The organism is Cupriavidus basilensis (genome assembly GCF_008801925.2).
Classification (GTDB): Bacteria; Pseudomonadota; Gammaproteobacteria; order Burkholderiales; family Burkholderiaceae; genus Cupriavidus; species Cupriavidus basilensis.
In genome coordinates this window covers 57672-115342 of record NZ_CP062803.1, presented here as the reverse complement: position 1 = coordinate 115342, position 57671 = coordinate 57672, and the positions used below count along the sequence as shown (strand labels likewise).

Annotated in this window: 42 protein-coding genes and 1 riboswitch (2 of these 43 cut by a window edge); of the genes, 11 read left to right on the top strand and 31 right to left on the bottom strand. The window is 64.7% G+C overall.

All coding sequences use genetic code 11. The features are described from left to right. The 19 genes from F7R26_RS00415 to F7R26_RS00325 all read right to left on the bottom strand — a co-directional run. Positions 1-816, bottom strand: partial view of an ADP-ribosylglycohydrolase family protein gene (locus F7R26_RS00415; protein WP_206702500.1) — the 5' portion only. 309 nt of this gene lie to the left of the window's left edge; the window shows 816 of its 1125 coding nt (coding positions 1-816); it begins with the start codon at positions 814-816; its stop codon lies beyond the left edge, outside the window. A gap of 28 nt (positions 817-844) precedes the next feature. Next, positions 845-950: riboswitch (SAM-I-IV-variant riboswitch) on the bottom strand. A 155-nt stretch (positions 951-1105) separates the two neighbouring features. Then, positions 1106-1690, bottom strand: coding sequence for a helix-turn-helix domain-containing protein (locus F7R26_RS00410; RefSeq protein ID WP_150985461.1), 585 nt, complete (start codon positions 1688-1690; stop codon positions 1106-1108). Between the two features lie 96 nt (positions 1691-1786). Continuing rightward, positions 1787-3079 carry a M20 family metallo-hydrolase gene (locus tag F7R26_RS00405; protein WP_150985401.1) on the bottom strand — a complete coding sequence of 431 codons (1293 nt, stop codon included), beginning with the start codon at positions 3077-3079 and terminating at the stop codon, positions 1787-1789. Between the two features lie 40 nt (positions 3080-3119). Further along, positions 3120-4409: an amidase gene (locus F7R26_RS00400; protein ID WP_150985400.1), complete on the bottom strand. Its 1290-nt coding sequence runs from the start codon at positions 4407-4409 to the stop codon at positions 3120-3122. Positions 4410-4421: 12 nt separating this feature from the next. Continuing rightward, entirely contained in the window at positions 4422-5147 is a 726-nt protein-coding gene (locus F7R26_RS00395) for an ABC transporter ATP-binding protein (protein ID WP_150985399.1), read from the bottom strand. Beyond that, complete coding sequence (locus tag F7R26_RS00390) at positions 5144-5929, bottom strand: ABC transporter ATP-binding protein (RefSeq protein WP_150985398.1); 786 nt, start codon at positions 5927-5929, stop codon at positions 5144-5146. The genes F7R26_RS00395 and F7R26_RS00390 overlap by 4 nt, the downstream gene beginning before the upstream one ends. Then, positions 5926-7056, bottom strand: coding sequence for a branched-chain amino acid ABC transporter permease (locus F7R26_RS00385; protein ID WP_150985460.1), 1131 nt, complete (start codon positions 7054-7056; stop codon positions 5926-5928). Before F7R26_RS00385 ends, F7R26_RS00390 begins: the two co-directional genes overlap by 4 nt. 67 nt (positions 7057-7123) lie before the next feature. Then, a complete protein-coding gene (locus F7R26_RS00380; RefSeq protein ID WP_150985397.1) occupies positions 7124-8053 on the bottom strand; it encodes a branched-chain amino acid ABC transporter permease in 930 nt (309 codons plus the stop codon). A 125-nt stretch (positions 8054-8178) separates the two neighbouring features. Continuing rightward, positions 8179-9354, bottom strand: a complete 1176-nt coding sequence (locus tag F7R26_RS00375) for a branched-chain amino acid ABC transporter substrate-binding protein (RefSeq protein ID WP_150985396.1) — start codon at positions 9352-9354, stop codon at positions 8179-8181. A gap of 385 nt (positions 9355-9739) precedes the next feature. After that, positions 9740-10585 carry a hypothetical protein gene (locus F7R26_RS00370; protein ID WP_170301834.1) on the bottom strand — a complete coding sequence of 282 codons (846 nt, stop codon included), beginning with the start codon at positions 10583-10585 and terminating at the stop codon, positions 9740-9742. A gap of 185 nt (positions 10586-10770) precedes the next feature. Then, on the bottom strand, positions 10771-11061 hold the full coding sequence (locus F7R26_RS00365) for a barstar family protein (protein ID WP_150985393.1): 291 nt from the start codon (positions 11059-11061) through the stop codon (positions 10771-10773). Between the two features lie 122 nt (positions 11062-11183). Further along, complete coding sequence (locus F7R26_RS00360) at positions 11184-11633, bottom strand: hypothetical protein (RefSeq protein WP_150985392.1); 450 nt, start codon at positions 11631-11633, stop codon at positions 11184-11186. Positions 11634-11785: 152 nt separating this feature from the next. Further along, a complete protein-coding gene (locus F7R26_RS00355; protein ID WP_170301827.1) occupies positions 11786-12325 on the bottom strand; it encodes a hypothetical protein in 540 nt (179 codons plus the stop codon). Then, positions 12326-12778, bottom strand: coding sequence for a hypothetical protein (locus F7R26_RS00350; RefSeq protein ID WP_170301826.1), 453 nt, complete (start codon positions 12776-12778; stop codon positions 12326-12328). An 82-nt stretch (positions 12779-12860) separates the two neighbouring features. Continuing rightward, positions 12861-13496 (bottom strand): hypothetical protein, encoded by a 636-nt coding sequence (locus tag F7R26_RS00345; protein WP_150985390.1) that lies wholly within the window; start codon positions 13494-13496, stop codon positions 12861-12863. 3 nt (positions 13497-13499) lie between these two features. Continuing rightward, positions 13500-21047, bottom strand: a complete 7548-nt coding sequence (locus F7R26_RS00340; protein ID WP_150985389.1) for a two-partner secretion domain-containing protein — start codon at positions 21045-21047, stop codon at positions 13500-13502. A gap of 78 nt (positions 21048-21125) precedes the next feature. Beyond that, positions 21126-21932 carry a peptidylprolyl isomerase gene (locus F7R26_RS00335; RefSeq protein WP_150985388.1) on the bottom strand — a complete coding sequence of 269 codons (807 nt, stop codon included), beginning with the start codon at positions 21930-21932 and terminating at the stop codon, positions 21126-21128. Between the two features lie 143 nt (positions 21933-22075). After that, positions 22076-23845, bottom strand: a complete 1770-nt coding sequence (locus tag F7R26_RS00330) for a ShlB/FhaC/HecB family hemolysin secretion/activation protein (protein ID WP_416351293.1) — start codon at positions 23843-23845, stop codon at positions 22076-22078. After that, positions 23842-26370, bottom strand: a complete 2529-nt coding sequence (locus tag F7R26_RS00325) for a filamentous hemagglutinin N-terminal domain-containing protein (protein WP_241754385.1) — start codon at positions 26368-26370, stop codon at positions 23842-23844. Before F7R26_RS00325 ends, F7R26_RS00330 begins: the two co-directional genes overlap by 4 nt. A gap of 643 nt (positions 26371-27013) precedes the next feature. On the opposite strand from F7R26_RS00325, the gene F7R26_RS00320 reads away from it, so the two are divergent. Beyond that, positions 27014-29320: a putative bifunctional diguanylate cyclase/phosphodiesterase gene (locus F7R26_RS00320; RefSeq protein WP_150985386.1), complete on the top strand. Its 2307-nt coding sequence runs from the start codon at positions 27014-27016 to the stop codon at positions 29318-29320. Positions 29321-29403: 83 nt separating this feature from the next. Here the strand turns inward: F7R26_RS00320 and F7R26_RS00315 are convergent, their stop codons facing one another. Then, the gene (locus tag F7R26_RS00315; RefSeq protein ID WP_150985385.1) at positions 29404-29688 is read right to left on the bottom strand and encodes a hypothetical protein; all 285 of its coding nucleotides are present in this window, start codon (positions 29686-29688) and stop codon (positions 29404-29406) included. Between the two features lie 25 nt (positions 29689-29713). Next, on the bottom strand, positions 29714-30037 hold the full coding sequence (locus F7R26_RS00310) for a hypothetical protein (RefSeq protein WP_150985384.1): 324 nt from the start codon (positions 30035-30037) through the stop codon (positions 29714-29716). A 218-nt stretch (positions 30038-30255) separates the two neighbouring features. Here F7R26_RS00310 and F7R26_RS00305 point away from each other — a divergent pair, with 218 nt between their 5' ends. Further along, the gene (locus tag F7R26_RS00305; RefSeq protein ID WP_150985383.1) at positions 30256-31362 is read left to right on the top strand and encodes a helix-turn-helix transcriptional regulator; all 1107 of its coding nucleotides are present in this window, start codon (positions 30256-30258) and stop codon (positions 31360-31362) included. An 8-nt stretch (positions 31363-31370) separates the two neighbouring features. Here F7R26_RS00305 and F7R26_RS00300 read toward each other — a convergent pair whose 3' ends face one another. Next, positions 31371-32132: a hypothetical protein gene (locus F7R26_RS00300; RefSeq protein ID WP_150985382.1), complete on the bottom strand. Its 762-nt coding sequence runs from the start codon at positions 32130-32132 to the stop codon at positions 31371-31373. Positions 32133-32358: 226 nt separating this feature from the next. On the opposite strand from F7R26_RS00300, the gene F7R26_RS00295 reads away from it, so the two are divergent. From F7R26_RS00295 to F7R26_RS00285, 3 genes are read left to right on the top strand one after another with little or no spacing between them, the layout of a single operon-like run. Next, entirely contained in the window at positions 32359-32865 is a 507-nt protein-coding gene (locus F7R26_RS00295) for an SMI1/KNR4 family protein (protein ID WP_150985381.1), read from the top strand. Positions 32866-32913: 48 nt separating this feature from the next. After that, positions 32914-34491 (top strand): AI-2E family transporter, encoded by a 1578-nt coding sequence (locus F7R26_RS00290; protein ID WP_150985380.1) that lies wholly within the window; start codon positions 32914-32916, stop codon positions 34489-34491. 13 nt (positions 34492-34504) lie between these two features. Then, the gene (locus F7R26_RS00285) at positions 34505-35248 is read left to right on the top strand and encodes a hypothetical protein (RefSeq protein ID WP_150985379.1); all 744 of its coding nucleotides are present in this window, start codon (positions 34505-34507) and stop codon (positions 35246-35248) included. Positions 35249-35354: 106 nt separating this feature from the next. Here F7R26_RS00285 and chrA read toward each other — a convergent pair whose 3' ends face one another. Further along, positions 35355-36581: a chromate efflux transporter gene (chrA, locus tag F7R26_RS00280; protein ID WP_150985378.1), complete on the bottom strand. Its 1227-nt coding sequence runs from the start codon at positions 36579-36581 to the stop codon at positions 35355-35357. A 228-nt stretch (positions 36582-36809) separates the two neighbouring features. Between chrA and F7R26_RS00275 the strand changes: the two genes are divergently transcribed. From F7R26_RS00275 to F7R26_RS00265, 3 genes are all read left to right on the top strand, one after another. Continuing rightward, entirely contained in the window at positions 36810-37136 is a 327-nt protein-coding gene (locus F7R26_RS00275) for an ArsR/SmtB family transcription factor (RefSeq protein ID WP_150985377.1), read from the top strand. Between the two features lie 186 nt (positions 37137-37322). Then, the gene (locus F7R26_RS00270; RefSeq protein WP_150985376.1) at positions 37323-37817 is read left to right on the top strand and encodes an arsenate reductase ArsC; all 495 of its coding nucleotides are present in this window, start codon (positions 37323-37325) and stop codon (positions 37815-37817) included. A gap of 5 nt (positions 37818-37822) precedes the next feature. After that, entirely contained in the window at positions 37823-38548 is a 726-nt protein-coding gene (locus F7R26_RS00265) for an aquaporin (RefSeq protein WP_150985375.1), read from the top strand. Between the two features lie 80 nt (positions 38549-38628). On the opposite strand, the gene F7R26_RS00260 is transcribed toward F7R26_RS00265, so the two are convergent. Next, positions 38629-38994: an ArsR/SmtB family transcription factor gene (locus F7R26_RS00260; RefSeq protein WP_150985374.1), complete on the bottom strand. Its 366-nt coding sequence runs from the start codon at positions 38992-38994 to the stop codon at positions 38629-38631. Between the two features lie 1367 nt (positions 38995-40361). Between F7R26_RS00260 and F7R26_RS00255 the strand changes: the two genes are divergently transcribed. After that, complete coding sequence (locus F7R26_RS00255) at positions 40362-40598, top strand: hypothetical protein (protein ID WP_150985373.1); 237 nt, start codon at positions 40362-40364, stop codon at positions 40596-40598. Between the two features lie 517 nt (positions 40599-41115). Here F7R26_RS00255 and F7R26_RS00250 read toward each other — a convergent pair. The 7 genes from F7R26_RS00250 to F7R26_RS00220 all read right to left on the bottom strand — a co-directional run bounded on the left by F7R26_RS00250 (position 41116) and on the right by F7R26_RS00220 (position 54389). Further along, positions 41116-42408 carry a hypothetical protein gene (locus tag F7R26_RS00250; protein WP_150985372.1) on the bottom strand — a complete coding sequence of 431 codons (1293 nt, stop codon included), beginning with the start codon at positions 42406-42408 and terminating at the stop codon, positions 41116-41118. Between the two features lie 204 nt (positions 42409-42612). Further along, on the bottom strand, positions 42613-46032 hold the full coding sequence (locus F7R26_RS00245; RefSeq protein ID WP_150985371.1) for a UvrD-helicase domain-containing protein: 3420 nt from the start codon (positions 46030-46032) through the stop codon (positions 42613-42615). Further along, positions 46032-48701 (bottom strand): PD-(D/E)XK nuclease family protein, encoded by a 2670-nt coding sequence (locus F7R26_RS00240; protein ID WP_150985370.1) that lies wholly within the window; start codon positions 48699-48701, stop codon positions 46032-46034. The genes F7R26_RS00245 and F7R26_RS00240 overlap by 1 nt, the downstream gene beginning before the upstream one ends. A 156-nt stretch (positions 48702-48857) precedes the next feature. Further along, the gene (locus F7R26_RS00235; protein WP_150985369.1) at positions 48858-49685 is read right to left on the bottom strand and encodes an SIR2 family NAD-dependent protein deacylase; all 828 of its coding nucleotides are present in this window, start codon (positions 49683-49685) and stop codon (positions 48858-48860) included. A gap of 52 nt (positions 49686-49737) precedes the next feature. Further along, the gene (locus tag F7R26_RS00230) at positions 49738-50709 is read right to left on the bottom strand and encodes a helix-turn-helix transcriptional regulator (protein ID WP_150985368.1); all 972 of its coding nucleotides are present in this window, start codon (positions 50707-50709) and stop codon (positions 49738-49740) included. Between the two features lie 15 nt (positions 50710-50724). Next, positions 50725-52206, bottom strand: a complete 1482-nt coding sequence (locus F7R26_RS00225; protein WP_150985367.1) for a DUF2779 domain-containing protein — start codon at positions 52204-52206, stop codon at positions 50725-50727. Between the two features lie 89 nt (positions 52207-52295). Further along, on the bottom strand, positions 52296-54389 hold the full coding sequence (locus F7R26_RS00220; protein ID WP_150985366.1) for an AAA family ATPase: 2094 nt from the start codon (positions 54387-54389) through the stop codon (positions 52296-52298). Positions 54390-54755: 366 nt separating this feature from the next. Between F7R26_RS00220 and F7R26_RS00215 the strand changes: the two genes are divergently transcribed. Continuing rightward, positions 54756-57194 carry a dynamin family protein gene (locus tag F7R26_RS00215; protein WP_170301833.1) on the top strand — a complete coding sequence of 813 codons (2439 nt, stop codon included), beginning with the start codon at positions 54756-54758 and terminating at the stop codon, positions 57192-57194. Positions 57195-57232: 38 nt separating this feature from the next. Next, positions 57233-57671, top strand: the 5' portion of a protein-coding gene (locus tag F7R26_RS00210; RefSeq protein ID WP_170301832.1) for a diguanylate cyclase regulator RdcB family protein. The gene runs 410 nt beyond the window's last position; 439 of the gene's 849 nt are visible here — the first part of the coding sequence; the start codon lies at positions 57233-57235; the stop codon falls past the right edge of the window.

The following is a 57671-nucleotide window of genomic DNA, read 5'->3' as shown; positions in this document are numbered from 1 at the left end:
CCAGCCCTCGCCCAGGCGCGCGATGGCATCATCAAAGGCCACGCCGGAATCGGCCAGCGCCTGCGCATGCAGGATGGCCAGCAGCGTCTGCTCATGATCCGGCCGCGTGGACAAGCACGCTTTGGCGCTCGACAAAGCATCAGGCAGCGAAGCACCGTCGGCCAGTTCGCGGATCAACACCGCCAGCACGCCGCCCGTCAGCGATCCGCTTGGATGCCCATGGGTCAGCGCGGCCAGCTCCGCTCCCAAGGCAAAGGCATCCTGAGGCGTTCGCTGCCCGGCGCGCCGCCACACAAACAAGCCAGCCGGCGCCACACGCATCACGCCCCCGCAGCCCTTGCTATCGTTGCGCGCGGGTTCTCCCAACTTGAGCATCGCCTCCAGCGCCGACAAACAAGTGTTTCCCGGCGCACGCCGGCTATGCAGTGCCGCCTGCTGGTAAAGCCATCCCGGCTGGCCCGACAGCACATCGCGATGAAACGCCGGCTGGATCCCCTGCGTCAGCAACCAGCGCAGATAAGCGCGCGAGGCCACGCCAGGCACATCGCCGATGCCCCCGCTCGCCTCGCCCACCCACGCCCGCAGTAAGCCCTCCGCCGTGAACAACGTCATCTGCGTGTCATCGGTAATGGTGCCGACGCCACCATAGGCCGGGGCGTAGCCGGTGATGCCGTCCTTGCCAAAGCGCTCGCGGATCTCCGCGAGCGACAGGAACTCCACGGGAGCGCCCAGTGCGTCGCCAACAGCGCCGCCCAGCAGGCAGCCCTGGAAGCGGCTGCGCGTGATCTCGCGATCAAAGACCGAAGCAGAAAACAAAAAACCCTCCGTGCAAGGAGGGTCGACGCATGGCCCGTTTGGTTGCTCCTCAAGGAGCCACATCCGCTTTCGCGATCCACCTTGCCCGGGAAGGCAGGTTGGCTTGGGCGTCGACCCAAATCAGAATGTGGGCGGATTGGAACATGGGGGGTTGGGGGGTGTCAAGGGTGGGGGCGGGGTGGGCCAGTGCCGCGGTCGTGCGCCGCGTCAGCGGACCGATATTGTCCGTCTTGCACCTGTTCAAGGCTGTTTGAGGCGCGTGCTTGCCGAGATACCTGTGAGCAGGCAATCAGAAGGTCGCCGGTGAATTGACCCACAAAACCCGCGCCACGCCGGTGCCGGCGTTACGGTAACCGTGCGGCACGCTGCTCGGGAACGTGAACGCATCGCCCACGCCAACTGTGTAGCTCATGTCGCCCAGCGTCAGCTCAAGCGTGCCTTCAAGCACATAACCGACTTCCTCGCCGACATGCTCGATCTGCCCATCGCTGGCTTCGCCCGGTGCCACGATGTGGATATTGGCCTGCAGAAAACCGCCACGCTTGGCCAGCACAATGCGCTCCAGCGCGATGCCGCCCGCCTTGATGACCGGACGCTCGCCCTGGCGCTTGATGGGGCTTTCGCTGGGGTTGTCCTCGCTCGTCAGCGCGGCGATATTGGTGTCGAGCGCAACCGCGAGCCGGTGCAGCATGGCGAGCGAGGGGGAGGCCAGGCCGCGCTCCAGCTTGGAGATCAGGCTTTCCGAGCAGCCAGCCTTCTGCGCCAGCTGCAGCAGCGTGTAGCCCGACACCAGGCGCGCATGGCGCAACCGCACGCCCAGGCTGGAGGCAGGCGTCTTCTTGTCGTTCGGGTCGCTTTGATCTTCTGAGTCGATCTGGTCAACCGCCAGGGCGCTTTTGGCTTTCAATTCACGTTCCGTGCAAGACAAGTTGAAGATGAAGAACCCAGGAATACCCAGACTGAATCCAGCTTATTGGTTCGCCAGCGCGGCCACGGTATAGGCCAGCGCTTGCGCCCCAAGGAAGAGTTCGTGCGGCGCTGTTTCCTCTGCCGCGTTATGGCTGATCCCGCCTTTGCTGGGCACAAAAATCATGGCCGTGGGGCAATGCTCCGCCAGGTACATGGCATCGTGGAACGCGCCGGATGTGAGGTGCAGCGGCTTGCCCTGCGATGCCTGCTCACTGGCCCGCGCACAGGCCCGCTCTATCAGGTTCAGCATGGCAGCGGGAAAGTGCGTTGGCGGCCGCCGGAAAAAGCACTGGTACGTGATGCCGCCCTGGCGCGGCCGAGCCTGCGCCGTCACGGCATCCAGCATTGCCTCGAAACGCGCCAGCACCGCCTCGTCCACGCAGCGCACATCAATCGTGAATTCTACCTTGCCCGGAATCGTGTTGACGGAGTTGGGGCCGACCTGCCAGCGGCCCAGCGTCAGCCGCAACTGGCTGGCGGCCTCGGCAGCGGCGTAGGCGTACAGCTGGTGGGCAATGCCAACGGCGGTAGCCATGGCATCGCTGCGCTCGTCCATGGGCGTGGTGCCCGCATGCGCCATCACGCCGGTGCATTCCACGCGGTACCACCGCACGCTCTGGATGCCGGTGACCACGCCCAGCGGCACGGCCGCGCGCTCCAGCACCGGGCCCTGCTCGATGTGCAACTCCACGCAGGCCGACATCGGCCGCTGCATCGGGCGGCGCGGCACGTCATCCGTGGCGGCAAGCGCGGCGTCCAGCGCATCGCCGAAGCGGATGTTGGCACCGTCCACCGACGCGCGATACGCGGGCAGGCAAGCCGGATCCACAAACGCGCTCGACCCCATGGCCCCCGGCCCGAAGCGGCTGCCTTCCTCGTTGGTCCATGCCACCACTTCGATCGGGCGCAGCGTCTCGATGCCGGCATCATTGAGGGCCGCGATGACTTCGAGCCCGGCCAGCACGCCGTAGGCGCCGTCCAGCTTGCCCCCGACCGGCTGCGTGTCGGCATGGCTGCCGGTCAGCACGGGCGGAAGATCCGCCTTGCCAGCACGGCGGAAAAACAGGTTGGCGCAATCGTCCGTGCTCACCTCGCAACCCAGCGCGCGCGCCTGCTCGATCAGGTGGCGCCTCGCGGCAAGGTCGATATCGGTCAGCGTTTCACGGGAGACACCGCCATCGTCCCGGCCGCCGAAAGCGGCCAGCGCGGCAATAGCCGCCTGCAAGCGGCCGCTATTGACATGGTCCTGCGCCTGTTCTGCCGCGTGCTGCGCCAGCGGATCTTGTTGAGTCAATGGATTCTCCTCGGATTCAGATCGGTCATCTCACCGCACTTCAAGCCACGCAGCGCTCAAGCGCCTGCGCAGCCGCAAGCACGCGCGCATCGCCCCGGTGCGGGCCGATCAGCGTCACGCCCACCGGCATGCCGTGCGCACCCGTGCCGGTAGGCACATGGACGCACGGATTGCCAAGCAGGGTCCACATGCGGTTGAACATGGGATCGCCCGTCGCGCCCAGGCCAGCCGGGGCCTCGCCCGGCGCGCTCGGTGCGAGCACGATGTCGACGGACGCGAACATCTGCTCGAAGGCCCTGCGTGCAGAACTGGCAAGCGCCTGCGCGGCAAAGAAGCGGCCGCCATCGATGCCACGGCCTGCCGCCAGCAACGCGGCAAAGCCACTGCTGAAACCATCGGGCCGCGCGCGCAATTCCGGCGCGAAAGCGGCTGCGGCTTCGTACGCCATGATGTCGATCTGGGCCTGCGTCAGTTCGTCGAATTCCGCGGGCAGCATCAGGTCGCTCAACACGGCGCCATGGCCTTCGAGCAAGCGCGCGGCCGTATCCAGCGCACGCCGGCTGTCATCACCCGCGCGCTCCCAATGCGGCGTGCGGCAAATGCCAACGCGCAACGCCATCGCCTGCCCGGTCTGCGGCGGCGTGAGCGGCAGGCGCGCCATCGCGCCGATGAAGAAGGCAGCATCGTCGACGCAGCGCGCCAGCACGCCCACGGTATCCAGGCTGGGCGCGAGCGACTTGATGCCGGCCGACGGCAGCGTGCCAAAGGTCGGCTTGTAGCCGACCACACCGCAATAGGCAGCAGGACGGATGATGGAGCCGGCGGTCTGCGTGCCGAAGGCGATCGGCACCATGCCGGCAGCCACCGCCGCCGCCGATCCGCTGGACGAGCCACCCGGTGTACGCGGGGCATCGGCGGGGGCGCGCGGGTTGCGCGTGGGCCCCGGCTGGAAAGTGGCGAACTCCGTGGTCACGGTCTTGCCCATGACCACCGCACCCGCGGCGCGCGCCATTGCCACGCAGGCGGCATCCATGACGGGCCGATGCCCGGCGTAGATCGGCGAGCCATACGTGGTGGGCATGTCGGCGGTGTCCATCAGGTCCTTCACGCCGATAGGCAAGCCGTGCAGCGCGCCTAAGGCAGGCCCCGCATCCAGCAACCGCGCCTGCTGCAATGCCTGCGCCCCATCGAAATGCTGCCAGGCCAGAATGCCGGCCTCGGCGTCATCGATGCGCTCGATGTATGCGCGTACCAATGCCTGCGCGCTGAGCTCGCGCCGCGCCATGCGTGCCGCCAGCTCGCGCGCCGGCAGTGCCAGGAAATCGTTCATGCCTGTTCTCCGTCAGCCGAAATACGCCGAGCGCACCTCGTCGTTGCTGGCCAGCGCTTCGGCCGTGCCTTGGGCCACCACGCGGCCTTGAGACAGCACGTAGCCGTAATGTGAAATGGCCAGCGTCTGCCGTGCGTTCTGCTCGACCAGCAGCACGGTGATGCCCAGTGCGTTGATCTGCTTGATGACCTTGAAGTTCTCTTTCACATACAGCGGCGACAGCCCGAGCGACGGCTCATCGATCACCAGCAGCTTCGGCTCCGCCATCAATCCCCGGCCGATCGACACCATCGCCTGCTCACCGCCCGACATCGTCCCCGCCAGTTGCGCCGCCCGCTCCTTCAGGCGCGGAAAGATATCGTAGACCTTGGCCAGCCGATCGCGCACCCGCGCCGCATCGGTCTCCAGGTACGCACCCAGCGCCAGGTTCTCCGCCACCGTCATGCGCGGAAAGATCTTGCGCCCCTCCGGGATGCAAGCGATCCCGGTAGCGATGATGTTGTGCGTCTTCTCGCCAGCCAGGTCCTTGCCATCCCACAAGACCTGGCCCTGGCGCGGCGGCGTGAGGCCGAGGATGGCGCGAATCAGGGTGCTCTTGCCCGCGCCATTGGCGCCGAGGATGCAGGTGATCTTGCCAGGGGCCACGTCGATGGAAACGTCATGCAGCACGTTGACCTTGTCATACCCGGTGGTGAGCCCTTTCACGCTGAGCGTGCCGGGGGAATCGAGCGTGCTCATGCGGCTTCCTCTCCAAGGTAGGCGGTCTGCACATTGGCGTCGTCGGTGATTTCCGTGTAGGTGCCCTCGGCGATCTTCTTGCCATAGTTCAGCACCACGCAGCGGTCGGTAATGCGCTCGATCACGTTCATCTCGTGCTCGATCAGCACCACCGACAAGTTCGGCAGCTTGCCGCGCACATCCAGGATATCGCTCATCAGCGCATGCGTTTCATCATGCGTCATGCCGGCAGAAGGCTCATCGAGCAACAGCAGGCGCGGCTGGCTCATCAGCGCGCGGCACACCTCGATGCGGCGGCGGTCAATCATGGTGAAGGTCTCCACGGGCTCGAACAGCCGCGCCACCAACGGCGGGCTGAAGATATTCAGCAGCCCCTTTACCTTCTCCACATAGGCGTCGTACTCGGCGCGAAACGCCTTGCGCCGGAACAGGTTGAACACCAGCCCGTGCTGCATGTGCTGGTAGTCGCCTATGACGATGTTGTCGAACACCGTGAGCGGCAAGGACAAGCGCGAGCGCTGGAAGGTCCGCGCCACGCCGCTGCGGTAGATGTCCTGCGGCGTCTTGCCGATGACGTTCTCGCCGTTGTAGGTGATGGTGCCGCTGCTAGCCTTGTACAGGCCGGTCAGCACATTGAAGAAGGTCGTCTTGCCCGAACCGTTAGGGCCGAGCAGACCAAGGATCTCGCCCTCGCGGATTGTCATGTCCAGGCTATCCAGGGCGGTCAGGCCGCCGAAGCGCATGGTCAGTCCCCTGACTTCAATCATGGTCTTGTCACTCATCGCGAAGTCTCCCGGCCAAAGAACAAGCGCGTCTTGCGCGGCAGCAGCCCATCGGGGCGGAACAGCAGGATGGCGATCACCAGCGCCGCATAGAAGAGGAAACGGTACTCCTGGATGAACTGCAGCTTCTCAGGCAGCACCAGCACGATGATGGCCGCCGGAATCAGGCCAATCGCATTGCCCAGCCCGCCCAGGATCACGATCGACAGCATCAGCAGCGAATCCGAGAACGTGAAGTTGTTCGGCGCCACGAAGCCGGTGATCATCCCGTACATGCTGCCCGCGATACCCGCGAAGAAATTGCCCAGCATGAAGGCCACAACCTTCCAGCGCGCTATATGCAAGCCGAAGGTGGCGGCGGCCGTCTCGTCCGTGCGCACCACGTCCATGCTCAAGCCCACCCACGAGCGCTCCAGCGCCTTTACCGTCGCAAAGACACCGGCGCAGATGCCGAGGCTGATCAAGGCATAGCTCACGTAGAACGACACGTCGACACCCGCCACCGTAAAGCCATCGTTCAGCGCGTAGCCAAAGACGGTCATGCCCGGCACCTGCAGGCCTTGCGGCCCGCCCAGCACATCGTTGACCTCGATGAACGTCTTGAACAGGATGCCGAAGGCGATGGTCACCAAGGCCGCATAGTGCCCACGCGTGCGCAACACCGGCGTGATCAGCATCGAGCCGACCAGCGCCGCGATCACGCCCGAGATGACGATGATCAACAAGTGCGGAATGCCGGTGTGCATGGCCATCACGGCAGTGGCATAGCTACCGATGCCAAAGAACGCCGCGCCCGCGAAGTTGGCCACGCCGGAGAAGCCAAACTGCAGCGTCAGGCCGAGGCATGCCGTGGTGTAAAGCAGCACGGAGCAGATCATCAGCAGCGCGAAGTGCGCATCGTAGAACGCGGCGATCAGCGCCAACGTGCCGCCCACCGCCCACAAGCGGGCCAGGCCCGGACGGCTGACGCCGGCCTCCTCGAGCGCGCGGTTGGCGCCCAGCTTCCGGCCGGCAATGACCGCCACGATGGCAACGGCCAGCAAGATGGCCACGCTGAGCTGCGACTCCGCATGCAGGAACAACCACATGTAGACGGTCAGCGCGATGCAGGCCAGCGCCAGCACCACAGCGGGATTGCGCGTGCCTGATGTGTGACGCTTCGGGGTGTTGATGGTGCTCAAGGTGTTCATGGTGTCAGACCCGCTCACTGGATTTTTCTGCGATCAGGCCGGTCGGCTTCCAGGCCATCAGCACGATGACAACGGCAAAAGCGAAAACGTCCTTGTACGCGCTCGGGATATCCGGAATCAGCGCAGGCAATGTGGCGCTGCCAAGCACCTGCAGCGCGGCAAACAGAAACCCGCCGAGGATGGCGCCGTAGATGTTCCCCAGCCCGCCGAGAATGGCCGCGGCAAAGCCGATCACGCCAAGCAACAGCCCCACATTAAAGTTGATCTCGTTGTAGTACAGCCCGTTCATCACGCCCGCCAGCGCCGCCATGCCCGAGCCCAGCGCGAACGTCAGCAGCACCACCGCCTCGAAGTTGATGCCCATCAGCCGCGCCGTTTCGCCATTCTGCGCCACCGCGCGGATCGCCATGCCGAAACGGGTACGCGTAATCAGCAGATGCACGCCGACGATGATGGCGATGCCGGTCCCCAGCAGGATCAGGTTATCGGCACGCAGCGACAAGCTGCCCAGCTCGATGGAAGCCGTTGGCAGCAGCGCCGGGAACGGCTTGGGGTTGGAGCCATCGGGATAGAACAGCCGCACGGATTCGCGCATCACCGTGCCCAGCATCAGCGTGGCCAGCAATGTATTGAGCGGTGCCGCCTTGCGCAGCGGCAGGATCAGGAATTTAGCAATCGCCGCGCCCAGCAGGCCGGTCACGCAGATCGCGCACAGCACCACCGCCAGCAAGCGGATCCAGGGCGACTGGATGTCGAGCATCAGCACGCCAGTGGACGCCGCCAGGCCAGCAAACGCGCCGACCATCAGCGTATCGCCGTGCGAGAACTTGATCACATCCAGCACGCCGAAAAACAGCGTAAATCCCACGGCGACCATGGCATAGATCATGCCGAGCATCAAACCGTTGAATACGTATTGGCCAATCACACTCATCGAGTTCCCCCCATCCAGACAAGAAGCCAGACGCCACGCGCAGTCGGCCACGGGCCGCCGCGCCTTGCGGTCGCGGGCCCGTGGATTCGTGGGATCGTGCTTTTCTGGTTTAACGCGTCAGTGATTTACAAGCCGGCGAGCTTCTTCTTGCCCTTGCCGTAGGTGCTGTCCTCCCAGATCACCCACTTGCCATCCTCGACCACATACTTGGTAACCAGCGGCACGATGTTCTGGCGATGGTCGTCGAACGTCACCTTGCCGATGATGGTGTCGGCATCCTTGGTCGCATTGAGCGTGTCGCGCACCTTCTTGCGATCCGGCCCCACCTTCTCCACCGCATCCATGATCAGGTTGGCCGCGGCAAACGCAAACGGACCGTACGCCTCAGGCGGATCGCTGTACTTCTGCTGCGAGTACTTGCCCGCGAAGAACAAGCCGCCGGGCAGCTTCTCCCACGGCGCGCCCTCGATAAAGGCCAGCGAGCCCTCGGCCTGCTCCTTGCCCGTACCCTGGATATACGCATCGGACTTGATGCCCGACGTCCCCTCGAACTGTGCCTTGATGCCCAGCTTCTCCATCTGCGTGCGGATGCGCACGCCCAGCGGCGTGAGGCCACCAAAGTAGACAACGTCCGGCTTCAGCTCGCGAATCTTGGTCAGTTCCGTCGTGAAATCCTGCTGGTCAGCCGTCACGCCGAACGTACCCAGCACCGTGCCGCCATCCTTCTTCAGAAACTCGCTGAAGTACTTGTTATGGCCTTTGCCGTAATCGGTGGTGTCATGGATGATCGCCCACTTCTTGTAGCCCAGGCCCGTCATGAACTTCGCCGCAACCTCGCTCTGGTTGATCATCGTGCCGTTGACGCGATGGATCTCCTTGAAGTTATTGCCGTAAGTGACATCCGGCAACACCGCGCCCCACACCACGGCCGGCATGCCAAAGCGGTTGTACACGCCAACCGTGCCCATCGCCACGGCCGAACAGAAATGCGTCACCCCCGCCACGATGCTCTTGTCGGCAGCGATCTTGGTCGCCACCTGCACGCCCACGTTAGGGCGGCACTCATCATCCTGCGTGACCAGCTCATAGGTGTACTTCGACTTCGGGTCAGCATTGCGCAAGCGAACCGCCAGGTCGGCGGAGTTGCGCCCGCCCAGGCCGATGGACGACACGCCGCCAGTCAGCGGGCCCACGAAGGCAATCTTGACGACATCCTTGGCAGCAGCCGGCGCGGACATCCCGGCCAACCCGGCCGAGGCCAGCAACAAGGCAGCGGCAACTACGGTGTTCTTCTTGCGCACTCTCATCCCCTTCGACACGTGGACAAACGGTTGGTATTCAAGTAACTCGAGCAAAACTACGCGTGACTTTCTTTAAATTCAAGTCACTTGAATTCTGCGATGCAACAACCGTGCCAGTGAATTTGGGGCTACCCAGGGATGGAAAACGCCGCAATGGTGGCCGAAAACGCCCATGGCAGGCGGCAAGTACGTGCGCACGGCACGGTTCTGGTGCGCTGCCGCACCAGAAGTATGGAAAGTTGGGGAACGCGGGGATGTCGGTGCCGCGCGAAGGGGCGGCCAAGCCTGGCCGTTGCATCACGACCCACCACACGTAGACCAATCGGAGCACTAAAGCCGCATTGTCGCCACAGGCGTCGCCGGCGATGGCGCCGCCGGACCACAGCTATTGCCTGGACACTGCCCTTCGGGGAATGTCGACCTGTCCGAAGGAGCGATATTCCATCACCCCGTCGCGCACAACGATCAACGCACCAATCAATGCGACGGAATCCGCAGGCATGCAGGCCGCGTCGAGCATGAGGCGCGCTGCGATGGCCGCCCCCGGGCGCAGCGTAAGTAGCTGCGTCGGGAGATCCGTGCCAGCGGTAATCGGCAAATCTGCAGAGCTGAGATCTCTGCAAAGCCCGGTGTGCAGGTCCTTGCCTGATAGTGCAATCTCTAATACGTCGGTGCCAGGGTTGGATAAGGACACACGGAGATAGCCGGGATCGTCGTCATCAACGGCCTCCAACGCACCGACAGAGATTTTGACGGGCGTCTGCAGCGCCTCAGATGGCCAGTGGCTCACAACATCGCCAGCAAGCGCTTGCGTTAATGCATCGATTTGTCGGCGCATACCCGCTTGCCACTCCAGCATCGCAGGCGTCCCACAGCCATTCGTCATGTTCAGCAGCGTCTGAATGTCTTTGCCGAGGATAGATTGCCACGCGGAACTCTTAATCAGCTCCTCCGCATATCGTCGGGCGGAGAACCTATGGGACGGGGCAACCGCCTGATCGATGCGATCGAGTCGCCAACGCTCATCGGGCCCCCCCGGACATTCGCTTTGGATCCTTTGCAGGATAGTCCAGCTTCGCACAACCGCCATCGCGCCGTCAGGCTGGCCGGATGCCGCATTGGCACGCGGGATTCCTTGCGTGCCACCCAGCATTGCGGCTACCACCAACAGATTGGAAAGGCGCTTGAATTGCCTCTTCGTCGAAGGCAGGAAATGATCCGTCCAATACATAATGCACAATCTCCAGTCGCAATTTGATATGCCGGCCGATTGGCGAGCCAAATGCCGGAGGGCCGGAATAGCAGCCAGGCCCCTGGCCGTTTAGGCGAAGGTCCGGTTGGATCGCCGCGCCGAACATGGAGGCCGAGCGTAAGAAGTACATGTAACAAAATTGAGATGATCAGTATTTTCTCGCCCTAAAAATCGATCTTATAAGTAAATTTTTCAACCCAACCGAATCCCTCATCCTGCATTTTCACTCTCTCCAGGATGTTTAAAATATCAAAATACGATTTACCCATGATTTTTTTTGAGACACCTGCATTGACCCATCTTAAAAAAATGGGCCTCCCCACACCTGAACTAAGCAGGTCCCATAACGCGTCCGTATTGAAGCCGTAGGATGACTCAACTCCAAGGATGGAAGCTAGTTCTCGATGAAAATCCACCTCGCTTCTCACCACCTCGCCATTTATCTGAATATTCATTGCGCACCTTACAGCCATCCCCCGCCGCCACGGCGGCTCCACGCCGAGCCGTGTGGCCCTAAATCCAGGGAAAATCGCTCCCTCTCACACACAGGATTGCCCGTCCGGTCACGTCGTGGTGTTCACTTGCCCGGCGCTTCGCAAGTCTTCAGAAACCTGGCGTCTACCGGACGCTTAAGAGCAACGCCATCAGGCCCGCCTGCCTCGACCTTGGAAACGGTCAATTGGCACGCGCTGCCCGTCCAGTGAAGCACCGCCTCATAGTCTGCCCCGGACTCCGGGCTCCACAATGCGGCAACACGACATTGATATGAATTCTGAACGTTGGCGCCTATGACAAATGTGTCGAGCAGGAAAGGCCTGCCAGCATGAATGTAGGCTTCCGAGAAACGCTGGCTAGCCTGGGCGTCATTGCCGGGAATCCCAAGGCTAGCGTTGTAGTGAACCAATGGGTTGTCAAACAGAGCGATACGCTGCTCGCCAAGCTCCACGCCCTGCTTGATACAGTCTCCCGCCGGCATGTTGGAAAAAGTGTGGAAGCTTGTGCTTGCCGACGGACCCGTCTTCACCATCCGTATCCTGGCACGGTCGCCCGACGTGGGCTCCGGATATCTCGTTACGCAGGCGGTCAGGACGAGTGCGCAAGCGCTCAAAATCAAGGTTCTCATCATTCCTGGCATGGAGGTTGGCTTTCACTCATATCAATGTTGCTCATTTCGCGAAGTTAGCGCTCGGCCACCGCCCGGGGCCGCAGCATGAACGGCACGCGGTTGTCCGGGCCTGCTCCAGGCTTGAGCTCATAAGCGAGCAGTCCGCATCGTCCATTGCCGCCAATCGACGTCCCTTGCAGCAGAACGACGAGCTCGTAATCGTGCCCCGCTTCGGGTGTCATCACTGCCGCCGCGCGACACACAAGACTGCCGTCAAGCGTGGCCGCAAACATTATCGAGAGCGGCTGTCCCGCGCTCACGTAGCGCTCGAGCACGGGCATGTTGGTATCCTGATCTGTCGAGGCCGGCATGCCGATGCGGTCGCTTTCCTTCGGGGTCTTGCCGATCCCTGCCCATCCCTTCGAAAAGACGGCAAGCAACTGCTGCTTGGGTTCATTGTCCTGCTCGACGGTCCCAAGAATGATGGCGGGATAGCTGGTGGTGACCTGGCTGGGTGCGGTGGCAGTGGCAGTGGCAGTGGCAGTGGCAGTGGCAGTGGCAGTGGCAGTGGCAGTGGCAGTGGCAGCGTGGCGTATCGGGCCGCCAGACCACAACTATTGCCTGGACACTGCCTTTCGGGGAATGTCGACCTGTCCGAAGGAGCGATATTCCATCACCCCGTCGCGGACAACAATCAACGCACCAACCAGCGCGGCGGAATCTGCAGGCATGCAGGCCGCATCGAGCACGAGGCGCGCTGCGATGGCCGCACCCGGGCGCAGCGTAAGTAGCTGCGTCGGGAGATCCGTGCCAGCGGTAATCGGCAGATCTGCAGAGCTGATATCCCTGCAGAGCCCGGTGTGCAGGTCCTTGCCTGATAGCGCAATCTCTAATACATCGGTGCCAGGGTTGGATATGGACACACGGAGATAGCCGGGATCGTCGTCATCAACGGCCTCCAGCGCACCGACAGAGATTTTGACGGGCGTCTGCCGCGCTTCAGATGGCCAGTGGCTCACAACATCGCCAGCAAGTGCTTGTGTTAATGCATCGATTTGTCGGCGCATAGGCGTTACGGCTGTCCATCTTTTACCTGTGACCGCTCTGTTCTAGTATGCAGCATCCAGTTCAATCCTGACCGCGATTTTCTTATCCTGCCATATCGCGTTGTCGTCCGTAGTTTTTCACTAACCCCTGACGCCAAGCTGGCACCAGTTGATCGAAAGGAAAGACCGGATAACACCCGCCATCAATTAACTCGTCTATCGGCTTAGCCCACAGTCGCTTCAGAGGTTTCTCGAATCTCCCGATACCGTCAATTCCACGCAACCCAATAACCGCTACATCGTTGCTTTTCTCGCAATAGATGCACCACTCGCCAACATCAGATGTACAAGCGTACCTATCAACCCTGTAAAGCCAACCACTCGCAGGACCGCCGTCGCGTAACTTGTCGTCGTACGCGACTCCACTGATCATCTCGCCCAAGAAGATCGCCGCAATGTAGTCAAACTCGAACCTCTCGGTCTTGTCAAGGTTGAGTAGGCACGCGGTATGAGCCCGTTCGACACTCAGGAGTTCACGCACAATTTCCGGGAAGTCTGACGCGAAAACGTGGTCGGACTGGAAGAATAGAAAATCGCTCCAGGTTCCAAAATAAACACGGTCGGGTAGCATCCTATCGAAATCCAGTGCCTTCACGACGTTATCAAACGCCTGCTGCCGATAAACAGGATCCCCTTCGCTCAGACTCATACGTCCCTCGTCAATAGTGTCGTCAAACATCGGTTACTGCCCTTTGAGCGTGAACTTGCTCGATGCACCACCCGGTCCGAAGTACTGAGCACCAGCGGTACCCGTGCTTGAGCGAGTGTATATCGTATAGGTGGAGGACCCGTTGCTCAATACCGTGAACGCCCCATTCTTCCCTGTACCTTGGCTGGTAATGCTGTATCCGTTCGAAATCAGGGTCGACTGAAACTGCGCTGCGGTTACGTCTGTCTGAACATTCAGGAATTTGCTTCCCTGGGAAGTAACCGATGTATCAAACGCAGAGGTTGCCCCTGATGTCGCACTGTTTGGAGCATTGCTGCTGCCCCCGAGCAACTCAGACGCTTTGCTGACGCCGTCCTGCACGGCAGCCATCACCGTCAGGCCGAGACAGGGCACGACTGCCGCGCCGCAGCCCGGGTTGCCCAGGATCGTGGGGCCTTGCGGGCTTCCTGCTGGAGTGCCCGTCAGCGTTGCACCTTGCGGGCCATTGTTAGGTGTCGTGATGACCTTCCCGTCATTGGCCGCTTCCAGCGGGTTGGTCAGCGGGTCGGTCTTCTGCGGCCCGTTGTTCGGTGTCCCGATCGGGTCATTTGTGACCACTGGTATCGCCACCATCACTACACCAAACGGCGTCGGGATGGGGGTCGTCACCATGTGCACGCCTACCGCGTTGTTGACCGCCTCGTTCTGCGCGGCACGCGCCGCATCGAACGGATTTGCGCCAACAAGCCCGGCCGCCCCGGCTCCGCCAAGCATCGACAGCGCAGCCACTACCGCGTTGTAATTTGGGTTGGTATAGCTCGTGACCGTAGTCTGCGTGCCATCCGCGTTGTACTGCACGCGAGTGGTGGCTCCATCCGATCCATATAGACCATCGCGCACCAAGGGGGCGATCAGAGCGCTAGCGGCCGCACCAACGGCACCGCCTGCACAATCGCCTCCCGTAGCTGCTGCCGCCGCACAACCCAGCGCACTATGCGCCAGTACGTTGGCCACCTCGCTGCCCGGGGTTGCACCGGTGGATCCGATGCCAGGCAACTCGGTGCCAATACTATTGGCACCCAACGCCCCCGCCTGCGCCACCAGACTGCCCTTGAGCGCACTCCCAAAGCTGCCCCCGTTGAGCACCGTGCTAACCCCGGCATTGATCAAGCCCGTGCCAACGAAGCCCACGGCTTGCTGTGCCAGCGTGCCGGTCGCGCCGTTCTGGGCCGCCTGCATTACGCCACCGACGCTGTTCGTGCCCGCCAGGTTTGCCAGGGTATTCGTTCCCTCCAGGGACTTCCCCCATTCACTCACCCCGAAGCTGCTGCCGTCAAAGGTGATGCCCTTGGTCAAGCCCGCCGTGATCGCGCCAATCGCGCCGGCCGTCGCCAGCTTCCCGAAGTTCAACCCTTGGCCGGACGCGAGTTGGGTGAAAGCGCTACTGGCCATGCTGGAGAGGGCGGCCACGATCATCGCCTGCGCCAGCGTCATCTGCGCCAAGGCCACGCCCATGACCGCCGCAGCAGCCCCCGCTGTCACGATCGAGATGGCAACAGCCGCCACCATCATCACAATCTGACCTAGCGGTCCGAACCCCTTCTTCTCCTGAATAAACCGCGTATGAATATCGTCAGCGACCGTGCCTTCGGTGTAGTTCAACCCGAGGTTGGCCTTCAGCTGGTTCACCAGCGCCACGGTTGCGGCCTCGTCGACCGTGCCGTCGGCGTTGCGGATCAGGAACGCGTTGTTGACCGCGTGGATGCTGTCGGCCTCGATGTTCATGCGCATGGCGCTCATGAACCCGCCGGGCTGCACCACGGTGCCGGTGATCACGTTCCAGCCGCCCTGGGCCTTGTAGGCCGAGGTGCCGATGTCCACCACGTTGGGGCCGGCGTCGATGCTGCCGGCTTTCACGTTGAGCGTGTCGGCTGCGGTGATGGCGCCGCTGTTGCGCAGCTGGCCGGCGATGTCCAGGCTCACCTTGTCGCCGGCGATGGTGCCGCCGGTGGGCTTGGTCAGCGCTTGTGCGTAGCCCTCGGGCAGGTACACCTGCGGCACGAGCGCGTTCACGGTGGGGCATGCCGTGCTGGCGACCGTGTTGCAGTTCGGGTCGGGTACGGCTTGCTGCACGTACCAGAGCAGGGGCTTGTCGAGTTCGTTGACCTGCGTCTGCGTCAGCGCCGTGCCCAGCGCGATGTTGTGCGCCTTGGCGTAGTCCGCCGCGTTCTTGTAGAGGCTGAGCTTTTCCTGGTCGGTGACCGAGAGCTGGTTCTGGCTGTCCCAGGCCAGGCCACTCACGAAGCTGGCTTGGCCGGTCTGTTGCAGCGCGGCTTGCTGGAGCCTTTGTCCTTCGGTGTAGGGGTCGTAGTAGAAGCTGACCTTGCCCGGGCGCAGGTCGGCGGGCAGCTGCGCGAGCAGGCTGTCGGGCGTGACGCCGGCCAGCACGGCGGTGGCCGGGCTGTTGTTCAGGTATTGCGCGCGGTCTGTGGGGCCGTTGGGCGCGGTGACCGGGTTGAACTGCCAGGGGGTGGTCGGGTTGTTCACCGGCGTGGCGGCCGGTACCGCGCCGGCGGGGGCTGCCACGGGGCCCAGCGGGATGACTTGCTGCGCGCCGGTTGCGGGCGGCGTGGGTTGCGTGGGGCTGGTGTAGCCGTTTACCAGCGCGGCGCTGGTGACGTCGACCTGGCTGCCCATCAGGTTGCCGGTGTTGAGCACCTGGCCGCCGGCCTTCACCGACAGCGCATTGCTGGCCTGAATGCCGGATTCCAGGCTGCCGAGCGTGGCGCGCCCGCCGGTGTCGTGCCAGCGGTCGCCGCCGCTGCGGTCTTCCTGCCAGCGCCCGACCCAGTCGGCGTTGAGCGGGATGCTGTTGTTGTCGATGCTGCCGGCCATGCCGACCGTGACGTTGCGCCCGCTGGTGATGAGCGCGCCCTTGTTGGTCAGGTTCGTGCCGGACAGCTGGACGTCGCGCGCGGCGGAGATGACGCCGGCCGGGCCGGCGGCGGCGTCCTCGTTCGCCGCGCACTGGCTGTTGCCGTAGGTGCCACCGGGATTGCAGCCGCCGGCGTAAGGCGGGTTCTGGCCGCCGTAGCTCTTGTACAGCCGCGCGGTATCCATGGTGGTGTTGACCAGCGTCGGCGCGGTGATCGATACATCGCCGGTCAGTGACTGAATGGCGCCGGAGCGGTTGGTCACGCTGCTGGTGGCGTTCAGGGTGATATCGCCCTGCGCGGCCAGCGTTGCGCTCAGGTTCTGGATGTTGGCCGCGCTGATCGTGAGCGTCTGGCCAGCGGCCACCGTGCTGGGCGTCTGCTGCCAGGCAAGGGAATCCACGCGGGGATTGCTGTCGTCCGGGCAGTCCGGCGCGCCGGCCACGCAGCCGGGCGTTGTGGTGATCTTGCTGTCGTAGACGCCCTTGTTGGTGAACGTGCCCGGCGTCTTGATGGCGACCTTGCCCGCCGCGGCCAGGTCGCCGGCATTGGTCAGGTCGCCGGTGCCGGTGAGAGTCAGGTTGCCGCCGGCGGTGATCTGGCCGGCTTTGCCGAGCTGGGTGCTAATGGTCGATTGGGAGGGCACGGCAGGTCGCCCATCGGTTTGCAGCGCGACCTCTGACCACGGCCGGTTGTTGCCGCTGCAGTTATCACTGTTGCACGGCGTGGCGCCAAACCCATAGACGAGCGGGGCGAGTTCGCTGACGCCACCTTGCGGCTTCAGCAACGCCTTCATTCCTGCGAGGAAGGCCGACAACTCGCCCTGATTCACTGTGTCGGTGACGCTATTGACGATCGAGGCCGAGCGGCCGTTGTCCAGGCTGCCGACGTTGAGCGTGACGTCCTTGCCCGCGGAGATCGTGCCGCCCTTGTTGGAGAGCGCAGCCGCGGTGATATCGAGGTTGCCCCTGGCAATAATCTGGCCGGCGGTGCCGTCTGCCTGCTTGACTTCAACGCGGTCGACCGTGGGCACACCGCCCACGCTGGTCGCATTGCCTCCTGGAGATATCGGGTTGCCGCTGGCCGGGACCAGATGCCAGAGATAGACGGGATTGGTGACCTGGTAGACGGGGTCATACACCGTCTCAGGGGAATTGACGACCAGCACGCCACCATCGGCAGTGCGCTGGACATTGCCAAACGTCACAGGCAGAGGCTTGCCCGGCACCCAGGACTGGCAGCCGTCAGCGCAATCCGCAATGAGCTCCCACGTAGCGTATTTGCCGATCTGGGTGGCATTGAGCAACGCACTATTGCTGACCTTGGTGATGGAGCTGCCCGCATCCACCGGCGCGGTGCGGTCGTTGATGACCGCGCCCGCGGCGATATGCAAATTGCCGTTGGCGCCGATCACGCTGCCGATGTTGTTGAGCGTGCCGGAGATATCGACCTTGATGTCGCCGCCGGCCTGGGTGGTGCCGCCACGATTGTCGTAGTCGCCGCCGGTGACGGTCAGGTTGCCCAGGGCCTCGGCGGTGCCCCGGTTGGCCACGTTGCCGCCCAGCGCCAGGTTGCCGTTGGCGTGCAGGGTGCCGGTGTTCGTCAAGGCGCCAGCGGACAGCGAGAGATGGCTGCCGCTGACGATCTGCCCGGCATTGGTGAGCGTGCCGCCGGTGGCCAGGGTCAGGTCGCCGGATTTCTGGATCGTGCCGGTGTTGGTGATGCCCTGGCTGGCGTTGAGCACCACGTTGCCGCCCGGCACGTTCCACGTGCCGGTGTTGTTGATGGCCAGCGCGGCGAGGGTCAGGGTGGCGTTGGCGTTCAGCGTGCCGGCGGTGGCCGCCGATGGGTCGAACACCTGGTTCGGCGTGTTCACGCTCAGGTTGTTGCCCGCCAGGATCTGGCCCGCCGCGTTGTTGAAGCTCCCGTTGCCGCCCGTGATGCTCAGCGTCAGGTCGCCTGTCGTGGCCGCTTGTCCGGTGAGGTCGCCGGCGAAGAGGGTGCCGCCCTGGTTGCTGGCGAGCGCGCCGCTGGTGACGGTGAGATGCTTGGCGCCTGTGATCAGGCCCTGGGCATTGTCCAGGGCATTCGCCGCCGTGACGTTGACGGTCTGGCCGCCGACAGTGCCGCGGTTGGTCAGACTGGAGGCAATCAGGCTGACCTGGTTGCCAGCGAGCGTCCCGGCGTTGCTCACCGCACCGCCGCTGACCGTGAGCTGCTGCGTGGCGATCGCCGCCCCGCTGTTGGCAATGGACTGGCCGCCCAGCGTCATATTGGCGGCCGTGGTGTCGCCGGTCAGGGCGAGGCTGCGCGTGGCGGACGCATCGAGCGTGCCGGTGACGGCATTGCCCCCGGTTGTGCCGGAACCCGCCGCCGAGCCGACCTGGATATCCGTGCCGCGCAGGGTGGCATTGCCGCCCACCCAGGTGAGTTGCCCCGCCTTGAGCGTCTGCCCGGCCGTGGCCGCCAGATCGCCGCCGGTCAGCACGCTGCCGCCCAGGGTGAGGTTCTGTCCCGCATTCACGGTGGCGCTGCCCACGCTGGAGAGCGTGCCGCTCACCGTGGCCGAGCCTGCCGCGGCCTGGATCGTGGCGTTGCCGCCGCTGGCCACGCTGCCGGCCACGTTGGCGTTCTGGCCCGCCGCGATGGCGGCGTCGCCATCGCTGGTCAGCGCGCCGTTGATCGCGGCGCTGCCGGCGGTGGCGGTAATGGTGGCCTTGCCCGCGCTCTGGGCCTGGCCGCCCACCGTGACGTTCTGCGCGGCGGTGAGGGAGAGGCTGGCATTGCTGCCGATCTGCCCGCTGGTGGTGATGCTCCCGCTGCGGGCTGTGACGCCAACCCGGCCGGTGGCGAGCACCTGGCCGCCAAGATTGGCATCGGTGCCTGCGGTAACGGCAAGCGTGCCGGGCGACACGACATTGCCGGTGGTGGTGACATTGCCGGTGACGCCGGTGAGCGACACATTGCCGCCGGTGCTGCCCGCCATGCCGTGGATGGTGAGATGGCGTTGGGTGGACAGGTCCAGATCGGCGGCTGAGACCGCGCTGCCGTCGATGGTGGTGTCGCGCGCCGCGTTGAGCTGGATCGTGCCCGGCGCGCTGACATCGCCGCGCAAATGGATATCGCCACGGCCATCGTTGCCCGCCGCCGAGATGGCGATCTGCGATCCACGGACCGCGCCGCCCACATCCACGCTGCCGCCGGCGGCCAGGGTGACGGCGTTCTGCGCCTGGATGCCACCGGCACCGTGGATCGAGCCACCTGCCGACACCGCCACGGCCTTGCCCGCGTTCAGCGTGCCGCCCAGTGTGGCGTCCTGCCCGGCGTTGAGGGTGTATCCGGCCTCGCTGTGGCCATCGCCCGATGCCACCACGGCGCCGGCGGCGTTGAGCGCGACCGCCTGCTTGGCGTAGGTGCTGCCAACCTTCAGGTTGCCGGCGGAGTCCAGCGTCAGGTTGCTGGCCGACGCGGCAAGATTGCCATCGGCGCGCACGCCCAGGCCCGCGGCGGTGCTCACGATCTGGATCTGGCCGGCGGTCATGGCACCGAACGCGGTGGCGTCGATCGCCAGGCCGCCGGCGGCACTGGTATTGCTGGCCGCGTTGTTTGCGCCGGTCGCCGTGGTGGCAAAGGCCCCGCCGGATGGCGTAGCAGGGGACACGGCTGCGGGCGTGACCAACTGGCGCCCGGCCACCAGGTTGATCTGGTTGCCCGCGTAGAGCGCGGCATCGACGCCGATCGACTCGGCAATCAGGTTGATATTGCCGACCGTGCCCTCGATGCCCACGCCGTTGGGGTTCCCCGGCGACGGGTTGGCGATCTGTACGCGCCCGCCCTGCACGAGGAAGCCGGCGGCGGTGGCGGCATCGAAACTGGTGGCTGTCCCGGTGCCCGACAGGAACTGCGGCACGCCGGTGGTGAGCGTGACCTGGGTGGTGTTGGTAAAGCTCGCACCACGGGTATAGACCCCGCCGGGCGCGGCAATCACAACCCCGGCCGGGGCGCCGAACACTTCGATGGTGCCGTTGACCTGGGCGGGCGTCTGGCTGGTGACCTGGTTGATGATCAGGCCAGCCGGGCCAGAGGTGGCCAGGTTGGTGTTGGCGCCCACCTGGCCACCGAGGAACGTGCCGCCGCCGGTGGTGCTGTTATTGAGGATCAGGCCGATCGGATCGACCACGAATGCGCGGTACTGGTTGAGCGAGATACCCGCCGCGTTGGGCGTGGTGATGCCCACCACGGGCACGCCGCCCGCCGGCGCACCCGGTCCGCCGGTGGTGCCGATCGACGGGGAGAAACGCACCGGCGCGTTCGGGTCGGTGACCGGCGCGGCATGGGCCGCCGCAGGGCCAAAGCTGGCCGTCACCGGCAGGTGCGCGACCGCCCAGCGCATCAGGCTTTGCCGCGCGGCGCCGGACTGGATCGCAACACTGGCCGGATCCGAGGCGCCCGCCGCCAACACCCCTGCCGCCTGCCTGGCTTGCTGCAAGGACACCTGCAGCGGCGCAATCCAGGTCGTGAAGGCCACCACGCCAGCCAGCGCACGCACCCACCAGCGGCGACGGCCACGCTCGGCCATCGAGAGGCCGGGCGACGGATCGGGCTGTGCGTTGTCCTGAGGCAGAGCGGCTTGTTTCACGCGGTACATGGTGCTTCCTGGCAGTGCGTCGAGCTGGATGTCTTGGGGCGGGTTGCGTAGCAGGGCGGGCAGCCTTTGCGGGCCGCCTTACTGCGTGATCTTTGCCTTGCCCAGCAACTGCGTGACCAGCGTGGTCGTGGCCCGCTCAAGTTCCTGCGCCTGCAGCGCTTGCTGGATGCCGGGCTTGACGGTGTCATAGGCCGGGACACGGGTCGCGCGCACTTCGTCAACCTTGACCAGGAAGCGGCGGTTGTTCCAGGCCACGGGGGTGGCGCTCACCGCGCCAGCGGGCAGGGTGGACAGCGCCTGCGCAAGCGGCAAAGGCAGGTTCTGGGTCTGGCCTTCCTGCGCCGGCACCTTGAAGCTGAGCCAGTCCATCGCGCCACCGCTGGCCCTGGACGGCGCGAGGCTCACCTGCTGCGCCACCTTGGCGAAATCCTCGCCGCCCTGGATGCGTGCGAGCGCGGCGGCGGCCGCGGCATCGTCGGCAAGCTCGATGAGGCGGCCCTTGTATTCCTTGTCGCCCAGGCTTGCCACGATGGCGTTGTAGCGCGCGCGCACCTGCTCCTCGGTGACCGGTGCGGGCTTGATATGGTCCTTGAGCCAGGCCTGGGTCAGGATGGCGTCCTTCGCCTCGCGCAGGGCCTGCTGCACATCGGGCCGCGCTTCCAGCCCCTTGGCCCTGGCCGCCTCCTGGCGAAACAGCTCACGCGCGATCAGCTGCTGCTTGATGGCGTTGCGCGTTGCGTCGTTGTCGGGGAGTTGTGCCTGCTGCATGGCGCGGGTGATCTGGTCATCGGGGATGGCCACGCCGTTGACCGAAGCGGCAAAGACAGGTTGCAGGCTGAAGGCCAATGCGGTGGTAGCGATAAGGCGAAAGATCCGGGATTGCATGTTGGTTTCCTTTGACATCGGGTATCGGAGTTCTGTGTTCTGTGTTCAGGCAGGCCGCTTCCAGCCCAGCTCATCGGCACAGCTCAATAGGTCCAGTTGAGCGTGGCCAAAAAAAGCGGCGCCTTTGTGCCCAGGTAGCTGGGCTACGCGAGCGGCACGCCAACCAGCAGTTCACTGGTGAATGTTTGCTTGGCCCACTGGGCCGAGAGACGGATGCCGGCGCCGGTGCCAGCCACCGATTGCCAGTCGCGGGTTGCGACCGATTGGGTCTGGCCGCCGTCCAGGAACAGGTAGGGCTCCATGCGGATGCCGGCCAGCGCCGGCGCGTTGGCCCACACCATCTCGTTGCGCAGATAAGCGCCACGGTCGCCAGCGATGGCGCCTTCGCGAAAGCCGCGCACGGTGCTGACGCCGCCCGCGTAGATCTGCTCCGAGCCGAACAGCGCCACATTGGCCCACTGCGCAACGAGCTGCGCACGCCAGGCCAGCAGGGCCGTGTCGAAGGCCCGCGGCAACGGCAGTTGCAGGCTCGCATTGGCATCGAGCTTGGTGAACTGCGCATGCGCTTCGTCAGAGCGGATGTCGGCGGGGTCGCGGGTGGCATTGATCAGCCGCAGCCCGCGCGAGACGCCGGCCTCGGCCGTGGCATAGCCTTGCTGGTCGTTGGCGGCAAAGCGCCGCAATCCGCTCCAGGCCGCGCGCAGCACGGTAAGCCGCTGGGGATCCAGCTCCAGGTTGTTGATCTCGCGCTCGCTCTTGCGATAGGTGAGGGTCAGGTCGAAAGCCTGCCGCCCGCTCCGGTCGCGGGTAAGGACCCGGTTCCAGCCCAGCGTATGGCCAAAGGTGCGGCCGTACAGCAGCGCGGTATCGCCAATGGCGGTCTGGTACTCGGAGATCGAGCCGGTATAGCTGAAGGTGTTGTAGCCGAACGGCGCCGCCGCCGAGAGCACGGCCGCATTGGTATCGCGCGTGCCCACATAGCTGGCGGACACCGCCTCCTGCAAGCCCAATGCGTTGTCGGCATCGATGCCCAGCCGCGTGCGCGAGATGCCCGTGGTGCGGCTGCCATAGTTGTCGACGCCGGCATTGAAGCGGAAACGATCGCCGGGCTGGTTGGCCAGCGCCACCACCGAGCTGCCCGGCGTCTGCCCCGGCAGGATCTGCAGCTCGGCGCGGTTGCGGCGCAGGCGGTTGACCTGGTCCACCCCTTGCTCCAGATCCGGCAGGCGCAAGGTGTCGCCCGGCGCGGGGAATTGCCAGCCGGTGCCAGCGTCTGTCAGCAGCCCGCCGCCCACGGTATCGAGCCATCCGCTCTCTTTGCCATCGACGCTACCATCGCTGCCGCGCGGGCGGATGGTGCGCCCGTTGAGGCGGATCGATTCGACCGTGCCCGGCACAACGGTGACCATCAGCACGCCGGAGGCAAGATTCTGCTCGCCCAGATAGGCGCGCGTGGTGATCAAGCCCCGCGCCACAAAGGCTTCGGTAAAGCGCCGCAGCAACAGGTTGATGCGGTTGGTCCCCAATGCCTTGCCAACGAACGGTGCCGTGATGGCACTGATCTCCGCATCCGACAGCACGGTATTGCCGATCACCTGGATACGTTGGATCTCGAACGTGGCCGACGTCTCCGGCACCGCCTCGATGGGCGTGTCGGATGACAGAACCTGCTGGCTCTCGATCCGGGCCGGTGGCTGGGTGGCCTCACGCTCCAGGTCGCGCTGGCGCTGCTCGCGCAACAGGCGCTGCGCCGGGTCTTCCGGCGTGAGTTGGGGCAATGGCGAAGCCGATGCCGATGGCAACGGCATTGGCGGTACCTGAGCCTGCACTGCGCCGGCAGACAGGATAGCCAGGGCCGTAATGGACAGCCGGAATCGGAATCGGAGGCGGAGAGGGGTAGCGCGCCGCATCATTGCCACACCCAGGAAGTGAAACCGAGGTGGTTCTCGACGGTGACGGGAACGCGCTGGCGCGGGCGCGTCACCGTGGTGGTGCCCGCAATGGCCACGTCACCCTCGAAACTGCCCCCATCCGTTACGGTGTCGCCGCTGATGCGCGTGCGGCCCGCCGCCATCCAGCTGCCGCCGATGTCCGTGGCGTAGAGCCTGGCCCAGGTGTCGCCAAAGAAGGCCTTGAAGCCCCGGTCGCGTGCGATCGCCGAGTAGCCGGTCACACCGGCGGCGTAGGTCAGCGGCGCATTGACCGTCAGGTCACCCAGCGCCAGCACGCGCCCGCCCACGTTCGCGGCCAGCTTGCCGGCCTGGATGTCGATATGGCCACCGGCGGACAACAGGCCTCCCGTCACGGTGGTGGTCGATGACGCCGAGGTGCGGCAGACGATCATGCAGCTGCGGGAATAATGCGCGGCGCCGCTGGTGATGCCTTCCGTGCGGAACGTGTCAGCCGCGCGGATCTTGATGTCGCCGTTGTTGGCATAGATTTCCCCGCCGGTATTGATGACGTTGCGCCCGGTGAGCGTGGTGCCCTTGTCCGAGAGCAGATAGGCAATCTGCGCCGGCCGGTCCACCTGGCCATAGTCCACGTCGAAACGCGCGCTGGTCTTGGTCAGCACCAGCCAGCGCTGGCCGCTGCCGGTCTGGTAGCTTGGCTGCTCGCCATTGGCACCGGCTTGCTTGGTGATCTCGTTGCGCAGGTCGCCGCCGGCCGTCACGGCAAGGTAGCCGTTCGACAACATGCGGCCATAGCGGTTGATGACATCGCCCCCGGCCCGGACCGTGACATCGTCGCCGGCACCGAAGAAGATCCCGAGATAGTCCGGGGTGGAGGTATTGAGCACGGTGCCCCCCGTCAGCACGGTCACGGCACCGGCGGACTGCGCCTGCCCCGCGATGCGCGACTGCCCCTGGATCAGCGCGCCCTGGCTGGTCAGCTCGCGGTCGGACTGCAGCAGCACGCCACCCTGGGTGGCCACCAGCGTCGATTGCGCGGCGGCCGAGTCAAGCAGCACCGACCCCGCATGCAGCCGCACATCGGTCGCGGCCAGCACGCTGCTGTCACGCTGGACATAGCTGCCGGCGGCATCGATGGCCACGGCGGCGCCGGAGGCGCGTATGGCGGTGCCCTGCAACGCAAGATCGCGCACCTGGATACCGGTGCCGGCGACGCCATCGACATCGGTATCGGACAACGCCGCCGTGTCTGCCTGGATGCTCAGCGAGCCATTGCGCGAAGCCAGTGCCGTGCGCGTATCAGCCTGCGTGGTCTGGAGCCGCGATGTGGCAATGACGAGGTTGCCCGCGCCCGAGGCCTGCGTGCCGGCAAGCGCAATGCCCGCGCCCGCGTCCAGAAGCCCGATGCCGCCGCTGGCGCTCAGCACCGAGCCAGTCAGCTTGATGGGTTCGCTGTGTGCCTGGCCTGCCGCGCCAATCACCAGATCCCCCGTCGTATGGGTGCCTGCGGCCAGCGTGGTGGCATGCAGGTCGATGCGGTCGGAGGTGACTTGCAGATGGCGGCCGGCATCCAGGTCGCCGGTGCCCGTGACCCCGCCGGTGGCGATCAGGACGTCTTGCAGGGCCTGGATTTTCCCGGAGGCGAGTTGCAGATCGCCGGTACCGGAGACGACAAAATCTCCGGAGGTGGCGTAGGCGCTGCCGGCGTGCCGTACGCCCGCGCCCTGATCGGTAACGAGCAGCTCGATACGGCCCGAGACGAGGCTACCCGCGCCGGTGATGTCCACGGCAATGCCCTTGCCGCGGATGTCCTCGGGCGCCGTGTACTTGATCCAGTCAGTCTGGTTATCGGTGGCCGAAGGCCCTGTATTGACCTCCGCCTCGCTGGTTCCCGCGATCAAGCGCAGTTTGGCGGTGGGGCTGCTGTAACGGTTCTCGATCCTGCCGCCAATGCGAATCTGCTTGGCAATCAACTCAAGCTGGAGCAGTTCACCGGACAGCCCTTCCGGGCCGATCTCAAGCAAGCCCCGACTGGTCTTGATGGTGATATTGCTTTGTGCCGCCGCATTGTTGAGCGTCGTCAGGTCGACCTGCCCGGTGGTCAACGCCAGCTTGCCAATGTTGTGCACCGTCATGCCATTTACGGTAATCCCGTTGGGATTGGCCACAATGACATTGGCGCGGTTTCCCAGCACATTCAACGGCCCTTCGAGCAATGACGGATTGGTGCTCGTGACCTGATTCAGGATGGTGCGGGCGAGCACCGCGCGGTTATCGAGATCGACGCCGGCGCGCGGAACGTTGAAGTCCCGGTAGGTGTTGGTGGAAACGCCGCCAACCGCATTGGTAATGCCAACGGTGATGCGGCCATTGGCCCCCACCGTGACCGTGGGCGCGCTGTTGCCGCCATCGGGCACCACGCCGGCGGCAAGGCAAGTACCGGTGAGCAGGAGCGTCCCCCACGCCAGGGCGGAAAGGCGCAGGCCGTGCGCCGCCATTGCGGTGACCGTCGTCTTTTGGTGCGCCATCCCAATCTCGCCAAGCCGCACAGGGCCTCTCCCATTCTCAAAGTGCGCGCAGACGAAATCGGATAAGACGATGCGTAAGACGCTTCCCTTGCTCAACAAGGAAACGCCAATGCGATGCTGCCGATGCTGCCGATGCTGGCTATTCGGTCGATTCTGCCGCGCTAAATCTGGACGCGACATTAACAGAGCGCCATCGTAAAAAATTTGGGAAATTTCCCAATCCTCTGGTGTGAATTCGCTTCTGATGGCTCGGCAAACGCATCAGTCAATGGATCTAACAAAACTTCAACAATTGTGTCTAAAACAACGGTCATGCTTTAATCAGGTGTTAGCGAAACTGAACTCATGGTCTCGACCGCGCTTTCCGCAGGCGCGGTGATCGCTCCTGAAGAGGCAAAAGGAAGAAAGGAAGAAAGGCGTCCGTTTATAACGGCGTCCTGACCGCGAGGCATCACCCTACGTAGGGAGGGCGAAGCATGTGGGCGGATGAAGAGAGAGAGGCGGGCGAAGGAAGACCCCGCGCGTATCGAGGCTGGCGCCAGCCGATGACAGCGACTTCACTGAGGCAGCAGTTTTGGTCGCAAGAACGTGCCAATATTCGTAGAATGTTGCCACCCGCCAGCCTCAACCAGGGAGCGCAGCAATGAAAGAAAGCCCGGTGCCAGCCGATTCCGGCGATGCCGCATCGCTCCCAACCAGTCGCCCTCCCTCCGACCTGGCCGACGAGATGCTGGCATTCGAGCAAACGGTACTGCGGTTGATCACACGCAATATGCCGCTTCCGGCACTGCTCGCCGAGGTATGCCGCCGCGCCGAGGCGATGCTTGGCGAAGGGCCGTCCTGCTCCATCCTCCTGCTCAATGCCGATGGCACGCATGCGAAATTCGGCGCGGCGCCTTCGTTGCCCGACGCGTTCAGCGCGGCGATCGACGGACTCCAGATCGGCCCCGGCGCCGGCTCATGCGGCACGGCCATGTTCGAGCGGCGCATGGTGGTGGTGGAGGATATCGCCACGGATCCCTTGTGGAGCGACTATCGGCAGCTTGCATTGCCGATCGGCCTGCGCGCCTGCTGGTCGATGCCGTTCCTGGACGATGCCGGGAAGGTGCTCGGGGCGTTTGCGGTCTACTATCGCGTCCCGCGGCGACCCACCGCCAAGGAAGAGACGATCCTGCGGACCATCGGGCAGAGCGTGGGCCTTGCCGTGCATCAGGATGCGATTGCGCAACGGCTTGTGCAGAGCGAAGAACATCATCGCTTCGTTGTCGACCTCCTGAGCGAAGGCATCCTCGTGCTAACGCCAGGCGGCATCGTGCTGGCATGCAACCCAAGTGCGCAGCGCATGTTCCGCTCGGCCACGTCGCTGGTTGGCAGCAATATCTACGGCAAGGTTGCGCGGTCCTTTCATGACGGCGGATCCCCGATCGCGTTCCAGGACCTGCCAACGTCCCGCGTGATAGCAACGGGGCAACCGGTTCTGGGCCAGGTGATCGGGCATGAACTGATCCATGGCGAGATCATCTGGGTCAGCGAAAATGTGGTCCCGATCATCAAGCCCGGCGAGACGGCACCGGGCTCCCTGCTGGTCTCCTTTGTGGATATCGGGCCGGTACGCGATGCCACCCAGCGCCTGAAGTATCTCGCGACGCGAGACTCCCTGACGGGACTGTTCAATCGCGGCTATCTTGCCGACCGGATGACCGAAATACTCGCGCCCGGCGACAACGATGGACAAGACCCGCTGCGCGTTGCCATCGTCTACGTCGACCTGGACGGCTTCAAGCTGGTCAACGACTCGGCCGGGCACGAAACCGGCGACGCCCTGCTGCGCAGCGTCGCCCAGCGGCTTACCCGCTGCGTGCGAGACGACGACACGCTCGCACGCGTGGGCGGCGATGAATTTGTCATCGTGATACGCGGCTATCGCAGCACCGAAGAGCTCGCCGCGCTGGCCACGCGGCTTCTCGAGTCCATTGCACAGCCGTTCACGCTCGGCGAGAACGCGTATTTTGTTGGCGCATCGATTGGCATCAGCCTGTTTCCAGAAGACGGCCGTGACGCCGCAACGCTGCTGCGCAATGCGGACTCCGCCATGTACTACGCCAAGCAACTGGGGCGTAACAGCTTCCAGTTCTTTACGGCGTCGCTTAACTTGCGCATGCAGCGCCGCTTTGCCGTGGAGCAATCCTTGCGGCGCGCGCTGAGCGCAGGCGAGTTCAATGTCGTCTACCAGCCCATCGTGGACGGCCAGAGCGCAAGCGCGGTTGGCGCGGAAGCCCTCCTGCGATGGCACAGCAGCGAACTCGGTCACGTCTCGCCCGAGGAGTTCATACCGGTCGCGGAAGAGACAGGCATGATCGTGGCCATTGGCCAGTGGGTGCTGGAGCGGGCATGCGCGCAAGCGGCCGAATGGCGGCGAACCATCGCACCGGATCTATCGATCGCGGTGAACCTGTCCCCGCGCCAGATCAACGCGGGATTGGCGCAGATGGTCCAGGGCTGCCTCACGCGCGCGGGGCTCGAGCCCAGTGCGCTGGAGCTGGAAATCACCGAGGGGCTGTTGATGATGGATAGCGAAACCGTGATGCCGGCACTGACATCGCTGGCCCGTACCGGCGTGAGGATTTCCGTCGACGACTTCGGCACGGGCTACTCGTCGCTATCCTATCTGACGCGCTTCCCGCTTCATAACCTCAAGATCGATCGATCCTTCGTCGCCGGGCTGCCAGACAATCGCGACTGCACCGCGATTACCCACGCGGTTGTCGCCATGGCGCATTCGCTCGGCATGAGCGTCACGGCGGAGGGCGTGGAAACCCCGGAACAGGCAGCCTATCTACGTTCCCTGGGCTGCGAGAGACAACAGGGCTTTCTATTCTGCCGGCCCGTGGAGCCGGAGGAATTTGCACACCGGCTAGGCGAACTTGGCTCGGCGGCGGACGCAAGGTAGGGCAAATCCGGCGCTACCGTAGCTCCCCTCTCCCGCATGGCGGGAGAGGGGAGCAAACCAGCGTATTGCTTCCGGCAGCCGCGTTACTCAAGATCCTCCACAAGCACCGTTCCGTATGCGGCTGCGGCGGCAACGATGAAGCCAAGCACTTCGGCGCTCAGGCCATTGATTCCCGAGAAACTGCAAAAGTAGAATCCGTAGGGCTCCACGCTGGCGATGGCATCGGGCATCTGGCCCGAATTCCCCGGCGACCGGAAATCAAAACCGGAGGCCCCCTTCCTGCCCGCCCCGCCGCCCGCGCGGCCAAGGATTTTCTCGGCAATGTCTTCTGACGGCAGCTCAACAACGATCTTGTATTCAACACCCATTCTGATGTCTCGTTAAAAGCTGGCGCTACCAGAAACGGACCGCCCCGCCCAGCATAAAGAAGATCAAGACCAGCCCGTACTCTCCGAGCAACAGCGGCGCCATCGTCAGCATGCCCTGGAGGACCACCGCCACCTTCCAGCGCCTGGACAAGCCATAGCGCCACCAGTACAGCGCATGCAGGATCAGGGTCAGGCCGTTGGCCACCCAGACCACGCCAAGGGCCATCATGTAGTTCTGCTGTGCGATCCGCAGCACCAGGAGCAGCACACCCGCCATCAAGATCAGCAGCGATCCGACGCCAAGCAGAGCACGGCCCGTGGTGACCGGGTCGGACGTAGATCGTGGCATTGCATTTCCTTTGTCGGCGTGTTTGCATCCGCCGTCTCTAACCAACCCAACCCGGCACATCCCGCAGGCAGGCTTCGGGATCGAAGCCGCGCCGAGTTTACAGGTTTATGCCGCAGCTGGCATAGGCGGGGCTCGATCAGCGTGCGGGCTTGTAACTGGACAACGCTTGTCCAGTCCGAATACGATACCGGCGACAACAAACCTCATGCCTTACCCAAATGCCGACTCCCGCCGAAGTGCAACGCGCTGTCCTGGACATCATGGCTTCGCAGCGCCGCGATGCATGGAAGTCTCCCGAACTCAAGCAGGCAGTCATGGCAAAGCTGGGGATGTCGGGGGATCAGGAAAAGGACGTTCGCCGTGCCTTCGCCGCGCTGGAAGAACAACACTACCTCGCGGGTGAGGGCAATGGCTCCGCAAGGCAGTGGAAACTGCTGGCAAACGGGCCGGCGGCTGCCGTGCGGCCATCGATCGATCTTTCGCTGGCGCTGCTCAAGCTGCGTCAGCTTGCACGGCACCACCTTCCCAACAGCGTCATCGGCGACCTCGAAGGGTACTTTGAAGGTGCCGCGCGCGTGCTCCGTGCGAACCCCATCGACAGCCGCTCAGAGAGCGCGCTGGCGTGGATGGGCAAGACAGCGCGCCTGGACGCCGGCTACCCCTTGATCCCGCCAACAGTCGACGAACAGATCTTCGAGACCATCTGGGCCGCGCTGTACCTGGACCAGACGCTGTTCGTGCGCTACCAGGTAGCGGCCAGGGAGATCACGCAGCCCAAGGAATACGAGGTGCTGCCCTATGCCATCGTCGAGAAGGGCTCGTTCTGGTACCTGGTGGTCAAGCACCGGCGCTCCAGCGGCAAGCAGGGCTCGCCATGGTTGATGCGGCTCGACCGCATGCTTGCGGTAGAGAACCGCGGCTTCGTGCTCAAGCGTGAGCCTGGGTTCAACCTGCAGGCCTTTATCAAGGAGGAGAAGGCGCTGGAGTGGTTCGCCAGCACGCCGGAGCCCCTCGTTCTGCGCGTGCGCGAGCGTGGGTCCGTCCCGAGCCAGTTCCGATCCGTGCGGCTCTCCGACGATCAGTGCATCACCGAGGAAGAGGGCGGCTTTGTCCTGACCGCCACCGTAGCGCCGTCGATCGCGCTGAACAACCTGCTGCTGGAGCGCTCGCCGTTTGTGGAGGTCATTGCGCCGGCAAGTGTGCGGCGCGAGATCGGCAGGCTCCTCAGGGAAGCGGCTTCCCTGTACGCCGACGACGGCTGCAACGATGGCGATGGTGTTGACCACACCGCCGCGCAGCCATCGTCCCTGGGGTCGGCCGCCTAACGGAAGCCTTAACGCACCAGATCCGGCCAGGGAAACGCAACCACCAGATCGGCGCTCGCCTTTTCGAAAGGCCGCGCGGAGTACCGCAAGCGCCGGGCGATGACCCCGGTGCGCTGGCGCAGCGCGGCAATGGCCGCGCTCGGGCCCGCAATGGAGATCCAGGAGGGCGCCGCGTAGCCTCCGCCGATCAGGGCGACCAGATCCTCTTCGATCTTGCCGGCCAGGCGCTCGGGCGCGGGGTCGGTTTGCTGCAGCAGCAAGCAGGTGGTATCGAGCGATGCCAGCTCCCGCAGCCAGCTAAGCGGCTCGCTGCCCTCGGCCAACAGCGTGGCCGGATCCAGCGTCGAGCGCAAGAGAATGCCCAGCGCGCTCGCCAGGCTGCGCGAGCCAGCGAGGATCCAGCTGCCCGCGCGCACGGCCGGCAACTGGCTGGCAGCACCGAGCACAAGCGCGATCTCAAGGCTGCCCGTGTTGCGCGCCTTCCTCATCGCCTGCACCGGCCCCATGGCATTCCACATCGCGCCCCCGTTGGCGCCGGTCAGGCGCGCGGCGTCAACCAGGTGGACAACCACATCGGCGCGTGGGCCGGCATGCCCGGCCTGCATCCATTCCACGGCACCCGCAAACGTCGGGCAATCCATGATCACGCCCTGCACCTCCTCCGCCGAAAAACCCCAGCGCTGAATCGCAACCCGCAGCGGCTTGATCGGGGTCAGCACGTCGTGGCCGATGGTCGCGATGGTCATGTCGAGGGGGTCGTTCTGATGCATTTGCAGGCTCCTGTGTATCGGTAGCCGCAAGTCTGCTGGCCGCACCGGACAATTCACTGTCCGGTATCGCCTCCAATATGCACCCCTGTCATGCGGTTGAATGCCATGCAACCTCAACCGGCTGCCCAAGAAAAAAGATCCAGGATTTTCCTAAAGTTATCCGAGGAATGGCCGATCTGGAATTGGCGAACGCATCACACGGCAACGCGCATCACTGGAATCCAAGATGAACACGCAATGGCAACGCCTGATAGCCCGGCTGACAGCACACCACCCGGACCGTCTGGCAGGACTCAACCCACCCGCATCTGCCGAACGGGTGGCAGACCTTGAGCGCGAGCTCGGCGTGTCCCTGCCCGATGACTACGTGCAATGCCTGCTGGTGCACGACGGCCAGGATCGACACGCCGAATGGCTCTTCGACGGTACCGAATTCCTATCCACCACACGCGTGCTGCGTGAATGGAAGGTCTGGCACGCACTCTGGGCCAGCGGCGAGTTCGCGCAAATGACCGCAAGGCCGGATCCCGGCGTGAAGCCACTGTGGTGGTCGCCCAAATGGATCCCCTTCACCTACAACGGCGTCGGCGATCACCTCTGCCTGGACCTGGACCCGGATACCGGCGGCCAGTACGGCCAGGTCATCGCCCTGTGGCACGACGCCCCCAGGAGAGAGCGCATTGCGGACAGCTTCGGCCAATGGTTCTCGCAACTCATCGCGCGCCAGCAGTAAACAACCGAACGACAGCCAAGCCTAACCAAAAGCGAGCAAGAGCCAGCAATGAGAGAATCCGCTACGCAGCTGCGCGAGCAACGGCTTCAAACCCTATTCGACGATTGCCAGCAGCATGTGCTTGCCCAGATCATCGGCCCCTTTGGCTTGTCTACGGCGATGTTCCAGGACAAGACCGGCGGCAACGTCACCACCGCCCACAACTTCGCCCAAGGCACCACCGCAACGGACGACGACCAGGCGCGATACGCGCGCTTCCGGCAAAGCGCCGACGAGTTCGACCGCGCCAGCTACGCGGCAAGCACCACCGATTGGCAGCGCAAGCGCGACAGCGCGGCGCAAAGCGGCGTCGATGGCTACACCGGCAAGCCACTCAGCGAAGACTTCGACCTGGACCATGTCATTCCGCTCAAGGCCGTTGCCACCGATCCCCGCGCACACCTTGCGCTTGGCGAAGTCAAGGACGGCGCCGCCAGCGTCGACAAGATCAAGACGCTCCTCAACGACGACGCCAACCTGGTCGGCACCGACGCCAGCCTGAACCGCTCGAAGAGCGACAAGGATGCCCAGGAATGGGCCCGTGCCAATAAAGCCGGCCAGGACGACAAAACCAACGCCGAGCACTACGAGGTGGATCCCAAGCGCATGGACGAGGCCTACCGCACCGCCTCCGACAAGATCAACGCCACCATCGACACCAGCCTGCTCAAAAAGCAAACCGGCGAGCTCCTGACCACCGGCCTGGACCAGGCCGCGCGCATGGCCGTGCGCCAGGCGCTGGGGCTGCTGCTCACCGAACTGGTCAACGGCCTGTTCAATGAGTTCAAGGTCCTGATCAAACGCGGCGTGGAGGCCGGTAAAACGCTCTTCCAGGAGATTCGCGAGCGCCTTGGCCGCGTCATCCAGACCGTGGCCGCAAAGCTGCCAGATGCCATGGGGCAGCTGCTTGGCGGCGGCGTCAGCGGCTTCATGAGCAATCTGCTCACGTTCCTGATCAACTCGTTTATCACCACGGCCAAACGCATCGTCACCGCCTTGCGCGAGGTACTGCTCGGCCTCTACCGCGCGTTCAAGCTCATCGCCATGCGGCCCGCACACATGACGCCGCGCGAGGCCATGCAGGCCGCGCTGAAGATCCTTGCCACCGTCGTCGCCACCACGGTCGGCGTGCTGCTTGAAGAGAGCGTGTCAGCCTTCATGCTCACCATTCCCTTGCTCAAGCCATTTGCCGATGTGGTGTCCCCCGTGCTGGTGGGCATTGTCAGCGGCCTGCTGTCCGCCTACCTCGCCTATCAGATCGACAGCGCGTTTGACCGGCAGGCACGCGACGAAAAGCTGCTGGACGAACTGATGGCCGACGCACAACGCCGCTCCGGGTTCGCGGAAGAGCTACGCGCCCTCTGTGACGCGTCCCTGCGCAATGTCGAACAGTACGCCCAAGCCATGCAGGGCTACGCCGACATCGGCGCGGCCTATGGCCAGGCAGGACAGACGAGCGCGCTCACCCTCGCCAGCCTGGAACACACCAATGCCCAGACGCGCGAGCAGGTTCGCCGCAGCCACGAAGGCGTTGCCAGCATCGAACACCGTCAACAGCAAATCGACGCATTCCTGAACCATCTCTAACACGGACAGCAGCATGAGTTACGCAGGCAAGCAGGATCTACAGATCGTTCACGCATTCTCCTCGGTGGAGCTGCCAGAGCATATTTTTAGTTCCGGCAAGATCCAGGAACTGGTCGCCCGCATGGCAGACGCCAAGAACGCCACGGAAGGCGACGGCAATCGCCTCGCCCGCCTGCGCCGCGAGAAATCCAACAGTAATTTTGTCAGCAACTGGTGGAACGACCTCGACGACAAGATTCAGGATGCCAGCCTTGACCTCAGCCAATCGATTGGCAGCCTGACCCAGCGCTCCGCGGAACTGCTGGCCGTCAACACCGCCATCTCCAAGGTACTCAGCGACCAGCAGCAGGTGCTGCTAGAGCAGCAATCACAACTGCGCCAGCAAGCCACCGCGCTTGCCGAGCAGAACAAGCAGATCCGCGCCCAGCAGGACGAACTCGCGCAGCAGCAAACCGCGATCAACGCTGCAAACGAAGGCCTGCTGCAAGCCAAGGGCGTGTCCCAGGAGCAAGCCCTCAAGCTCATCGGCTGCGTGCAACGCGTGGAAGCCGCCGAAGCCAAGATGGAATCGGCGAACCAGGCACTCCTCCAAGGCATGGAACACCATCTCGCCCAGGCCGCGCAGACACAACTCGCCAAGCTTCGTGCGGAGCAACTGCAGAGCACAAAGCGCACGCGCTATGCCATCGCGGCCGCGCTGAGCCTGAGCGTGCTATCGATTGCGCTGCAGCTGGCGATGCACTTCGGCGCAAGGTAAGTCACGGATAGATCAGACGTTCATGCGGTTTGGTCATGACAACGGGGTGGTGAATGCGGCCACGGTTTGACCGCACCTGGCGCAAACCCGGTTGGCGGCGCGCGTGTTAAAGCGCGACGCTCAGCAGCCACCCGGCCGCTCCGCTGCAAATGACAACCAGCCACGGCGGAAGCTTCCAGAACATCAGCGCCACAAACGCGATCACCGCGAGCCCGAAGTCGGCGGGCCCGTGCACGGCGCTGGTCCACACGGGATGATAGAGCGCGGCCAGCAACAGCCCGACCACACCCGCGTTTACGCCGGCAAGCGCCGCCTGCGTGCGCACGTTGCGGCGCAGCTGCTCCCAGAACGGCAACGTGCCGGCCACCAATAAAAACGACGGGACAAAGATAGCCACCAGGCACACCAGCGCACCGACCCACCCGCTCGGCGCAACCGTCATGGATGCGCCAAGAAACGCCGCAAACGTGAAGAGCGGCCCCGGCACCGCCTGCGCTGCGCCGTAGCCCGCCAGGAAGGTGTCATTCGTTACCCAGCCGCTGGGCACAACCGCGGCTTGCAAGAGCGGCAGCACCACGTGCCCCCCGCCAAAGACCAGCGATCCCGCACGATAGAACGCACCCGCCACCGCCAGCGTCTGATTGGGCCAGGCTTGCACGGCCAGCGGCAGGCCCGCCAGCAGGATGAAGAAAACGCCCAGCAGCAAGCCCCCGGCACGCCGGCTGATCGAGATCGGCAGCGGGTCGTGGGTTACATCGCGGGCTGGTTTGAACATCGCCAGACCCACCACGGCGGACGCAGCGATCACGCCGACCTGTCCCCACGCATTCGGCCAAAGCAGGGCCACGCAGGCGGAGAACGCCGCAATGGTGATGCGGGTCGTATCCGTGCACAGACTGCGGGCCATGCCCCAGACGGCCTGCGCGACCACGGCCACGGCCACCACCTTCAGGCCGTGCAACGCCCCGGCCGGTATCACATCGCCCCACGTGGAAATGCTGAGCGCGAACAGCACCAGGGCCACCGCGGACGGCAACGTGAACCCCACCCAGGCCGCCACCGCGCCCATGAAGCCGGCGCGCGACAGGCCTATCGCCATGCCAACCTGGCTGCTGGCGGGACCGGGCAAAAACTGGCAGAGGGCAACCAGATCCGCGTAGCTGCGCTCGCTCAGCCAGCGTCGACGCGTGACGAACTCCGCCCGGAAGTAGCCCAGGTGAGCAATCGGCCCCCCAAAGGAAGTCAGGCCCAGCCGGAGGAAAGCGAGAAACACCGCCCAGGCATTGGCAGTGGCATCCCCATCCCTCTTGACCTCATTCTCGGTGGCTAGCATCCATTCAACTCCGCTTCGGTTGGCAAACAATCGATTTTCGCGATCGAAGATCGATAATCCTCCCATGCTAGCGACCCTGGATGACAAGCGTCAAACCGCCGCGCCGGCGGGCACTGCCCACCGTCCAGCCGGCGTCGCCTATCGTCGACCTGGCGCCCACGCCGCCCGCCTTCGTCTCCCGCATTCATCGCCCTTGTTTTTGGCCAACATTTCCAATATTATGGAAATATGGAAGAAAACGATGCTATCCGCGCTCTCGCCGCCCTGGCCCATGGCCTGCGGCTACAGGTGTTCCGCCTGCTGGTGGTGGCCGGGCCATCCGGGTTGACGCCCGGCGCGATGACCGAGCAGATCGGAGTGCCCGGCGCGACGTTGTCCTTCCACCTGAAGGAATTGATGCATGCCCGCCTGATCACGCAAGAGCGTGAAGGCAGGCATCTGATCTATCGCGCCGCGTTTGCGCACATGAATGACCTGCTTGGCTTCCTGACAGCCAACTGCTGCCAAGGCGAGGCCTGTCTCGACAATGCCGCCACTACCGTTTGTGCGTGTTGAGCGTGCTAAATGGGAACGAAAAGGGGAACGAAAGCGGAACCCCAATGCAGCGCTTTCCTGTCCACCTCAATGTCCAGGACCTCGGCAAGCACATCGCCTTCCACGCGAAGCCGTTCGCGGTCGAGCCGACGCGGAGCACGTGATCGGTCCCCAACACAGCAAACTGACCACAACCAGGCGGTTCCCATGACAACCAACGTCCTGATCCTTTGTACCCACAACTCCGCCCGCAGCGTGTTGAGCGAAGGCATGCTCAACCATCTGGCAAAGCAGCTCGGCAAGGATGTCTGGGCCTATAGCGCCGGCAGCGCGCCGAGCGGGCGCATCAACCCGTTCGCACTCGAAGCGCTGAGCCAGGCCGGCGTCAGTGTGGAAGGCGTTCGCAGCAAGAGCTGGGACGAGTTCGTCGGCGACGATGCCCCCAAGATGGACATCGTGATCACCGTGTGCGATAGCGCCGCGGCCGAGGCCTGCCCATACTGGCCAGGCAGCCCGGTCAAGGTGCACTGGGGCTATGCCGATCCCTCGCACGCGCAGGGCGGCGACGATGCAAAGCGCCTTGCGTTCGAGCTCACGCGCCAAGCCATCGGCTACCGCATGCTGCAACTGCTCATGCTGCCGCTTGAAACCATGGATCCTGCGCAACTGCAGCAAGCCCTGACCAAGATCGCGCGGAGCTAACAGCCATGATCGGTCTGCCACGCCAGGTTGCAGGGGAAGTGATCGGTACCGCCTTGCTGCTTGCCGTGGTGATCGGCTCGGGCATCATGGCCGAGCGCCTGGCCGGCGGCAATATCGCCGTTGCCCTGCTGGCCAACACGCTAGCTACGGTAGGCGGCCTGTACGTGCTCATCGAGGTCTTCGGCCCGATCAGCGGCGCGCATTTCAATCCCGCCGTGAGCCTGGTGATGGCCGTGAAGGGCGAGCTACCCCGGTCCGCCCTGGCCCCTTACATCGTCGCCCAGCTGGCCGGTGCCGTGCTAGGCGCCTGGCTGGCACACGCCATGTTCGATATGAGCCTCCTGCAGGTCTCGGCCAAGATCCGCAGCGGGCCAGGCCAATGGATCGCGGAGACCGTGGCAACAGCCGGCCTGATCCTGGTCATCCTCCGCGCCCCCAACGGACGCGCCCCCGCCATGGTGGCAAGCTACATCGGCGCGGCCTACTGGTTCACCGCCTCCACCTCCTTCGCCAACCCCGCCGCCGCCTTCGGACGCATGTTCAGCAATAGCTTCGCCGGCATTGCGCCCGCGAGCGTGCCCGGCTTCATGCTCGCCGAACTGCTCGGCGCCTGCATCGGCCTGCTGCTGCATACCGCATTGCTGCCACGCGTGCAGGAACAGGGTCACCCAAACGTGATCGAGGCCTCAGGCCAACAGGAAGACGCGCGCGGAACGGGTGAGCGCGTCTGAGCACAGGCGCCGATACGTGACACCTGCCCGGCCAGATCCATCGTGGCGGGCTCGACAGTCCGCGCGGTTCGCCGCGCAACTCACTCCGACCCGGCCGGCGCCTTTGTCCGTGCAGCACGCCTGGGCTTGCACGCAAAGGAAGGGACATCGCAGCCCTTCGGATCCCCTTCACAGCAGTGCGCCATCAGGAATCCAAGCAGCTCGTTCATCCGCTCGTAGCGCGCCTGGTAGATGACGTTCCGGCCCTCCTGCCGGCTCGCGACCAGCCCGGCATTGGCCAGCTCCTTGAGATGAAAAGACAAGGTTGCCGGCGGCAGGCCCAGCGCCTCGCCAATCCGCCCGGCATGCATGCCGGCCGGGCCGGCCTGGACCAGCAGGCGGAAGATCGCCAGGCGAGATTGCTGCGCCAGCGCGGCCAGGGCTTTTACGGCGGTTTCGCTGTCCATCAGAAGGCTCGCGGTAGTAGTGCTACCGCGTATTCTCCGCCAGAACGAAGGCCAGCGGGCCGCATTCGGCAATGCCCATGCCTTCGCTGGACTTGCGCGTGGAAAGCGACGCCGAAGGTTCGGTGCCACACAGATCACCTCCTGCACAAGAGAATAATCTTCACAAGCGCGGAGCCAGCGTGGCAGGACCCGACCACCTCAACAGAAGAGGGGGCAAAACAATATGCATCACCAAGCTGTGCTAGCCGCAAGGATGGCGGCCGTTGCCCTGTCCGTCGCGGCCCTGTTTGCCGCTGCCGCAGCCTGTGCGCAAACGCCAGCGCGGCAAAGCGACGTCAGCAAGGCGCAAAGGATGTCGGTCTGCCAGTGCGTAGCCGACCTCCTTTTCATGGCGGCGCAACAGCGCGATACAGGGGTGCCCAGGCAAGATGTACTCACAAAGCTGAGTCAGGTTGGCGGGGGCGACCCGATCTTTCTCTCCACCGCCACCGAGGCGACCAACATTGCGTACGACATGCCGCAGATATCGCCGGCGAAACTGAGAAAGATTCATATCGACAGGTGCAGGAAGGGGGGCCGGTGAGGAACGTGGATGCCAGGTCTTGCCCGGTGAGCGGCGTGATTGTGTGCCGCGTCAGCGGTGCTTGCTCTTGTCCGCAGTGCGGTACTTGCTCTCCAGCCTCGCAAGCACAGCTTCGGCAGGCTTAGGGGTTCAATGGGAATGGCGCTTGTACGTGCATCCCGTTTGCTCAGGCAAGGCTGGAACACCGCGGCTTGCCGTCCTGGCCGGTGAAGGATTGTGACAGAGAACTCTATCGCTGCTAAGACGCCGATGGTGCGCCGTCTGCGTTCGACCCTGACCGTAACAACGCTATGTCGCAAATGATCAGGCACATTGACGCAATCGCGAGTCACAAACAACGAGACGTGCCGTTAATGACGCTCTTTGAGGACGAGCGGGGCTACATGTGACTAGGGACAGCCGGGGGAGCAAGACGCGGGAGAAAGTGATCACCTGGTTGGCCGCAAACGGCTACGCATGGACGCCGTGCGGCGAGGCGGCCGAGGAGCGACACCCCGGGCTATCGCTCCTCGATCTACATTGATACGCTCTTCGATCAAACAGATCCGGCGCATGGGGAGCTCGATAGATTTCTGGAAAACTCGGATGGCAGCCCGCGTTCGGCAGCGATGCGATTCTGTGCGCTGTCACTCGATGTGGCGATAACGAACGCACACCACGATGAGCCCGGCTTCTGGAAACGATGAGCGGAGGATCTTTGACCTGCGGCCACGGCATGGTTGGCTCCGGAGCCTTGCGTGTGTCGCCACGTCCGGAACAACGGCAAGCATATTCGGAGATGAGAATGAGAAGCGATGGATGGTCCGAGACATTGATTCAGCAAACCCGCTCGATGCTGCAGACTTTGCCGCTCACGGCTGATGGATATGTCGCCTTGAAGAACAGCGATGGAAGATTTGGCAGGGTTTCCCTGAACGATCTTGTGGCCGGCGAGTACGCGGTGGAAGATAGGTCAACGGGCGAGCTACGCAGGTACGCATCCGTTGATGAATTGATTGCTGACGGCTGGGTGATCGACTAAAGCGCGAAGCGCTGCCCGTGGGTCCTCCCTGTCAAAAATTCTCCGCCCACCGCTCCCAGAAGCCAGGGGCATCGTGGTGCTTGTTCCCCAACGCAAAATCAAGGGATATCGCCCAGAATTTCATCTCTGGCAGTCGCATGCTGCCATCAGGATTCTCAAGAAAACGCTCGAGCGCCTGGTAGGCGAGATCGGCCGGATCGGACGGCGTGTCGATGTAGATCGAGCCGCGGTAACCGCGGAGAATGCGCTCGTTGGCAATCTCGCCACATGGCTCCCAGGCGTGGTCCCTTGCAGTCAGCCAGGCGATGACGTGCTCACGAGCTTGTTCTGACGCCAGTCAGTCGCCGCGGCTTGCCTGTCTCCGTCCTCGAAGAAGGTCGCGTACAGAACATCGCGATGCTTGCGACGTGCGATTGCATCAATGTGTTCGATGCTCTGCGGCATTGCTTTGTACTCGCGAGGAGCGGTTGTTAGCTGGACTACAAGATTTTAGGTTTGCGAAGAAGCTGCCGACAGCTTACGCTGGCACATGATGCGCCTCTACAATCCTGCCGGCGTCCAGCTTCACCGCCAGGACAGTCGGCTTTTGCTGCTCAAGCAGCATGGCCTCGCCAGCGGCAAGACCCTGGCTCTGCGCGCGCACGGCGGCGGCGACCGCGACCAGTTCGTTCTGCACCCACTTGCGCAGGTTCGTGCGCTTCTCCGTCAGGGTCGATTCGCGCTCGAGCCGCGACTGCACCGTTTCGATCTTGGCTTCCATGAGTCGCTTCGCCTCATCCAGGAGGCCGCCGACGCGAACCAGGGATTCGACCGAATCCTCGAGGCTGTCCAGACGTGCCTGCTTCATGTGCGGCTCTCCGGGGAAGGCCGACAGCAACTGCCATCCCGCGACGCGAGCCCGCACGCACAGCAGCCATTGTTCATGCAGCCCGTCAAGCAAGGCCTGGTGCTCGCGGATCTTTGTCACAAAGCCGTTCGTGCGAAAGGTGTCGGGATCCTTGATCGCTTCGATGCCCTGTGTCTCGCGCGTTAGTTCGGACTTGAGATGTCGCTCGGTGGCAAGGAGCTGGCCCTCGTAGTCCTCCAGCTTCTGGCGCACTGCGGGCGACAGCTCGCCCTGAAACAGTGCCTGTGCGACCTGGCGCAGGTAGTCGAGAGCGCCGAGGATGGAAGACTTGCGCTCATCGCGCAGGAAAGCCTCGATGCGATCCACGCCTTGCTTGATGTCGTCCAGCTTCTTGGTGATGTCGGCGAGGTGCTTTTGCGCTACGACCAGCGAGGCGATGTTCAGGATGGCGGCTGCATTCACCATCTTCGACAGACGGGATGGGTCGAGCAGCCTGGCCTGCTGCTTGATGCCTTTGGCGCCCATGGTGAAGGCGCGGTATCCCTCGCCGTCCGCCGCCTTGACTAGCGGACCGTCGATGATCACCTTCATATAGCCGCCGCGCGCGACTTCGCGCGAGGTCAGCAGGCTGGGCACGGCCTGGAGGACCGGGCCGAGCTGACTGAGCGTGGTGCCTTCGGCCGCAATCGGCCGCGAGCCTTTTGGCAGCTTCCCGGGAAATTCCGAAATACTGACGACAGGCTCCGCGGCCGACGGGCCCAACAGAATTGCCACAGTGTCCTCTTCCTCCTGCACTTGCGCCGGCGCAGGGCTAGTCGCCTCCCCAGACATGGTGACCAAGGACGCACGTTGAGCAACGGGGACAGGTGTGTCGGCTGACTGGCCAGCACGCCGGCGCGATACGACAGTCGCGACGACGGCGGCGATGACGATAGCCAGACCAGCCCAGATGAATGCGTTCACATTAACTCCTAGTATCTATTGAGGGACGACTGGCATGGCCGTACGGGATAGCTGCCCACCGGCTGTCGCGCAACCCCAAGCGGGCGGCCAACGACACACCATTGCCAGACGGTTATCGGTGCCAGTGATACGCCTGTTCACCCCTCTGGAGGAGGGTGCAAGGTACGCGCGCGCAGCCGCATATCACTTGCCGACTGCAGCCCCCTAGGCGTGCTCCGCGCCGGCAGCGCGCTGCACATAGCTCGGAGCCACCGGGATCACCACCCCGCTCGTCACCAGCACGATCAGCCCACGCCGCGCCCCGGTCATATCGAGGTAACTGCGCACTTGCGCACGGTAGTGATCCAGGATGCCTGGATCGGGACGCACATCGCTCTTCCAGTCGATGATCACTTCCGGCGTCCCGTCGGCGGCGAAGCTGACTGCATCGGCGATGCCGATGGTCGCGCTTTCCAGATTCTCCACCACGACCGATGCATAGACCGGCAACTCCGGCGCCAGGCCAGGCCGCAGCGTGGCGATTTCGGGCAGGGCTAGCGTGCGCAGCACGCTGGCCGCCATTTCCGCAGGACACAGGCCAGTCGCCGGGTCGTCATTGGGTTCGCAACCGAGCATGCGCGCGAGATCCGCGGCACGCGCCGTGAGCGCCGGGGCCGATTCCCCAGTCTCGCCGGAGAGAATCTCTTCGAACAGCTTGTGGATGACCAAGCCGCGCTCGCGTCCGCCTTGCACCGCCGGATAGGCGGTAACGTCGGCGATCTCTCCGTCATCCGGTGCGAGCAGGATGGCGGGAACCTCCTCCTGCATCAACGGGCCGCCAGCGCTCTCGTCGCGGCTCGGCGCCAGCCAGGCCAGGCGCTTGTGCTGAAGTGCGATGGCCAGCGCTTCATCGCCGAACGACTGCCGGGTCTGCTGATTCTCGGTGGTGATGGCGCCTGCAACTGTACCGTCGGTAACGTCGTCCAGCACGAGCGGGTCCAGCGCGGGCAGCGCCAGGTCGAGCAGGTTGATCCATGCACTATCGCCGGCAGCGGCGTCGAGCCTGGGCAGCACCAGCAGTTCGCGTGCCCGTGTGGCGGCCACGTACCAGAGGCGGATGCGCTCGCGCTCGAGCTCGGCCTTCTCGGCTACGCGGGCTTCCTCATAGCCCACGGGCTTGAGGCCGTACGCCGCGCAGTAGAAGTGTCCGTTGGAGCGGTCGGTCACGGTGCTGTCACCGGCGACCACCTGGGTCATGGTGTTGACCGGCACGACGATGGGCCACTCCAGCCCCTTGGCGGCGTGCATGGTGTAGAGCGCCACCGCCTCCTCCTGCGCATCGGGACGCCCTTCGCTGGCGCGCGTCGCGTCGCTCCACGCGGCGCCCATGGCGTCGGCGAAGGCGCGCAGGCCGCGCACGGCGTAGGCCCGGGCCAGGTTGAGGTAGAGGTCGACGTTGGCAAGCACGCGTTCGGCCTGCCCGTGGTGCCGCTCAAGCAGCACGGCCCGCACGTGCAGCACGTCAATGCCCTGCGAGATGAGGTCGTACGGTGTGGTGGCGTTGGCCTTGCGGCGCAGCAGTTGCAACTTGCCGATGATATCGCGCGCGAGACCCTGGGGGAGGTGCTCCGTCTCCACCCGCAGGTCCAGCCCGGGCAGGCTGTCGGGTGCGTCTTCGGAACGCGGCAGGTGCCACACGATATCCAGCAACGCCTCTTCGGTCAGGCCGACCAGCGGCCCGCGCAGCAGCGCGCCCAGGGCCAACGTGTCGCGCACGTCCGCCAGCACACGGGTCAGGGCAATCAGGTCCTGGATCTCCTGACGCTGGTAGAAGCCCTTGCCGGCCTGTGTGGCGACCGGCACGCCGCGCCGCTCCAGCGCGGCTTCATAGCGCCACAGGTCGGTGCCGGAGGGGGCCAACAGCGCGATGTCGCCGGGTCGGCATTGGCGGCGTTCGCCGGTCTTGCGATCGACGATGTCATGGTTGCCGATCATGCGCGCGCACATGGCGGCAACTGCGCTGGCTTCCGCGTCGCGCATTTGCTCAGCGGAGCTCTTGCCATCTTCGCCCGTCACCGGCACGTCTAGTGCAAGCACGCGGGGATTGTCGTCGGACGCCGCGTGGAACGGTGTCAGTGCGGTGAAGCCCGGCTGGCCGTCGCTGGACAGGATGGCCTCGAAACGAGCATTGACGTACGCCAGGATCGGCGCGCGCGAACGGAAGTTGGTGGAGATCGCCAGCACGCTGTCGCGGTCCTGCGCGGCGAAGGCACCACGCGCCTGGACGTAGGCCGCAACGTCGGCGCCACGGAAGCGGTAGATGGCCTGCTTGGGATCGCCCACCAGGAACAGCGCGCCGGGTCGGATCGCGAAACGGGTCCAGTCGGTGTCACCGGCAGCGGGCGGCTCGCCGCAGAGGCGCCAGAAGATCTCGGACTGCAGCGGATCGGTGTCCTGGAACTCGTCCACCAGCACGTGGCGGTAGCGGGAGGCAAGTGCCTGCCGCACCGAGTCATGATCGCGCAGCAAATCGCGCGCGGCAAAGATCAGGTCGTCGAAGTCGAGCAGCGCGGCGGCGCGCTTGTAATCGCGAAAGCGCACCAGCACCGGCTGCACCGCGTCGACAAGCGCCGCCAGCACGTGACTGGCGATATGCTGCTGCAGTGCCAGCCAGGTGTCTTCGCACGCGGCATGGAGCAGCATTGCCTGCTCGCACAAGGCATTGCCGTGCGCAGCAGGCATGCCTGCTGCGCTGGCCGCCTTGCGCCACGCGGTAGCGCGGCGGTACGAGCGAAAGCCGCCGTCCTTCTTGCACAGCGCGGTATCGGGCTGCAGGCGGATCGCCAGCAAGCGCGCGAGATCGGCAGGCCGTTGTGCGTCGTACGGGAAGGCGAGCGCCTGCGCGGCGTCCGTCAGCAGAGCGGACATGTCCGCGGTATCGCCATCCTTCGCCTCGGTGGCCGCAAGGAAGGCAGCGATCGCATTCGCCGCGTGGCGAAACGCGGTGATCAGTGGCGGCAGCGGCTGTGCAGCCGGAACGGTAGCGTGGCGCTGGACGCGCAGCGTGGCGGCGATGCCGCGTACCAGTTCCACCGTCGCCTGCGCATCGTGGAGCACGAGCTCGGCAAGCAGTCCTGCCTGCGCGCCGTCGAGCTGTTCGCGCAGCCAGTCTTCGACAATATCGTCGAAGGCCATGCCGCCCTGGTCGCGGTCCATGATGCCAGCACCGGGATCGATGTTGGCTTCTACCGGATACGGTTTAATCAGGCGCTGGCAGAAGCCATGGATGGTCGAGCAGGTGATCTCGTCGATGGCGGCGCTGGCGGCCTCCAAGTTGGCGTGGTGCCGCTGGGCCAGCCCGTCCGGCAGCGCGGCGTCCAGCTCCGCCGGGATGCGGCCGGCGCTGAGCTCGGCTACGAACTCGCGCACGCGGATCACCAGTTCGCTAGCGGCCAGCTCGGTGAAGGTCACTGCGGCAATGTGGCGCGGGGCGATGCCCTCCGCCAGCATCATGGCAATGCGGCCGGCCATCACGGCAGTCTTACCCGACCCTGCGCCGGCTTCCACCAGCAGGGAGCGATGATGGTCGGCGATCGCGGTGCGGCGTGCGCGGTTGTCTTCGAGAGGCATGGCGTTTTTATTCATTATTGGGCTCCCCAGACGTCGGCGGCTTCTCCGAGCAATGCGAGCGCTGCGGCCTGCTTGCGCCGGTAGTAGGTGGCCGCGGCATTGGCGGGCAGGGCGAAGGCGAGGTCGTCGTATGTGCCGGCGGTGTCCTTGCCCATCACTGCGGCACCGGCCAGCAGGCTGGTGCGTGCCGCGGCCAGGTAGCCGGTAACCTCGGCCAGCGCGTCGTCGGCATTGTCGAGGATTCGCTCTGCCGGCTCGCGCGGGTACAGCAGCGAAGCCGTAATTGTCACGTCGGCGCCGAGCAGCGCCTTGACGGCGAACGCGTACAGGCAGCGCTGCAGCTCGCGGCCGCCGTCGAGCCGGGCCTCCTCCTTTAGTGGGCGGCCGGTCTTGTAGTCGCGCACCACGGCGAGGCGGCCGTCGCGTGAGATATCCAGACGGTCGATATAGCCGGCGATGTGGAAGCCGGTCCCCGGGATCTCGACGCGCGCGGTGGCATCCCACGGCAACCCGGCGGCGGCGGCGGCGCGGGGCTCGGCACCGCCGAACGGCACTTCCCCGTAGGCGCGCGCGCCAGGTAAGGTGGGGCCGCCCCACGCCAGCGCGCGTTCAGCCAACAGGCGAACGTCATCCAGCGTGCGCTGCCAGATCACATGCGGCGGCACAGCCTGCGTGGCCTCCCACGACGCCGCAGCAGCTTGCACGCCACCGCGCACTGCCGCGGCAAGCTGCGCAGGCCTGGCGTGCGCCATGCCGCCTTCGGCTTCGAGCGTCTGCAACGCGTGGTCCAGTGTCATGTGGACCAGGTTCCCGAAAGCGAGCGCGTCAAGCACAATGGGTTCGGCACCGCTCTGCGGCGTGCGCCAGCGCATGCCGTACTGCCAGACGAATCCCAGCGGGTTGCGCAGCAGGCGCTGCAGCGAGCTGGCCGATTGCGTGCGGTCCAGCACGGCTTGCAGCACCGGATGGTTGGCGCGTACCAACCCGTCGTGCGGCGTGAGCTCCGGGATGTGCCAGTCGCGCCAGCATTGGATGGCCGACCGGGCCTGCACGGTAGAGCGGTATTCGGCGGGGCGCGCAAGCAGACGGTCAGTCTCACTGAACGCATGCTCCGGCACGGCGTTGCGGCGCAGGTAAGTCTCCGCGGGCTGGCCATGCAGCAGCGAGCTACGTCCCATCACACGGCCTTCTCCGTCACGGCGCGCGCGCGACAGCACCACTTCGCCGGCGGTGCTGGCGAGGATGGTGCGGAAGCTGTGACGGTCCGCCGCGGCTACGGGGAACGGATCCAGCTCCGCGGCCGGCACGATGTGGTCCGACAGCAGCCGGTCCTCGGACAGGCCTCGCGGCCAGCGCGAGGAGTTCAGCCCCAGCAGGCGCACGAAGCGGCGCGGCGCGGCGGCCAGCTCACTGGCCGGCATCCAGGCCACGGACACGCACGCCTCCAGGCCATCGTCCTGCTTCAGGCTTTCCAGCGTGGCGTCGATCGAGGCGGCAGGCCCGGCCAGCAGCGCCTTGCGCCAGATCGTCCGCGCGCGGCCGTCGAGCACGGCTTCGCCGACTTCCCAGGCAGCCCCGATGCCCCTGTCGAGCAACGCGACGATGCTGCGCAGGGCGGGGCCATGGTCAGCACCGTCGGGCCAGTCCTCGGGCGACAGGCGCGCCAGCAGGCGCTCCCACGCCTGGACCGAGGCCAGCGGCGCCTCGGCCGGGAGGACGCTCGTCCAGCCGGCCGGTAGCGTTTCGAACAGGCCCTTGGCCCCCGAACGCAACGCGGCGAGCCGGCGCATACGCGTCCGCGACAGGCCGCGCACCAGGATGTCGGCCAGCGCGGCGGCGGCTTGCCCGTCGCGGCTTGCGGTCACCTTAGTGCCGTGCACGAAATGCAGGTCGAGATTGGCGTCGGCGCGCAGCGCGAGGAAGTGGTCGTCGTACTCGGCCGGCGCCACGGCGGCGATGGCGATCTCGCTGGCCTTGGCCCGGCCGCAGGCGAGCAGGGCACGTGCCCAACGCATCGCTTCAATGGCTTCGTGGTATGCGGTGGACGCGCTGACGGCCTGTATCGCGGGCGCCTCCGGTGCGGTGCGCTCCATGCGCACTGCGCTCGCCGCGAGCCACGATGGCACGTCATGCGGCCCGGCGAGCCAGCGCACGGGCGTGTACCTGGCAACGCCCAGGAGCAATGCGCGCCAGCATGGCGCCACATCGGCCAGGCCTGCGAGGTCGACGGGACCAAGCAACGCTGGCACATGATCGAGCCGCGCCATGGCGGCCTGCGCCAGCTCGGCCGGCCGCTTCATGCCGGCGGGCAACCGTGCCAGCACCGCTGCCTCCAGCTTTGCGAGGGAGTCGAGCCGGGCATGCCGGCCAGCGCGCTCCTGCAGGTCGATACCAACGCGCCAGGCCTTGCGCAGTGTGTCGGCGGCGGCGTCGACCATGCCCGGGAGATCCTTGATGCCGTCCAGTTCGCCCAGCGGCGTGACCGGCAGCGCGGCCTGGATGGCCGCGCGCAGGTTCTCGTCGTCGACCGGCACCAGGAAGCCGCCGGCCAGGCGTGCCGCCATGTGCTCCAGGGCCATAATCTGCAAGCCGTGGATGCGCTCGCGCGCAGCCTTCAGCCGCCACTCGCGCGTGGCCAGCCGGCCCTGCACAATCACCGTCCGGCGATAGCCTTCCTCCAACATACTTTCCTCCTGCAATGCCACCAGGCGCGGCGTTCAACGAGCCTCCCGATGATTCATGAACTTCCCCCAACCGGATACCCCCTGCGTGGGTGGGGGGCTCCTGCAAAGGATGGGGCGTTGCATTCCGGGCAGGACAGCCATCCTGCCCGGAACGCGTCAGCGACCAATAGCCTCGTCGAGCGCTGTCAGCACGCCCAGCGCCGTGCCCGGCAAGCCGACACCCCAGCGGTTATCGCGCACGCCGGCCTGGCGGGCATTGATACGGATGAACCGCGCCGCATGGCGTTCGCCAAAGTACCTCGCCGTGGCGATCTCGGTTCCCGCGCCAAGCTCGATGACCACGATATCGCGGCGCAGGTGAGTCCAGGCGTCCAGCCTGGACCGCGATTCTTCCGTGCGTTCTTCGACCCACGAGTAGTCGTCGAACATCAGTATGTTGGGCCGCGCCATACTGCCGCAGCGCGGGCAGCGTGGAGGCGTGTTGCGCAGCAGGCAGCGCGCCTCATCCACCTCGGGCGCGAAATCGTCCGCGCTCCAGGTCTGCTCGCCGCAAGGGACCGTGCACTGCAGGACATGGATCGAGCCGTGGCATTCGTGCACCTTGTCCGGATCGAAGCCCGCGCGCTGGAAATGTCCGTCGACATTCGAGGTGAAGACCCGGTAGCCTTCCGGCATGCCTTCGGCCCAGCGGCGCAAGATGCCGAAGCCGGCATGCGGCACCGTGCGCCGGTAGAGTGCCAGCCGGTGGCCGTAGAAGCCCCATGCCAGCTTCGGATGGGCCTTGAAGGCATGCGGTGCGGCGATGTCCTGGAAGCTCAGTCCGGCCTCGCCCAGCGCCGGATAGGCGCGCCAGAAGCCTTCGGGCCCGCGGAAGTCCGGCAGGCCAGAATCCACGCCCATGCCCGCGCCGGCGGTGATCAGCAGCCCGCGTGCGTTGCGGATCCAGTCGGCGGCCAGTTCGATGTTTTCTTCTTCGGTTCTCATCTGTCCATTCCTGTGGGCGCGGCCCCGCGTTCGGCTGGTTTCACTTCGGTAGTCATACGCCGTTGTCCTCGCACGAACTCCGCCGGATAGCACGGACCTGATCCCCAAAGCCGCGCAGCCACCACTCGAGCTGGGCGGTCTCGACCACGGTGGCACTGATCTCGAACTCGGTCTCCAGCGCGGTGGCCGTCTGGTCCGTCGAAAGCGGCGATTCGAGCAGATGCAGGCCCGCCTCCTTGTCGATGCGGAATGTCAGACGAATGCGCTTGCCTTCGCCAAAGCCGAAGCGGCCGTCCGCGTCATACTTCTCCAGGTCGAAGTCCTTAGGCCTGTCGAACACGTGCGGCGAGGCCTGCGCGCCGTTGATACGGTGCAGCGCCAGGGTGCGTTCGTTGTCATAGCCTTCATAGCGGCACACCAGGTACAGCCGCGCGCCCTGCTGGGCCAAGCCTAGCGGCATCACGCGAGCCGCCTTGCGTTTGCCGGAGGCATTCTTGTAATCCACGTCCAGCCAGTAGTTGCCATAGAGGGCGTTGCTGACCGCCTCGAACACGCCCGCTTTGATCTTCGGCGGCAACAGGGGTTGTGTGGTGCTGATCACTCTTACCTTGGACAGCCATTCACGCCCACGCTTGCCGCCGCCCTCGGCACCGAGGTTCGTGCGCGCCTGCTGGAAGAAGCCGTCCATGGACTTCATCAGGCTGGCGGGCAGCAGGTGGCGCAGATGCTGCTCGGCAAGCGCCAGCATTAGTGATTCCTGCTCGCTCAGCACCGGCAGCGCCAGGCCAGCCGCGCGCTCCTTCCAGCGATAGCCATAGGGCTTGCTGCGCTCATCGCGCTCGATCTCGAAATGCTCGCTGAGCAGTTCTAGCTGGCGCTGAATGGTGCGCAGGTCGCGCGCGTGCCCCGTGTTGTTGAGCTGTTCGTGCAGCTCGGATGCAGAGATCTTGCGCCCGCGTGGAATGCGGCGCAGCAGTTCCAGCGCCAGCAACACGGTTTCGATCGTATCGGAACGTTTTGACATGAGAGTTTGCGTGATTCAGCTCGCCCGCCCGATGCGGCCGGTGAAGAATTGCCATAGGCGGACCATGGCGAGGGTGTCGAGGCGGCAGTAGTCCTCGAGCTGGCACTGGATCTGCATCTTTCGCGCAGGTGCGGTTTGTACTTGGATGGCTTCCTGAAATGCGCTCATCGCCATACCACCGTCCTGCACACCATCCAGCTCGTCGTAGCGCAGGTCGGGCACGATGGTCGGCAGCACGCGCTTGATGCTCCAGCTGCCGTGCTGGTCGGGATGGTAGTAACGCCGCTCAGCGACGGGCAGCAGGTCGACCACGCGCGCATTGATGGCCAGCAGGGGCCGTTGCATATCGGGGAAACGCTCGGCCAGCTCACGGATACGCGTCTTCTCGAAGGCGGCGTTGTAAACGAAGACCGGACCATCCTGGCCACAGTTGTCGACCAGCGCCCAGGCAAATGCACGGGACGGATCGCCGCCGGAGAGGTCTAGGAACGATTGATGCATCAGCTCGCCCGCGCCTGACAGCCTGTGCAGGCTGAACTGGAACGGCAACTGCTGGTAAGGTCGTGTGCCGGGCCAGATCGGCACCGCGAACTGGATGGTTTCGAAATCAAGAAAGACAGCCGGCAACCCGTGCGCCGCAAGGTCGGCGGCGGCGCCCGCTGCATCGAACCAGGTCTGGCCGGATAACGTCTGGGCCTTGACGCGCAGCTGGCGCTCGTTCAGAAGCGCGTCTGGCACGTCCCGCATATCGCTCACGCCGTCCTGCTCGATCAGGGCCTTCAGCGCCTTGGACTGCACGCGCGGCAACCACTGCACCGGGTATTCGGCGCGGGGCTCCTGGCTTTGGCAGTGATCAAGGAAGCCACATTCATAGGGTTCGCCGCAATGCCGGCCAGTTGTCATTTCTGGCTCGTCCGGCAGTCCCGCGATCGCCTGCGCCTGCGCGATCCATGCCTCGACCTCGCCAGCTCGCGCGAACGCCTGCTCCGATAGATCCTGCTCGACCAGCAGCCCGCGGTAGTCGCCGCCGCCCGGATAGACCCACTGGCTGTCGATGTGGGCCAACGCAATGGCGCTCAGGGGGACGCCAGCGCGCCGCGCAACATAGGCCTGGACTGCCGTGTCGTCGCGGTGGTAATCCTTCACGCCGGTGGAGGACTTGACTTCGACCATGCGCCAGGTGCGCTGCGTCCCGGCACCCGCGGGCAGCATGACGTCGGCGAACGCCAGTGCACCGGCGGCGCGCAGGCCCGCCTCGAAGACCGGCTGCGCCCGCTCTGCACCGAGCAGGTCCTGACTACGCGCGAAGGCAGCCTCGAAGCCCTCTGCCTGCGCATCAACCAGCGCGCCGGTCTGCTGGGGGTCATAGAGGTGACGGGCGATCTCGCCCACCTGGTGTCCGATCGCGAAGCTCGCTTCGGTAGCCGCCGAATGGCGGCCCAGTTCCCGGCGGTGGATCTCGAGCCAGAGCCGTTTCGGGCATTGCCGGAAGGCCATCAGCTTCGACTTCGATAGGGATCGCATCGTTTGTTCTTGTCTTGTCCTGCCCGCGTGGGCTGGCGGATTATTCCACGGATCGGCCGGCTTCACAGGAAGCCGAGCGTGCCCCTGGCACCTTCTTTGACGACGCATTCCGCCTCCAGCGCAGCGACGATGCCGGCCGGGCTGCCCAGCGGACGAAAGCGATGCTGCCGCGCAACCGCGGCGAAGTCCCCCGGCGTCAGCTTGCCCAGGCGCGCAAGCCGCCCCTGCAAGTCCTCGCCCGGTGCCGCCATTGCGAGCACACTGCATTGTCGGCACAAAAGCGACCAAGCTTGAGCAGGTTTCAGGAAGTCGAACCTGACCTTCAGGTCAAAGCGCCGCAAAGCCGCCTGGTCGAGCCCCTCGACTAGGTTGGTCGAGGCGACGAACACGCCGGGGAACGACTCCATCTGCGTCAGCATTTCGTTGACCAGCGTCACTTCCCAGCCGCTCCTTGCGCCTCGCCGGTCTTGCAGGAAGCTGTCCACTTCGTCGATGAGCAGTACCGCGCCGTCCTGGGCGGCTTGCCGGAACGCGCGGGCAATGTTCTGCTCGTTCTCGCCCACCCATTTGGACATCAGGTCCGACGCCCGTTTCACATGCAGCGGCACGCCCATCTGCTCGGCCAGCCAGCGACCATAGGCGGTCTTGCCGGTGCCGGGCGGCCCGTACAAGCACAGCCGCCCGCCGCCGGCCTGCATCAACCCGGCGCCGATCTCGCGCAGGTCGGCGTCGGCGTTGACGATGGCCGGGTCGTAGATCTGCGGCAGCCGGTTGGCGACGGACCTCTCAAGAGGCGGATGGCCCTGGGCTTCGAGCGTGTTGCCGATCAACAGCGTCATAGCCTTGGCCGCACCCTGGGCGCCAAGGTCTTCGTGGATCGCGCGCACCACCGACGCCGCGCGTGTCACCACAGCGGGCGCCAGCACTTCGGATTCGGCCAGGTCTTGCACGGTGCCCGTGTCGAGCAGGCCAGCGCAAGCTGCCTCGATGATGCGGGCGCGATGCTGCCTGGGAGGCACCGGCAGCTCAAAGACCATATCGAAGCGCCGGATGAAGGCGGCGTCGAGCCCCCCGGAGTTGGACAGCCAGACGGTAGGCACCGGGTTCGCTTCGAGCATGCGGTTGATCCAGGCCTTGCGCGATTGCGCGGTGCTCTTGCGCCCGAACAGGACCTCGCCGTCGTCAAACACATCCTCCACCTCATCGAACAGGATCATGGCGCGGCGCTGCCCGAAGAAGCTCTGCGCGGCACGGTATGCGCGCAGCCTGCGCTCGCCGGTGATGGGATCGCCATCGTCGTCCTCGCTCGCCACCTCGAACAACTCGCTGCCCAGGTCAGCGGCCAGCGCCTTGGCGAGCTGACTCTTGCCGGTGCCGGGCGCGCCGTGCACAAAGACGTTCACGCCTTTGCGGCCCGAGGCCAGCGCGTGGCGCAGGTAAGGCCGCAGCACCGCAAGCGTGTCCGCGAGATGCGCGAACTCGTCGAGCGCAAGTTGCGCGGGCTCGGCCATTGCCACCGTGTCGCGCAACAGCGCGATGGGGTCAGCATCCGACGACACGATATGGTCGGCGAAGCGATCGGAAAGCAGGTCCAGCTTGCCGCTCAGCGTGGAGCTACCGCCGCGGTCGACCGACACCAGCCCCGACTGCGCCAACACGCCCTGCGTGCTCAGCGCCTCGCGGACCTGCGCGTCGGGTAGGTCGAGCAGCGCCGCCAACACGTGCAGCACCTTGGTCGACGACAGCTGCCCCAGCAGGTCCGCCGTGTCGTCGAGCAAACGCTCGTTCTTGAGCATCACGGTGAAGGCCAGGATGCGGCGGTCAATGTCCGACAGGCCCACCAGCCTGGCCAGCCGGGCGATGTTGTTGTTCAGGCAAGCGGGCAGTTCGGCGTCGCGGCACTGGTCTTCGGCATCCTGGTGCAATTTGCGCAGCGCCACCCGCACCGCCTTGGGGTTGAACTCATCGTCGTCCGGGTCGATCCATGCCCCCAACCCCAGCAGCTCGGCCAACGTGTCGTTACTGAAGGCGCCGCGCTGGACGAACTCCTGGTGGCCGCCCAGCGGCACCACTATGCGCAGCAGCCACAGCCGCACTATCGGCGGCAGGTCGAACGGCATGTGGGAATAGCGGGACGGCCGGCGGCGTCGGATCATGGAGTTCCTCCTGTCGAATGCATCCATTCTCGACAGGGGTGCGTCAAATTGTGTCGCATGCCGGCGACCTTGCCCCCGCTTGCCGGCAGCGACATAGTTTGTCGCAGGGGACGGATAAGCTGATCTCCCATGTCGACGCACAGCGCGTCTCGGGAGCTTCATCCAATAGCGCTAAAGTTTGTCGCCGCAACGCCGATAGTGTGCTCGACGACGAGCGCTCTGATAAGGACGGGCGGCAGTCACAAGGTATCCGGTGACCTGCCGGATACAGATGAAACAACGCACGATCCTTCCTGCGATAAGCCAACGCTGCGGGGGGGCTGTTCAACCACGGCGGAATGCCGATCCTCTCCAGATTCCGGATACATGCACGAGAACAATATTGAACTGCTGGGCCAGGAAGCCGAACGCCTGCTCAAAGTAAAGCTCGATCTGCTGAACAAGATGATGGCCGAGCCTGGTGTTGTCGCCGTCGCCCAGAAAGGCGAGCAGCAGTATTTCGACCAGACCTCGACACCCGAGCTCATTGCGATGCTCGAGGGCGAAAGAACCAAGCTTGCGGGACTCGAGCTGGTGCTCGCTGTGGTAGGGACGATGAAGGCAGGCAAGTCGACTACGATCAACGCGATCGTCGGCACCGAGGTGCTGCCCAACCGCAACCGACCGATGACAGCGTTGCCGACGCTGATCCGCCACACACCAGGTCAGGCGGAGCCGGTGCTCAAGTTCGAGAACCGCGCGCCCGTCCAGCAACTACTGGAAGAACTACGCGAGGCGATCGGTCGGCCGGAAAACCGGGAGCACGCCGCCAAGCTGGGCCAGGACGACGACATGGCCGAACTGCTGGGTCTGATCGAGGCCCGCGGCGCATTCGGCGCGCACTTCCAGGGGCCGGAGGCTATCTTCGGTCTCCTCAAGGGGTTGAACGACCTGGTCCGCCTGTCGCGGACCCTCGGCGTAGATTTCCCGTTCGCGTCCTACAGCAATATCGACGAGCTGCCGGTCATCGAGGTCGAGTTCGCCCATATTGACAAGACAGGGAACACGAAGGGCCGCCTGACGCTACTCGATACACCCGGCCCCAACGAAGCCGACCAGCCGCATCTGCGCAAGATGCTCCAGGAACAGCTAAGCCGCGCCTCCGCGGTGCTGCTTGTGCTCGACTACACGCAGCTCAAGTCGAATGCAGACGCCGAATTGCGTGGCGAAATCGAGCAGATCGCCGAACTCTCGCGGGGCCGCGTTTTCACGCTGGTGAACAAGTTCGACCAGACAGACCGCAACAGCGACAGCCGCGAAAAGGTGATGTCCTACGTTGCCGGGGATCTCATGAAGGGCCAAGTGAAGCCCGAAACGGTATTCCCGGTGTCTTCTCGCTGGGGCTATCTCGCCAATCGGGCGCGGCATGAGCTGGCGCGGAATAACCGGCTTCCGGACTACGCGCAGCATCCCTGGGTCAAGGACTTCGCCGAGGAAGCGTTGGGCCGCCGCTGGGAGCGCCAGATTGGCGACATGGAGGAGGTCCGCGGCGGCGCAAAAACGCTCTGGGAGGACTCCGGATTCGATCTGCCGTTGGAAAGGGTGATTCGCTCGGCCCACGGACGGGCCGCGATCATGGCAGTGCAGGCGGCAGTCGATAAGTTGATTGGCATGACAGAGAAACTCGAGAACTTCCTCAATACCCGTGAGACTGCCCTGGGTCGGGAGGCAAACGAGCTACGCAAGCTGATCAAGGCATTGCTCGACGACGTGGCACGGATCGAAGAAATCGAGAAGACGAAAAAGGCTCAGGCTGCGAATGCCCTGGAGGCGCTGGGCCGCGAATGTGGTGCTGTGTCGAAGAAGGTCAAGGTGGATGCCGTCGCTGTGCTCGATGCGTATTTCAAAAACGGAAAACGCATCGAGGCCGAGGCAGCTAAGGCAAAACTAGGCCGGACGGGGAAACGTAGCGCCGCTCACGGTAGCGACAAGACAGAGGAGAGTCGAAAAGTCGGGTTCCTTGGCATCCTCTTTGGGGACAACAGTAAGACAGATGCAGATCTCGACTTCGATCCGTCCGCCCCGCTGCGTTTCGACGACAAGGATGTCGCAAAGGAAACGCTCGACAAGATGCAGCATTCCATCCAGGAAGTGGTGCAGAAGGCTGAGCTGAGTATTGCACAGACGTTGGGCAAACTTATCACGGACTTCGAAGGCCGGTTCGTCAGTGAAATTTTCGAAGATGCCAGGAAGATCATTTCGGACGTCAAGGGCCGCATGGGGGAAGACGGCTTCAATGTCCATTTCCACATGCCAGGCGCCACCAAGCTTGCGCTCAAGGTCTCCGCGAAACAGATGGTTGGCGACATGGTGGGCGCAGAGACCGTAAGCCGGACTGGCCATCGCCGCCAGACCGGCACGTGGGGAAAGGTGTGCAGTTGGTTCAATACAACGGATCTCGGATGGGAGACCTACAGCTATGACGTGACCCGCTTCGTCATCGACGTGGAGGAGGTGAAGAAGGCGGTCACGAAGGAGATCGACAAGGCATTCTCCGCTCTTGGCAAGGAGATCGACGCCAACATCAAAGCGCCGATCGAGGAAGGCATCGCTCAGTTCTTCGATGCGCTGAAGCTCGAGGTCGAGCATATCCGCAGCGACCTGATGCAGAGCATTCGTGATCGAGAGCGCAGCAAGGCCGAGCAGGAAGCGCTAATCCAGCAGTTCGCAAACCTGAAGAAGGTTCTGCCGCCGCTCATCAGCGACAGCCAGGAACTCAAAGGCGACGTGGACCGGATCGACAGCGGCGAGGAGCTGCCCGCATGACACAGGCAGACATCGGCATCGCACCCGAACTACTCCAAGTGCTGACCAGCCTGCCCGAGAAGTTCGTGGTTGACCTGGCCAACGGTATCCATGTCAACCGCGATCATCTGCGTCGGCAAGGGGAACGCGGAGGATTCTTCGCGCGCATGTATGACACGCTCAACGGCGCGGCAGCACGCCGGCAGGGGGAGATCAACAGCAATGTGAACAAGGGCATTGATGGTGCGCTCAGGTGGCTGACCGAGCTGACGCAGGCGCAGGCGCGCAGCAATCTCGCCATCACTCGCGTGAACGAGCGAATCCTCGCGCTGCAGGGGGACGTTACGCTGCTCGCCAACTATTCTGCGGACACGCGCGAGCAACTGGAGGCCCTGTCGCGGAGCGTCGGCGAGCGGGTAGGTAGCCTTGCCCAGGATCTCGCCCGCATCGACCTGAAGCAGCGTGCGGGTAATCACGTGGAGCTCATCTTCAATCGCT

What these genes read in the sequence shown, in the direction of transcription:
- F7R26_RS00365 (WP_150985393.1), bottom strand. Translation starts at nt 11,061, where the DNA reads ATGAATATTCAGATAAATGGCGAGGTGGTGAGAAGCGAGGTGGATTTT.
- F7R26_RS00265 (WP_150985375.1), top strand. Translation starts at nt 37,823, where the DNA reads ATGATCGGTCTGCCACGCCAGGTTGCAGGGGAAGTGATCGGTACCGCC.
- F7R26_RS00360 (WP_150985392.1), bottom strand. Translation starts at nt 11,633, where the DNA reads ATGGTGAAGACGGGTCCGTCGGCAAGCACAAGCTTCCACACTTTTTCC.
- F7R26_RS00220 (WP_150985366.1), bottom strand. Translation starts at nt 54,389, where the DNA reads ATGATCCGACGCCGCCGGCCGTCCCGCTATTCCCACATGCCGTTCGAC.
- chrA (WP_150985378.1), bottom strand. Translation starts at nt 36,581, where the DNA reads ATGCTAGCCACCGAGAATGAGGTCAAGAGGGATGGGGATGCCACTGCC.
- F7R26_RS00395 (WP_150985399.1), bottom strand. Translation starts at nt 5,147, where the DNA reads ATGAGCACGCTCGATTCCCCCGGCACGCTCAGCGTGAAAGGGCTCACC.
- F7R26_RS00335 (WP_150985388.1), bottom strand. Translation starts at nt 21,932, where the DNA reads ATGCAATCCCGGATCTTTCGCCTTATCGCTACCACCGCATTGGCCTTC.
- F7R26_RS00240 (WP_150985370.1), bottom strand. Translation starts at nt 48,701, where the DNA reads ATGTTGGAGGAAGGCTATCGCCGGACGGTGATTGTGCAGGGCCGGCTG.
- F7R26_RS00350 (WP_170301826.1), bottom strand. Translation starts at nt 12,778, where the DNA reads ATGCGCCGACAAATCGATGCATTAACACAAGCACTTGCTGGCGATGTT.
- F7R26_RS00260 (WP_150985374.1), bottom strand. Translation starts at nt 38,994, where the DNA reads ATGGACAGCGAAACCGCCGTAAAAGCCCTGGCCGCGCTGGCGCAGCAA.
- F7R26_RS00270 (WP_150985376.1), top strand. Translation starts at nt 37,323, where the DNA reads ATGACAACCAACGTCCTGATCCTTTGTACCCACAACTCCGCCCGCAGC.
- F7R26_RS00305 (WP_150985383.1), top strand. Translation starts at nt 30,256, where the DNA reads ATGCCGACTCCCGCCGAAGTGCAACGCGCTGTCCTGGACATCATGGCT.
- F7R26_RS00315 (WP_150985385.1), bottom strand. Translation starts at nt 29,688, where the DNA reads ATGGGTGTTGAATACAAGATCGTTGTTGAGCTGCCGTCAGAAGACATT.
- F7R26_RS00295 (WP_150985381.1), top strand. Translation starts at nt 32,359, where the DNA reads ATGAACACGCAATGGCAACGCCTGATAGCCCGGCTGACAGCACACCAC.
- F7R26_RS00325 (WP_241754385.1), bottom strand. Translation starts at nt 26,370, where the DNA reads ATGGCGCACCAAAAGACGACGGTCACCGCAATGGCGGCGCACGGCCTG.
- F7R26_RS00310 (WP_150985384.1), bottom strand. Translation starts at nt 30,037, where the DNA reads ATGCCACGATCTACGTCCGACCCGGTCACCACGGGCCGTGCTCTGCTT.
- F7R26_RS00380 (WP_150985397.1), bottom strand. Translation starts at nt 8,053, where the DNA reads ATGAGTGTGATTGGCCAATACGTATTCAACGGTTTGATGCTCGGCATG.
- F7R26_RS00300 (WP_150985382.1), bottom strand. Translation starts at nt 32,132, where the DNA reads ATGCATCAGAACGACCCCCTCGACATGACCATCGCGACCATCGGCCAC.
- F7R26_RS00245 (WP_150985371.1), bottom strand. Translation starts at nt 46,032, where the DNA reads ATGAATAAAAACGCCATGCCTCTCGAAGACAACCGCGCACGCCGCACC.
- F7R26_RS00390 (WP_150985398.1), bottom strand. Translation starts at nt 5,929, where the DNA reads ATGAGTGACAAGACCATGATTGAAGTCAGGGGACTGACCATGCGCTTC.
- F7R26_RS00370 (WP_170301834.1), bottom strand. Translation starts at nt 10,585, where the DNA reads ATGTATTGGACGGATCATTTCCTGCCTTCGACGAAGAGGCAATTCAAG.
- F7R26_RS00320 (WP_150985386.1), top strand. Translation starts at nt 27,014, where the DNA reads ATGAAAGAAAGCCCGGTGCCAGCCGATTCCGGCGATGCCGCATCGCTC.
- F7R26_RS00330 (WP_416351293.1), bottom strand. Translation starts at nt 23,845, where the DNA reads ATGATGCGGCGCGCTACCCCTCTCCGCCTCCGATTCCGATTCCGGCTG.
- F7R26_RS00230 (WP_150985368.1), bottom strand. Translation starts at nt 50,709, where the DNA reads ATGTCAAAACGTTCCGATACGATCGAAACCGTGTTGCTGGCGCTGGAA.
- F7R26_RS00235 (WP_150985369.1), bottom strand. Translation starts at nt 49,685, where the DNA reads ATGAGAACCGAAGAAGAAAACATCGAACTGGCCGCCGACTGGATCCGC.
- F7R26_RS00290 (WP_150985380.1), top strand. Translation starts at nt 32,914, where the DNA reads ATGAGAGAATCCGCTACGCAGCTGCGCGAGCAACGGCTTCAAACCCTA.
- F7R26_RS00345 (WP_150985390.1), bottom strand. Translation starts at nt 13,496, where the DNA reads ATGTTTGACGACACTATTGACGAGGGACGTATGAGTCTGAGCGAAGGG.
- F7R26_RS00255 (WP_150985373.1), top strand. Translation starts at nt 40,362, where the DNA reads ATGAGAAGCGATGGATGGTCCGAGACATTGATTCAGCAAACCCGCTCG.
- F7R26_RS00400 (WP_150985400.1), bottom strand. Translation starts at nt 4,409, where the DNA reads ATGAACGATTTCCTGGCACTGCCGGCGCGCGAGCTGGCGGCACGCATG.
- F7R26_RS00340 (WP_150985389.1), bottom strand. Translation starts at nt 21,047, where the DNA reads ATGTACCGCGTGAAACAAGCCGCTCTGCCTCAGGACAACGCACAGCCC.
- F7R26_RS00285 (WP_150985379.1), top strand. Translation starts at nt 34,505, where the DNA reads ATGAGTTACGCAGGCAAGCAGGATCTACAGATCGTTCACGCATTCTCC.
- F7R26_RS00275 (WP_150985377.1), top strand. Translation starts at nt 36,810, where the DNA reads ATGGAAGAAAACGATGCTATCCGCGCTCTCGCCGCCCTGGCCCATGGC.
- F7R26_RS00225 (WP_150985367.1), bottom strand. Translation starts at nt 52,206, where the DNA reads ATGGCCTTCCGGCAATGCCCGAAACGGCTCTGGCTCGAGATCCACCGC.
- F7R26_RS00215 (WP_170301833.1), top strand. Translation starts at nt 54,756, where the DNA reads ATGCACGAGAACAATATTGAACTGCTGGGCCAGGAAGCCGAACGCCTG.